Raw genomic sequence first — 54,292 nt, forward strand, 5'->3', positions numbered from 1 at the left:
TGGCCGACCTCGAGCAGCTGTCGCGCTCGCTGGAGCAGGTGGTGGCCCGCTTCAAGCTGTAAGAGCCTGTTTACGATCTTTTTCCGAGCAGCGCAGGCCAGCCAGCAGGCCAGATGCAAGGCGGAGGGCGTAGGCCTTGGTGATTCCAAGGCCTAGCCCGACAACGCGGCAGATGGCCTGCTGGCTGGCCTGCCCTTCGGGACGGTTTTCTGCCGGCGCATGGCTTTGTCAAACGTCCCTTGCAGTGAGCGACACTGCCGCGGGCCGTTTTTCGTGCCCTGCATCCGGCAGAATACCGTCGATGCCGCAAAAAGATTGTAAACAGGCTCTAAGCCTCAAGGGGGGGGATGCCTCCCCCCGCGCCGCCAGGTAGTCGGCGAAAAAGTCTATGAAGGCCCGGACCTTTTCCGGCAGGTGGCGGGTGTCCGGGTAGACCGCGTACACCCCTTGCCGCGGAAATGCCCAATCCGGCAGCAGGCGTTCCAACGCGCCGGCCGCCACATCGTCATTGACCTGCCAGTCCGGCAGCAGCGCCACGCCGCAGCCCTGGCGCGCGAAGTCCAGCAAGGCGCCCGAGGTGTCGGCGACGATGCGCGGCGCGTCGCTGGCGTCCAGCATCGCCTCGCCATTTTTTCCCGCCAGCTTCCAGCGCAGCGGCGCCGCCAGCCGGCTGTGCGCCAGCCAGTCGGCGCGGGAGAGGTCGTCCACGCTTTCCACCTGCTTTCCGGGCGGCGCCAGATAGCTGGGCGACGCCACCGGCCAGATGTCGAATTCCTCCAGCAGCCGCGCGCGGTAGCTGGAGTCGCTCAGCGAGCCTAGCCGGATCGCCACGTCCACTTGTTGAGAAATCAGGTCGGCATGCCGTGACGACGACTCCAGCCGGACCGCCAGCCGCGGATGCAGCCGGGAGAAGGCCGCCAACGCCGGAATCACCCGGCGGCGGCCGTATTCCGGCGTGGTGCTCACGCTCAGCGTGCCCTGCAGGCCGCCGTGGCCGCGGCGCGCGTCGTCCATCGCCGATTGCGCCATGCGCAGCACGTGGAGGCAGTCCTGGTAGAAGCGTCGGCCGGTTTCGGTCAGCTGCAGCCGGCGGGTGCTGCGGGTCAGCAGCGCCACGCCCAGCTCGGCCTCCAGCTGTTTCAGGTTGAAGCTGACCACCGCCTTGCTGTGGCCCAGCGCGGCGGCAGCGGCGGTCAGCGAGCCGCATTCCACCACGGCGGCGAAGATGCGGAAGCGTTGCAGACTCATCTTCTTCTCGACTTATTGTCAAAATAATTTTGACAGTTTAATCGATTGCTGGTGGTTTTTCCGGTGATCGGGCGAGACTAAGCTGGCCTCCGTCAAGCAAGGAGGTTGGATGCATGGAGTATCGCAAACGCGTGGCCGCGGTGTACCTGTTGGGGTTTTTCATCGATCTGGCCAATCTTTTCGTCGGCAATGTCGCCTTTCCCGACATCGCCCGCGCCTTTCATCGCGATGTGGCGGAGCTGGCCTGGGTGGGCACCGCCTACATTCTGGGGCTGACCGCGGTGATCCCGCTGGGCAACTGGCTGGCGGCGCGCTGGGGCGGCAAGCGGGTGTTCGTCGCCTCGCTGCTGCTGTTCATGGCGGGCTCGGCCGGCGCGGCGCAGGCCGGCTCGCTCGGCGCGCTGATCGCCTGGCGCGCGCTGCAAGGCCTGGGCGGCGGCTTGTTGATTCCGTTGGGCCAGACCATGACCTATCGCTTGTACCGGCCGGCGGAGCGGCCCGGCCTGACGGCGATGATTTTGCTGGTGGGCCAGCTGGCGCCGGCCCTGTCGCCGACGCTAGGCGGGCTGGCGCTGGACGCGTTGGGCTGGCGCTGGATTTTCTGGCTTAACTTGCCGCTGGCCGCCGTGCCGCTGGTTCTGGCGCTGCGCTGGCTGCGGGACGAGCGCGAGCCGGAGCCGGCCGCCGGCCTGGATTGGCTTGGCCTGCTGTTGGGCAGCCTGACATTGTTGCTGGTTTTGCAAGGGCTGGGCGATCTGGCGCAGCCGTCGACCTGGGGGCGCGGCGGCGCGTTGCTGGCGGCGGGCCTGGCGCTGGGCGCGGCTTATGCGCGGCACAGCCGCCGGCATCCGCGGCCCATTCTGCGGCTGGCGTTGCTGCGCGATCCGCTGCTGCGGATGTCGATGCTGATGTATCTGCTGGTGCCGGGCGCTTTCATGGGCGTCAGCCTGGTGGCGATGCTGTATCTGCAGCAGGTGCTGGGCGTGCCGGCTTCCATCGCCGGCTTGTTGATGCTGCCGTGGTCGCTGGGCTCGTTCGCCGCGATCGCGCTGACCGGGCGCGGCTACCGCCGGCTGGGGCCCAGGCCGCTGCTGATGGCCGGCGCGCTGGCGCAGGGGATTGGCTTTCTGAGCTTGCTGGCGATAGACCGGTCCGGGCAGCTGCCCTGGCTGGCCGGCAGCTACGTGTTGATGGGCCTGGGCGGCACCTTGTGCAGCAGCGCCAGCCAGAGCACGGCTTTCCTGAGAGTGGAGCCGGCGCGGATGGGCGAGGCCAGCGCCTTGTGGAACATCAACCGCCAGGTCAGCTTCTGCGTCGGCATGGCGTTGGCCTGCGTGCTGCTGAACCTGCTGCTTGCCGGGCAAGGCATCGCCGATCCGGCGGCGCCCGCGGCGCGGGAATTGTCGGTACGGGCCTTCCATCTGTGTTTTCTGGCCGCCGCCTTGGCCATGTTGCCGCCCTTGTGGCTGGGCAGCCGGATAGGCAATGCGGAGGTATTGCGTTTATTGAATCGTCCTCGAATGGGAGAAGCATGATGAAGAATGATGAATTGGCGGTATCGGCGCAGGTTCGCGACACTTTGGCGCAGATCGCGCGCTGGCTGGGCGACGGGCCGCATGGAGAGGAGGCGCTGGCAGCGCTGATGGCGGGTTTCGACGCCGACTTCGCCATGGTGGCGCCAAGCGGCGCGAGGCTGGGTTGGCAGGGACTGCGGGCATTTTTCCAGGACGCGGCAGGCAGCCGGCCGGGGCTGGAAATCGCGCTGGAGCGGATGACGCTGCTGATGGGAGATGGGGACGCCGCGACGGTGGCCTACTACGAAACGCAGACCTTGGGCGACGGCAGCGGCAACGGCCGCCACGCGACGGCCGTGCTGCGCCGGGACGGCGCCAACTGGCGTTGGCGCCATCTGCAGGAAACCGGCGACGGCTGGTGACGCCGCCGGGATGGCCTATCAGTAGCCGACGGTGAAGCGGCTGCGTTGATGCTCGCCCTTGACCAGCTCGTCCAGCATCGCCACCGCGTAGTCCTGGACCGAGATGTGGCTGTTGCCTTCGGCGTCGACCAGCAGTTGGTCCTTGCCCAGGCGGAACTGGCCGGTGCGCTGGCCCGGCTGCAGCATCGCCGACGGGCTCAGCAGCGTCCAGTTCAGCTCGGTCTCGGCGCGCAGCAGGTTCAGCGCTTCGCGGGCGCCCAGCGCCGAGGCCTTCCATTGCTCCGGAAACTCCGGCGTGTCCACCAGCTGCACGCCGGGGGCCACTTCCAGGCTGCCGGCGCCGCCGACGACCAAGAGGCGCGGCGCTTGCGCGGCCTTGGCCGCGGCGATGATGGCGCGCACGCCGGCGACGAAGTAGTCGAACTGCTCGGCCTGGGCGTGGCCGCTGAAGGCGCTGATCACGGCGTCGAAGCCTTTCAGCTGCTCGGCCAGCTGGGCGCTGTCCTGCACGTCGACCTTGGCGGCGGACAGATTGTCGCGGGCCTCGATGCGTTCCGGGCGGGACACCAGGGCGGTGACGTGGTGGCCGCGGGACAGCGCTTCGTTCAACAGCGCGGAACCGACATAGCCGCTGGCGCCTATCAGTGCGATTTTCATGGTGGGACTCCTTGGTTTGATATTCGGTTGAAGCACTGTGTCGCAGCGCTGATGGACGTCATCATGCGCTTTTCGATTGATCCGATAAACGGCTGAAACCATAATTGATTGTTATTGAAAAATTGACAGTTGATATGGCGAGAGGCGTAGAGGGCAATCTGGAGGGGCTGCAGATCTTCGTGGCGGTGGCCGAGGCCGGCGGCTTCACCGCCGCCGCCGAGCGGCTGGGCATGACCAAGGCCAATGTCAGCCTGCAGGTGGGCAGGCTGGAGACGCAGCTGGGCGCGACGCTGTTCACCCGGACGACGCGGCGGGTGAAGCTGACCGAGGCGGGGCAGGCCCTGTACCTGGATGCGCAGCCGGCGCTGGCGGCCCTGCGCGACGCGCTGTTGCAGGCCGGTCACGGCGCGGCGGCGCTGTCCGGCACGCTGCGGCTGACCGCGCCGGTCAGCCACATGGCGGAATCGGTCGCGCCGGCGGCCACGCAGTTCATCCGCCAGCATCCGGGCCTGCAACTGGAGCTGCATGCCAGCGACCGCATGGTGGACCTGGTGGCCGACGGCATGGATCTGGCGATCCGCCTGGGCATGCTGCGCGACTCCTCGCTGCGCGCGCTGAAGCTGGGCGAGTTCGCCCAGCAGCTGGTGGCGTCTCCGGCCTATCTGCGCGAGCGCGGCATGCCCGGGCATCCCGCCGAGCTGTCCGGGCACGACTGGGTGGCGCTGACGCTGCTGAAGACGCCGCTGACCTGGCGCTTTTCCGGCCGGGACGGCGCGGAGGAGACGGTGAGGACGCGCGCGCGGATCAAGGTGGACTCCGCCGCCTCGCTGCGTTCGCTGCTGCTGGCCGGCGCCGGCGTGTCGGTGCTGGACTCGTTCAGCGTGCAGGAGGACCTGCGCCAGGGCCGGCTGGTTCACCTGCTGCCGCAATGGACGCTGGCCAAGGGCGGCGTCTACGCGGTGTTTCCGCCCGGCCGCCACGCGCCGGCGGCGGCGCGCGCCTTCGTCGAGTTCTACCGGGTGATGCTGGCGCGGCCGGCCTGATCGGCCCGGTTTTCCGGCAGCGCGGCGGCGACGCGCGGCAGCACGAAGTCGATGAAGGTCTGGTATTTGCAGCTCAGCGGGGTGCGGAACGGATGCACCAGATAGATGGGCCAGTAGTCGCAGTGCCAGTCGGGCAGCACCCGCGCCAGTTCGCCGCGCTCCAGATGCCTTTGCACCGTGTAGTCGGCCAGCAGCGTGATGCCGTGGCCGGACAGCGCCAGCTCGGCGCGCAGCGGGTAGTGGTCGAGGTAGAGCTGGGCCTGGATGGGCTGGCGCAGCAGCAGCTCCCCTCGCATCAGCCTCAGGCCCTGGTCCTGATCGGCCTCCATCACCAGCAGGCGGTGGGTCTCGAGATCGGCCGGCTGCCGTATCGGCGGGTGGCGCGCCAGGTAGGCCGGCGACGCGTACAGGTTCTCGCTGGCGTAGCCGGCCAGCCGGGCCGCCAGGCTTTCGTCGCCGACCTTGTGCGAGCGCGCCGAGCGCAGGCAGAAATCCAGCACGTCGGCCACCGGGTCCTGCACGCGGTTGTTCACCTGCAGCGACAGCCTCAATGCCGGATGGACGCTGGCCATCTCGCTCAATATCGGCCCCAGCACGTATTGGGCCAGCGACGACGTGGTGCTGACCGTCAGCGGGCCGGCCAGGTCGCTCTGCGTCTGGTCCACCGCCATCCTGGCCTGCGCCATCGTCTCGCGCAGCCGCGCCGCATGCGGCCGAAGCCGCTCGCCGGCCTCGGTCAGCGCCACCCTGCGCGTGCTGCGCAGCACCAGCGTCGCGCCCAGCTCGCGTTCCAGTTGCTTGACCCGCGCGCTGACCAGACTCTTGTGGCAGTCCAGCAGGTCGGCGGCGGCGGTGAAGCTGCCGGCGCGGGCCAGCGCGTCGAAGGCCAGCAGATTGTCTGGCGACGGCATTGTTTTCATATCAGGACAATCTTTCCGAAATAGCGCGTTTATCCGATACAGTCTACCGATTATCCTGACTCGCATCATTACCATGTCATCGAAAGCGAGGCGCGAGATGGGCTATCTATACCGTTTGTATCCCTGGTTGTTCCAGCGGGAGCTGGCGCGCTGCCGCGGCCTGAAGCAATGGCGCGAGGGCCGGGCCGAGGCTCGCCGGCTGCTGTACTGAGCGATGAAAAAAGCCCCGGCCGGAACGGCGCGGGGCAAGCCCTGGGGGGATGATAGGGATCAGCGGTTCTGGAAGCTTTGCAGCACGGTCAGCAGGCTGGTCAGGTTGTCGGCGATGCCGCCCTGGGCCACTTTCTCGGTGGCGGCCGCGCCGGCCATGGTGTTCAGGCTGTAGATCTGCATCACGCCCTGGTTGGCGGCGGCCTGGGCCAGCGTGTTCTGCTGCTGCTGGGCCGAAACCGCGTTCTGGAACAGGATGCCGGTGGAGTGGGCCAGCGATTGGTAGATCGAGCCCATCGCCATCGCCGGCGCTTCGCCGAGCACCTTGACGTTGACCTGGGTGACGGCGTCGGTGATCTGGTTGTTGACTTGAGTCGGGAACATCGGATGTCTCCTGGTTTAGCCGGTATGCCGCTTAGCGGTTCTGGAAGCTCTGCAGCACGGTCAGCATGCTGGTCAGATTGTCCGCGACGCCCCCTTGCGAGGTTTTCTCGGTGGCGGCGGCGTCGGCCATGGTGTCGACGCTGTAGATCTGCATCACGCCCATGTTCGAACCCGCCTGGGCCAGCGTGTTCTGCTGCTGTTGGGCCGAGACGGCGTTCTCGAACAGGATGCCGGTGGAGTGGGACAGGCTTTGGAACAGCGCGCCCATCGCCATCGCCGGCGATTCGCCGAGCACCTTGACGTTTACCTGGGTGACGGCGTCGGTGATCTGGCTGTTGACACTGGTATCTCTGGCCATCGTTTGTTTCCTTTATCTGGGCGGGTTGGCTTAGCGGCGGAACGATTGCAGCACGGTCAGCAGGCTGGTCAGATTGTCGGCGATGCCGGCCTGGCTGATCTTCTCGGTGCCGGCGGCGCCGGCCATCGTGTCCATGCTGTAGATTTGCATCACGCCCATATTGGAGGCGGCCTGGGTCAGCGTGTTTTGTTGCTGCTGGGCCGAAACGGCGTTCTCGAACAGAATGCCGGTGGAGTGGGCCATGGTCTGGTAGATCGAACCCATGGCCATCGCCGGGGATTCGGCCAGCACCTTGACGTTGGACTGGGTGACGGCATCGGTGATCTGGTCGTTTACTGCGGTGTGCTCAGCCATTTCTGCTTCCTTCCTGCTAAGGGTTGGGATCGCGCACGCGGCGGCAGGGCGAAGGGCGCTGCTGCTCGTGCTATGGCATGGACGCGGTGCCGGCCGGCGTGTGAACGGCGTCGGCGGCCGGCGCCGGAGACGCGGACCCGGCCGCGCCGTCGGGCGCCTGCTGGGCGTTCAGGCGCTCGGCCAGAGCCTGCAGTTGCTGGGTCAGCGGGCCGAAGGACTGCTGGAAGCATTTTTCCACTTCCTGCCGCGCCAGATTGGACAGGTGCTCGGCGATCTGGGTCAGCGCCAGCTGGCTGCCGGGCTGCAGGCCGCCCATGCCGGATTGCAGCGTCGACGGCCGCAACTCGGCCAGGTTCTGGCTGCCTTCCAGCAGTTTCAGGATCGCCTGCTCCTCGGCGTCCTGCACCTGCAGCGCCTTGCTGGAATTGGACTGGATCGCCTCCAGCAGGTCGCGGACGCTGGAGGCGGCCCGGTTCTGTCCCTGAGCGATGGCGCGCTGGGCCTGCTGCCTGGCCTGCTGCACGGCATTGGCCGGCGGGACCGCCTGGCTCCGTATCGCCTGCTGCAGTTGCAGCAGCTGGTCTTGCTCCAGCGCCTCCAGCGGGCGCCCCAGATATTGCTCGGCGATCTGGCGCAGGTCGGGACTCAAGCTCGCCTCAGTCATGGCCTGCGTCCCCGTCGTCGTCCAGCAGCGGCGCCAGCGCGCCGCGGATGCTCAGCAGCGCCTGCAGCACGGCCAGCGCCTGTTCGTCGTCGCGATGGCCGTCGTGCAGCGATTCGGCCCAGAGCGCCAGATGCTCGCCCAGCAGTCGGGACGCGGTCTGATATATGCCGTTCAATTCGTCTTGCATAGCATGTCCTCCTGAATGATCAATGCGGCAACAGCCCTGCCGGACGAGCCGGGCAGGGCTGTTGCATGGACGAGGCGGCGGGCGGGGCGTGAAGCTCAGACGGCGGCGGGGGTGAGGAACAGCTTCTGTTCGGCCTGGCGGCGACGCGTCAGCCCGTCGATCACATGGCCGCCGGCCTTGTTCCAGAGCGGGAACTGTCCGGCGGCGCCGGCATAGTCCCGCTTGTTCAATAGCCGCAGCAGCGTCGACTGCTGCAGATTGCCCAGGCCCAGGTTGTAGCTGAAGCTGACCAGGGCGGAGAACTGATTGGCGTTCAGCGGCACCTTGACCGCCTGGCCGACGCCGGTTTCGAAGCGGGCCAGGTCGCCAAGCAGCAGCTGCTCGGCCTGGGTATTGCTGATGCGCTGGCCGGCGTGCACGTCGGGGCCGGTGTGGCCGTAGCCTATCGTCCAGACCTTGACCAGATCCTGGTAGGCGAGGAGACGCAATCCTTCGAAGTCCTTGATCAGATCGAGGCCGGCTTGGTTGATTTTCATGGCATGTCCTTTGCGTGCGGAGGCGGGGTCGTCCGGAGACCGGCGGATATGGTGGAAACGGACGGGGGGCCGGCGTGTGAACGCGTGGCATGCGCAGTTTGGCGGCAGCGGCAAAGGAGGGGGAGTTGAAGCCGGTCACCAGGGAGGCGACCGGCGCGGGAGGCTCAGACGGCGGGCGGTTCGGATTCCAGCTTCAGGAATTGCTGCAGGCAGTCCAGCAGCGCCGGGGAGAAGCCGGTCAGCAAGTTCTGCAGGTCTTCCTGGTGCACGCCCATGCTCTGCCTGGCGCTCTGCTGCAGCGCGTTGAAGGCCAGCAGATCGTCGGCGCCGCCGCGCGAATCCAGCAGATTGCGCAGCAGCTCATAACTCTGCTGCCGCCACAGCGACGCCAGCTTCAGCTGCCAGTTCAGCAACTGCTGGCCGAATTCCTGGCTGATGTCCTGGCATTGCTGGCAATAGTCGAGCCAGCCGTCGGCGTCGACATGCTGTCGCCAGGCCTGGCGCCAGTGCCGGCTTTCCCTCTGCCGCCATTCGTCCAGGCTCTGATGCTGGTCCAGGCCGGACTGCACGCCGGCCTTCCAGTGGCCGTGGGCCGGCAGGCCGGCGAAGAAGAATTGGCGGAACATCGGCGGCCAGGCTTCCCAGCCGGTTTGGCCGTCCTGCAGCCAGGCGTTCAGCGGGTGCGCGTTCATTGCGGGCTTCCTTTCGGTTGGCGGGGGCTGTCCAGGCGTTCCACCATCGCGTGGATGGCGGCCATCTGCGGCGCGGTCCTGGCGTAGTAGTCCGGCTTGACCGGATCCTTGCTGCTGTAGCCCCAGAAGTCCCAGCAGCCTTGCGGATTGCGTTTCGGGTCGGTGCGTATCTGCGGATACAGCACGACGATGCGGTTGCGGTCGGCCATTTCGTTGAAGCCGGTGCTGGTGTAGTAGCGGTTGCCGATGCGGCTGTCCTCCTGGGTGCAGCCGTGGAACACCACGTGCACGCGGCAGCTCTGCTTGCGGCAGTCGGCCGGAATGTAGACGTGGCCGATGTCGGACAGGCCGGTGTAGCCGCCTTTGGAAAACTCGGCCTGGTCGAAGTCCAGCAGCTCGCCGGACAGTTTGGCAGCCGGCTTCAGGTCGTCGCCGTACAACTGGCGCAGGATGTCCTGCGACTGCATGAAGCCGCAGTTGTTCAGATTGGTCTTGGTGCTGCCGGCCGCCGGGGACACATTGGCCGGGCAGGCTTCGTCGCCTGAGTTGGAGGTCAGCAGCGCGTGGCCGGCGTTGACGTTGTCGACGTAGCGCATCTGCGATGCCGGCACGCCGGCGCTTTGGTAGAAGGTCCGCACCTGCGCCACCACCTTCGGATAGACCACGCTGTCGGATGCGCCGGTGAAGATGTACAGCCGCTGGCGCTTGATGTTGTCGACCGGGTCTATCTGGCCGTCGCGGGCGAATTGCTGCGCCTGCCGCCAGGCGTCCTTGCCCGACGGCGCCGGACCCATGGGCCGCATGCACTGGGTGCTGGCATTCTTCAGGAAACGGTCGGCGCCGCCCAGCTTGTTCAGGCCGGCGCAGTAGAACGGCCCGCCGGCGACGATGCCGGCGCCGGCGACGTCGGCGGAATAGGCGACGCTGAACTGGGCCGCCATGAAGGCGCCCGACGACAGGCCCGACACGGTGTTCTGTCGGGCGTCGGCGTCGAGGGCCGGCAGCGGCGGGGCGCCGGCCGCCGCCTGTCCGGCCGCCAGCGCCGCCAATAGCGGCGTCGCGCGCGACAGGCGGACAAGCGCGTGGTGTGTGCTATGCATGGTTTGACTCTCCTGGAATGGGGTGAGGTTCATTTGTCGAACTTCTGCAATTCGTTGATGCCTGACCAGCCGATGAAGATCAGCCCTAGCGCGGTGGAGCCAAATGAGTATGGCAGACCGGCGAGTATGCCCATGGCCAGTCCTTTGGCCAGGGCGGTGCCCAGGTCGTCCCGATCGACCCAGCGCTGGGTCAGGGTGGCGCTGGAGGTGGTGAGGCCCAGCAGCAGCAGGCCGGCGATGAGGAAAAAACGCCCCTTTTCCGGCGCCGGCAGCGATTTGGCCATGTCCAGCAGGATCACGTCCCACAGTTTGTCGGCGGCCAGCGCGACGATGGCGGACAGCAGGTGGACCGGGCTCTTGCTCAGCTCCGGTATGGTGCCGCGCAGGACGCCGCTGCTTCGGGACGGGGTGTCGGGGGCGGAATCGGGCATGGCGTTTCGCTGGCGGGTCGGGGTTCTTCATCGCGGGACGGGGCCGGCGCGCTTTTGCGAGGCGGCCGGCCCGCAGGCGCCGTCAGGCGCCGCGCTTGTCCAGCAGGTCCTGATACTTGCTCAGGCTCTGGTCTATCTTGTCCAGCGCGAAATGGGCCGCCTCGCCCTCGATGGCGCCGGCCGCCGCGGCCACCGCGGCGGCGGTGCCGACCAGGAGGTCGGTGATCAAGATGCCCAGCGCGTCCTCGGCCGCGCCCTTCAGGTCCTCTTTGGCGAATTTTTCCGTCATGTCCTTCAGCAAGACGCTCTTGCTCGCCATCGCCAGCTTGCTGGCGCCGTCGAAGTAGTTGGCGGCGGCCTGCGCCACCAGGCCGCTGGCCTGGGTGATCATCATGTTCGGCGGCACCGCCACCTGACTGGCGGCGTAGGCGGCGGTTTCCTGATTGCTGAACTGCACCGCCTGCACGATCTGGCTGTTCAGCGCGTCGGTGGCCGATGGCGCGGCGCCGGCCTGCTGCGCGCGCATCTGATCGGTCATGCCGGACAACGGCGTTTTCGGCGGCGGGCTGGCAGGCTGAGCCGGCGCTTCGGGCCGCGGGTCCGGTTTGGCGTCCGGTTTGGCATCCGTCTTGGCGCCGGCCGGAGCCGGCGGCGTCGACGGGTCTGTGTCGGCCGGCGCGGCCTTGCGGAAAGGATTGAGGTTCATCGCATGTCTCTCCGATGGCGGCTAGGTTCAGGCGCCGCTTTTCTCGCCTATCGACAGGATCATGCTGACCGCCTTGGACACGACCGCGTTGGATATCTGGTTCAGCGCCTGCTGGCTGTGCACCGCGTTTTGCAGCGACAGGCCGGCCGAGTGGCTGGCCAGCTGGTACAGCGAGGCGATGGCCTGGGCGGGGGCCTCCGCCACCACTTTGACATTGGTCTGGGTGACGGCGTCGGTGATCTGGCCGTTGACGGGCGTGTTGTCTGCCATGCTTGCTCCTGGACGTTGGGTCTATTGATGGGGAAATCGGCGCGGCGGCTGCGCTTGCCGTTACGGACGTGACAGGCGCAGCCTTGTGAACGCTCAGGCCAGCTGTTGGCGCAGGCGCTTGCGCAGCAGTTCTACCCGTTTGCGCGCCAGCGCCTCGTTGATGCCGAGCACGGCGGCGATTTGCGGATACGGCAAGTCCTGCTCGAACTTCAGCTGGAACAGCTGCTGCTGCTGGGGCGTCAGTCCGGCCAGCGTGCTGGCCATCAGGTACAGCTGCTGTTTCAGCGTCAACTCCTGTTCCGGCGTCGGCGTGGCGCCGGCCAGGCCTTCCAGATGCTCGTCGTCGCTGTCGCAGTCGCGGTCGAACACCCGGTTTTCCCGGCTCTGGCGCCTGGCCTGGTCGAGAAAGGCGTGGTTCAGCGCCAGGAACATGAAGCCGGCCAGGTTCTGCACCCGTTCCGCCGAGTGTTGCAGATAGAGATGGACCTTGAGCGCGGTGTCCGACAGCAGCTCGTCGGCGCGGTGGATGTCGCCGCGGCACAAATGGCGCGCGCGGCGTTGCAGCTTGCCGTGAATTTCGCGCCAGACCAGGTCGAAACGCGCGTCGAGGGAATCGGATGCAGCAAGGGCGTGGTGTTGCATACGGCCATCCTTTATGACAAATGGGATGTGCAGGATGGCCGTGGGCAGGAAGCGAGGCTGTCGCTAAGGTGACAAATGAATATATTTGTTGTTAAAAATATTCATTTGATCTATTTGGTGGCGGACTGCTGCGCGATCTGCCGCAGACGTCCGGGATCGGTGATCCGCAGCGCATGGCGCGACAGCTGGATCAGCCCGGCGCGCTGCCATTGCTTCAGCTGGGCGTTCAGCCGCGGACGGCTGGCATTGAGCATGGCGGCCAGAATGCTCTGGTTGGCGGTCAGCGGCAGTTCCACCCCGTCGGGGCCGGAGCAGCCGCTGCGCGCCATTTCGGACAGCAGGTGGCGCGCCAGCCGGGCTTCCAGCCGGTACAGGCAGACGGTTTCGACGAAGCTGCTGATTCGTTGCAGGCGGTTGCACAGCTGGCGCTGCACCCGCGCCATCAGGACGCTGTTGCCTTGCAGCGGCGGAAAGTGCAGCTGATGCAGCAGCAGCAGCTGGCAATTGCGGCTGAGCTGGGCGTTGCAGCTGCGCCTCTCCGGCTGCAGCAACGTGCTTTCGCCGACCAGTTCGCCGGGACCGGAGCGGTCGATGATCACCTCGTGTCCGTCCGGCTCCTGCAGCGTGTGGTAGACATTGCCCTGCAGCACCAGGCCGATGAAGGTTTCCGGGTCGTCGCGCAGGAACAGGAGCTGGCGCTGCCTGCCCTGGACGACGGTGGCGTGCTGTTCGATATGCCGCAGCAGCTCGGTTGGCAGGTCCTGCAGCAGCGGCAGGCTTCGCAGGGCGGCGTTCAGGTGGCGGGGGGCCGGGGTGCTGTCTGTCTGGCTGTATGTTTGAGAATGCATCGGGGTTTCCGCGGCTGGACATTCTGGATACAAGGCATCGGGTACGGCGACTCCGGTTTCGCGCCGGCTGCGACAATCGCGCGGCCGGTGGCGGCATCGGCGGCTTCAAGCGAAAAACGGTTGTTACCGCGGCCTGTGAAGCGGCGCGGCGAATGGGCGGGGCAGGGGGAAAAAGGTATGATGGCAGACTGTCTATTTTGATGGCATTTCGGCGTGGCGACGCGCGCCAGGCGTTGACAGTATCGGCGCAAGCCTATACTATGCGCCGCTCTGGAGGGGTTACCCCAGCGGTCAACGGGTCCGGACTGTAAATCCGGCGGCTAAGCCTTCGAAGGTTCGAATCCTTCTCCCTCCACCAGATTCAACGAAAAAGCCAGGCTCTCGAGCCTGGCTTTTTTGTTGTTGCCGTTCTGCTCGCTTTCTTGAAGGCGAGGCACCCTTGCAAGGCAAGGGCGGGGGGATCGGGTGGATAGGGAAAGGCTGCGGGATCCGCCGCCTGTGTCGACAGGCCCGGCTGCGCCGGGTCCTGCGCAATCTTGCCGGCTCGCCTTGTCGGCAGCCTGAAGCCAGGCTCTCGAGCCTGGCTTTTTTGTGTTCCGGATTTAACCTCAGGCCAACAGGTGGCGGGCGTGGAAACGCAGGTGTTCGTCGATGAAGCTGGCGACGAAGTAGTAGCCGTGGTCGTAGCCGGCGTGGCGGTGCAGCTCCAGCCGGGCGTCGCTGGCGCGCGCCGCCTGTTGCAGCGCTTCCGGCTGCAACTGTTCGGCGAGGAAGGTGTCGGCCAGGCCGACGTCGACCCTGAGCGGCAGCGGGCAGCCGCGTTCGGCCAGCAGCCGGCTGGCGTCCCACTGGGCCCAGGCGGCCTCGTCGTCGCCGAGGTAGGCGGCGAAGGCCTTGCGGCCCCACGGCGCTTGCACCGGATGGCAGATCGGACTGAAGGCCGACGCCGACACGTAGTCCTGCGGGCGCCGGATCGCGCAGACCAGCGCGCCGTGGCCGCCCATCGAATGGCCGGCGATCGCGCAGCGGCCGTTCAGCGGGAATTCGGCGCGCAGCAGCGCCGGCAGCTCGCGCGACACGTAGTCGTACATCCGGTAGTGGCGGCTCCACGGCTCGCGGACGGCGTCGACATAGAAGCCGGCGCCCTGGCCCAGATCGTAGGCCGCGTCGTCGGGCACCGTCTCGCCGCGCGGGCTGGTGTCCGGCATCGCCAGCGCGATGCCCAGCTCGGCCGCCAGCCGCTGCGCGCCGGCCTTGTGGCTGAAGTTCTCGTCGCTGCAGGTCAGGCCGGACAGCCACAGCAGCCACGGCACCTTGCCGTGCGCGGCCGCCGGCGGCAGGAAGACGCTGAAGCGCATCCGGCAGGCGAGCGTTTCCGAATCGTGCAGCCATTGCTGCTGTCGGCCGCCGAAGGCCAGGCTGTCGGCGGTCTTCTGCAAGGCCGTCATGCCGACACCGGCGCGTAGTGGACCACCGAACGTATGCTCTTGCCCTCGTGCATCAGCTCGAAGGCGTGGTTGACGTCGTCAAGCGGCATCGTGTGGGTGATGAAGTCGTCGAGGCGGAATTCGCCTTTCAGATAGCGCTCCACGTATTCCGGCAGCTCGGAGCGTCCGCGCACGCCGCCGAAGGCGGAGCCGCGCCATACCCGGCCGGTGACCAGCTGGAACGGGCGGGTGGCGATCTCCTGGCCGGCCCCGGCCACGCCGATGATCACCGATTCGCCCCAGCCCTTGTGGCAGCACTCCAGCGCCGCGCGCATCACTTTGACGTTGCCTATGCACTCGAAGGAGAAGTCGACGCCGCCGTCGGTCATTTCGACGATCACGTCCTGTATCGGCTTGTCGAAATGGCTGGGGTTGACGCAGTCGGTGGCGCCCAGCTTCTTCGCCAGCTCGAACTTGCCCTCGTTGATGTCGATGCCGATGATGCGGCCGGCGCCGGCCATCCGCGCGCCGATGATGGCCGACAGGCCGATGCCGCCGAGGCCGAAGATGGCCACGCTGTCGCCGGGCTTGACCTTGGCGGTGTTGACCACGGCGCCCATGCCGGTGGTGACGCCGCAACCCAGCAGGCACACTTCTTCCAGCGGCGCGGCCGGATTGACCTTGGCCAGCGAGATTTCCGGCAGCACCGTGTATTCGCTGAAGGTGGACGTGCCCATGTAGTGGTAGATCGGCTTGCCGTCCTTGGAGAAGCGGGTCGTGCCGTCCGGCATCAGGCCCTTGCCTTGCGTCGCGCGTATCTTCTGGCAAAGATTGGTCTTGCCGGACAGACAGAATTTGCACTCGCGGCATTCCGGCGTGTACAGCGGAATCACGTGGTCGCCGACGGCGACGCTGCTGACGCCGGGGCCTATCGATTCGACGATGCCGCCGCCCTCGTGGCCGAGTATGCAGGGGAAGATGCCTTCCGGGTCCTCGCCGGACAGCGTGAAGGCGTCGGTGTGGCAGACGCCGCTGGCGACCATCTTCACGCGCACCTCGCCGGCTTTCGGCGGATGTACTTCTATTTCTTCAATGCTCAGCGGCTGGCCCGCGGCCCAGGCCACGGCGGCGCGGCAACGGATGATGTCCTGGCTCATCGGCACTCCCTCGTCAACGGTGGATGAATGGCAATCGACCATTGTATTTTTTTGTCCGGCGTCGATAATCGGCTTGTTTGGTAAATGATTTTTTCCATGGAGCAATAATGGCGGCTTGGGAAGGCATGCAGGAATTCGTCGCGGTGGCCGACGGCGGCAGTTTCACCGGCGCCGCGCGCCGGCTGGGCATCTCGGTGGCCCAGGTCAGCCGCCAGGTGGGGCAGCTGGAGGCGCGGCTGGGCGCCAAGTTGCTGTACCGCACCACGCGCCAGCTCAGCCTGACCGAGGCCGGCGACGTGTATCTGGCGCACTGCCGCCAGTTGCTGGAGTCGCTGGACGACGCCGAGCAGGCGGTATCGCTGCTGCAGGCGGCGCCGCGCGGCCTGTTGAAGCTGACCGCGCCGCTGGCCTACGGCAACAGCCATATCGCGCCGCTGCTGCTGGACTTCATGCAGCGCTATCCGCAACTGGAGGCCAGCCTGGACCTGTCCAACCAGGTCAAGGACCTGGTGCACGGCGGCTACGACCTGGCGATACGCATCGGCAATTTGACCGACTCGTCGCTGATGGCGCGCAAGCTGGCGCAGCGGCGGCACCATGTCTGCGCGTCGCCGGCTTATCTGGCGCGCCACGGCGAGCCCAAGCGGCCGCAGGATTTGCCGCAGCATCAGTGCCTGCAGATAGGCAAGGACGGCTGGCATCTGCAGGTGGGCGGCCGCCGGCAGACCTTTCGGGTGCAGGGGCCGCTGCGCTGCAGCGCGGCGGCGCCGCTGGCCGAGGCGGCGGTGCGCGGCATGGGGCTGGCACAATTGCCCGACTACTATGTGACGGGGCATCTGGCCAGCGGCGCGCTGGTGGAGGTGCTGGCCGACTACGCAGAGCCGGACGAGGGCATCTGGGCGCTGTACCCGCACAATCGCCAGCTTAGCCCCAAGGTCAGGCTGCTGGTGGACTTCCTGGCCGACAGTCTGGCCGCCGGCGCTTGCCAAGGCGGCGGGGCGCGACAATAATCGCGCATTCTTTTGCGGGAGCGCGGCGATGGTGATAGCGGAATCTAAAGTGGAGTGCATGGTGGTGCACCGGGTGGGCAACCCGACGCGCGGCGAGCCGCTGCAGCTGTCCGAGCGCACCACGATGGTGGACGAGGCGGTGTCCGGCCTGCTGCTGGACGGCTATCTGAAGGGCATCGTGTCCGATCGGAAGAAGCACCAGTTCGTCCATGAGACCGACCTGAACCTGAACGAGGTCTACCATTACACCCGGCAGTTTTTCCGCGGCGAGGTCGATTTCCTCGAAGTGTCGCAGCGCATCGCCAAACATCTGTACGGCCGCTCGCAGCACCCCAATATCAGCGCCGGCGACCTGCTGGTGATCCAGTTCTCGGGCCTGGCCGACGGCGATCGCGAAGTGCGCGCGCTCGGCGTGTTCAAGTCCGAGATCCGCGACGACTTCCTGACCATCATCGACGGCGGCGGCGTGTTCGACATCAGCCACGCCTCCGGCATCAATCCGCGGCTGATAGACAAGGGCGCGCTGATTCTGGAACACGGCCCGACGGTGTACGCGGTGGACAGGTTGAGCCGCGAGGCCAAGTTCTGGCTGGACGATTTCCTGAAGGCGCTGCGGGTGCCGGACAAGGCGTCCAGCAGCAAGATGCTGGCCAGCGTGGTCGAGCAGCTGTCGGGCGAGATCGAAGATCCCATTGAGCAGGCGCGCTTCAAGGACGAGCTGCTGACGCTGGTGGAAAGCCAGCCGGAAGAGGTGCAGGCCAAGGCGCTGACCGCCGCCGCCGAGCGCTTCGTGCCGCGCGAGCAGGTGGAAGTGGCGCTGGGCAGCGCCGCCGAATCGTACGGCTTCGAGCTGGACGACGAGGCCAGGCTGCCGGCCAAGGGCGTGGCCAGGCAACTGGAGAAGACGCTGTCGCGTTACGGCGTCGGCCACGGCATCAGCGTGCTGCTGCCGTCCGGCGTCACGCTGAAGAATATCCAGTCGCAGAACAATGGCGAGGGCGGGCTGACGCTGACCTTGTTCCTGAACAAGCGCGACGGCTAGCGCGGCGGATCCTGCCGGCCGGGCGTGACGAGATCGTAGCGCCTGGCCAGTTTCAGCAGCGAGCCGTCGCGGCGCATCTCGTCGATGGCGCGGCGCCACGGTTCCAGATCGGCTTCGGGGATGTTGCGGGTGGCGGCCAGATAGGTCGTGCAACGCAGCATCACCTGGCCGCGGCGCAGTCCGTCCGGCGGTAGGCCGGCCTGTTGCTGGGCGTAGCGGGCGCTGTTCCACGCCGCCAGCCAGGCGTCGATATGGTGCGCGGCCAGCTTGCGCGCGTTGAGGGTTTCGTCGCCGGCCAGCTCTATCGTCGCGCCGGGCAGCTGTTTCGCCAGTTCCAGACCGACGGAGTCCCGCACGACGCCGATATGCAGGCCGCCCGGCGGGGAGGACCCGACCGGCGGCTGAGCCGCCGGGCCTATCAGCAGGAATTCCTCGTCGACCAGCGGCGCCACCCAGCGCAGCAGCGCTTCCCGCCGCGGCGTGCGGCAAGGGGGCACGATCAGCGCGCGGGCCTGGGCCGAGCCTATGGTCAGCACCCGATTCAATGGCTGCACCGAGATCTGCAGCGGTTCGCCCAGTCGCCTGGCCGCCTCCTGCATCACCGCGACGGCGAAACCCTGGGCAGGCGGTTCCGAGAGGACATAGGGCGGCGCGATGCCGCCCAGCAAGGTGGCCGCATGGGCTGCGAGGCCGGGCAGCCAGACGGCGAGAACATACAGCGGGCGCATCGGTGACACTCAAGCGGGGATATGGCTGAAGTGTAGATCACCGATGGCGGCGCGCGGCCCCTCAGGCCTGCAGCGCCAGCGTGCCGCTGCGGCCGGGAATTTCCCCCATCACCACCCGGCCGGTCGGCAGCGCGGCCAGGTCCTGGCTGTCGAACAGATCGGCGCAGCTGACCAGCTGGTAGCCCTGCCGCGTCCAGCCGGCGAGCAGGCGTTCGAACGCCTCCATCAGCCGCATGCCCTCCAGTTCGGCGTGCAGCGTGTAAACGTGGCCGGTGGCGGTTTCGGACTCGGTCAGTTTCAGCAGATGCTCGTGGACGTTGTCGTTGTCGAGGCCGTCCAGGCCGATCAATTCGTCCAGCGTCGGCAGCGTGGTCGGCAGCTGAGGCACGCCCAGCGGCCGGCCGGCGGCGTCCAGCGGCTGGAACGGATGGCTGCCGCGGCCGTCGGACGCGTAGCGCATGCCCAGCTCCTGCTGGTAGGCCAGCGCGGCGTCGTTGATCTGCCAGCCGGCGGCGCCGTGGGTGCGGGCGTCCTCGCCGAAGATCTCGCGGAAGCGCCTGGCTGCCTTGTGCATCTCGGCGCGGGTCCAGGCGGCGTCCTTGCCGGCGACGTAGTCCTGCCACTTGATGTGGTCCCAGCAATGGATGCCGACCTCGAAGCCTGCGTCGCGGACGCCGCGGAGCAGCTTCGCCTCGCGGCGGCCGATGTCCGGGCCCGGCAGCACGGTGCCGTACAGCAGCGTGCGCATGCCGTAGTGTTCGACGACCGAGGTCCGCGACACCTTGGACAGGAAGCCGGGGCGGAACACGCGCTTGATCGCGCGGCCGGTGTGGTCCGGGCCCAGGCTGAACAAGAAGGTGGCGCCGGCCTTGTGCCGCCGCAGCGCCTCCATCAGCCGCGGCACGCCTTCGCGGGTGCCGCGCCAGGTGTCGACGTCTATCTTCAGTGCGAGTTTTTTCATTGTTGTGGGAGGTTCAAGTGTTCGGAGTCGCCGGCGAGTTTACCGCGCCGGGCGCTTGCCGTGCGGTTTTCCGGCCGTCGTCGCCCACACGGAGGCGATAAATCCGTGTCTGCCGCCGCGTCCGCGCATCCGCCATCGGCATGAAAAATGCCGTCCTCCCCTTGCGGGAACGGACGGCATGCAGGCGGGCCGGCGTCCGGCCCGCGAAGCGATTACTCCGACAGGTCGCGGCTGGCCGCCACCTGGTCGCGATAGTAGTCGTAGATGCCCTTGAGCGCGTCGGCCATCGTCACTGTCGGCTTCCAGTCCAGGTCGGCCATGGTGTTGGCGATCTTGGGCACGCGGTTCTTCACGTCCTGGTAGCCGTTGCCGTAGTAGGCGCCGGACGTGGTTTCCACCACCTGCACCTTGTCGGCGTTCAGCTGGTATTCCGGGTAGACGCGGGCCAGGTCGATCATCATCTGCGACAGCTCGCGGATCGAGTAGTTGTTGGCCGGGTTGCCGATATTGTAGATCTGGCCGGAGGCCTTGCCGTCCTTGTTCTCTATGATCTTCATCAGCGCGGCGATGCCGTCGTCGACATAGGTGAAGGCGCGCTTCTGGTGGCCGCCGTCGACCAGCTTGATGGTCTCGCCGCGGACGATGTGGCCCAGGAACTGGGTGATCACGCGGCTGGAGCCTTCCTTCGGCGTGTTGATGTTGTCCAGGCCGCCGCCTATCCAGTTGAACGGACGGAACAGCGTGTAGTTCAGGCCTTCCTGCATGCCGTAGGCGTGGATCACGCGGTCCATCAGCTGCTTGGAGCAGGAGTAGATCCAGCGCGGCTTGTTGATCGGGCCGCAGATCAGCTCGGAGTTCTCCGGGTCGAATTCGTCGTCGTGGCACATGCCGTAGACTTCCGAGGTGGACGGGAACACCAGGTGCTTCTTGTACTGTACGCACTGGCGGACGATGGGCAGATTGGCCTCGAAGTCCAGTTCGAACACGCGCAGCGGGTTGTTGACGTAGGTGGACGGGGTGGCGATGGCCACCAGCGGCAGCACCACGTCGCACTTCTTGACGTGGTATTCGATCCACTCCTTGTTGATGGTGATGTCGCCTTCGAAGAAGTGGAAGCGCGGATGGTCCTTCCACTCGGCCACGCGGTCATCGTGCATGTCCATGCCGTAGATGTGCCAGTCGGTGGTCTCGATGATGCGCTTGGTCAGGTGGTGGCCGATGAAGCCGTTCACGCCCAGTATCAGTACTTTTTTCATTGGATGTCCTCAACCGCCGTCGGGCGGAAAATCGAATTCGGTAATCGCTTCACAGCGCCAGCGCGCCGGAGGCGACGCGGGCGGCGAAGTTGTCGGAGTTCAGCGGCTGGCCGTCCAGCTCTGCCTCCAGCACCGCCAGGCGGCCGCCGTCGGCGCAATGGAGCCACAGTTTGCCGTCGGCGCTGCGCAATTCGGCGCGCGCGGCCGGCGCGGCGCGGCCGGCCCGCAGCGTTTTCCACAATAGCAGGCGGCCGGCCCCGGTGTCGGCGAAGGCGCCGGGGAAGGGCCGGGTCAGCGCGCGGACGAAGTTGTGCAGCCGTTCGGCCGGGGCATGCGCGTCGATGCGGCCGTCCTCCGGCTTGCGGCCGCCGAAATAGCCGCCCAGGCTCAGGTCCTGCTGCGTGTGCGGCGCGCTGCCGGCCATCAGGCCGGGCAGGCTGCGCCACAGCACCATCTCGGCGGCGACGGTCACCTTGGCGAACACTTCGTCGGCGGAGTCGTCCGGCAGTATCGGCACCGCCATCTGGTCGACGATGGGGCCGTTGTCCGGCTTGACGTTCATCTGGTGCAGCGTGGCGCCGGTCTCGGTCTCGCCGTGGATGATTGCCCAGTTGATCGGCACCCGGCCGCGGTACTGCGGCAGCAGAGAGCCGTGCATATTGTAGGCGCCGCGCGCGACCGCCTCCAACAGCGGGGCCTTCAGCATGTGGCGGTAATAGAAGGAGAACAGGAAGTCGGCCCGGGCCGCCCGCACCCGCTCGACGACTTCCGGCGCGTTCGGATCGTCCGGCGAGATGAACGGAATGCCGTGCTCCAGCGCCACCTGGGCCACGCTCTCGAACCAGATGTGCTCTTCCGGGTTGTCCTGGTGGGTGACCACCAGTGCGACGTCGACGCCGCGGCCGAGCAAGGCCTTCAGGCAGCGCACGCCGACATTGTGGTAGGCGAAGACGATGGCGCGGCTCATGGCGTTTCCTTCCGCTCCAGCACCGCCTGTATCACGTAGCGCGGCCGCGAGCGGACTTCCTGGTAGATGCGGCCGATGTATTCGCCCAGCAGGCCGATGCCGAACAGCGCGATGCCGATCAGGAAGAAGGCGACGGCGAACAGCGTGAACACGCCGCCGACTTCCGGCCCCAGGATCAGCCGGCGCAGCAGCAGGTAGACCACCAACAGGCCGGAGCCGGCCGACACGCCCATGCCCAGCAGCGAGAACCATTGCAGCGGCACCAGCGAGAAGCCGGTCATCAGGTCGAAGTTCAGCCGGATCAGGCTGTACAGCGAGTACTTCGATTCGCCGGCGAAGCGCTCCTCGTGGCCGACGACGACCTCGGTCGGGTTCTGCGAGAACTGGTAGGCCAGCGCCGGGATGAAGGTGTGCAGCTCGTTGCACTGGTTGATGGTGTCGATGATGCGGCGGCTGTAGGCGCGCATCATGCAGCCCTGGTCGGTCATCTTGATCCGGGTCAGCTTCTCGCGCAGCCGGTTCATCGCCCGGCTGGCGACGTGGCGCCACAGGCTGTCGCTGCGCTGGCGGCGGATCGAGCCGACGTAGTCGTGGCCCTTGTCCATCTCGGCCAGCAGCACCGCGATGTCCTCGGGCGGATTCTGCAGATCGGCGTCCAGCGTCACCACGCGCTCGCCGCGGCTGTGCTCGAAGCCGGCCAGGATGGCGCGGTGCTGGCCGAAGTTGCCGTTGAACAGCACCACGCGGGTGACGTCGGGCCGCAGGCTGAACTGGTCGGCCAGTATCGCCGCGCTCTTGTCGCGGCTGCCGTCGTTGACGAAGACGATCTCGTAGCGGAGGTTCAACGCGTCCAGCGCCGGGTAGAGCCGGTCGAACAAGGCCTGCAACACGTCCTGCTCGTTGTAGACCGGGATGACCACGGAAAGCTTGATGTCGGTATTCATATTTCTCAGTGTAAAACGGCGCGCAGCACGGCGCTGACGGTTTGGCAGACGCGGATCACGTCCGCTTCGCGCATCGCCGGGAACAGCGGCAGCGTGACGGTGCGCGCGCCGATGTCCTCGGCCACCGGGTACTGGCCCTCGGCGCAGCCCTTGTCGCGGAACAGCGCGAACAGATGCATCGCCGGGTAGTGGACGCCGACGCCGATGTGTTCTGCCTTCATCCGGGCGATGAATTCGCCGCGGTCTATGCTCATCCGCTGCAGCGGCAGCAGCGGCTGGAACATGTGCCAGTTGCCGTGTTCGAAATCGGCCGGCGGCAGCTCGCAGCCCAGCGAGCGGTCGAAATGGCGGAAATACAGGTGGGCCAGTTCGCGGCGGCGGGCGTTGAAGCCGTCCAGCTTCTTCAGCTGGCCCAGGCCGATGGCGGCGGCGATGTCGGTCATATTGGCCTTGCCGCCCAGCACGTCGACATCCATCGTGCCGTCAGGCAAACGAGTGACGCCCTGCAGTCGCAGCTTCTCGAACAGCCGAGCCTCGTCGGCGTTGTTCAGCACCAGGCAGCCGCCTTCGCCGCTGGTCATGTTCTTGTTGGCGTGGAAGCTGAACGACACCAGGTCGCCGAAGCTGCCGATGGACTGGCCGTTCCAGCTGGCGCCCATGGCCTGGGCGGCGTCCTCGACCACGCGCAGCTTGTGGCGGCGGGCGATGTCGTACAACCGGTCCCGGTCCACCGGCAGGCCGGCTAGATCCACCGGGATGATGGCGCGGGTGCGCGGCGTGATCGCCGCCTCGATCTTGTCCAGGTCGATATTGCGGGTGGCCGGATCGGCGTCGACGAAGACCGGGGTCGCGCCGACTTTCAGCACCACATTGGCGGTGGCGATCCAGCTCAAGGGGCAGGTGATCACCTCGTCACCGGGACCGACGCCGGCGATCTGCAAGGCCATTTCCAGCGCGGCGGTGGCCGACGCCGCCAGCCGCACCGGCCGGCCGCCGCAGAAGGCGGACAGCTCGGCCTCCAGTTGCTGGCAGCGCGGACCGGTGGTGATCCAGCCGGAGCGCAGCACCTCGGCCACGGCGGCGATGGTGTCCTCGTCTATCGCGGGACGGGTGAAGGGCAGGAATTCCATGTCGGACCTTTGCGAGAATCAGCTGCGGGCGACCAGCACCACGCCGACGATGATGACGGCGATGCCGATCAGCTTCTGCGCGGTGATGGCTTCGCCGAACATCCAGTAGGCCAGTGCCGCGTTGACCACATAACCTATCGACAGCATAGGGTAGGCGACGCTGACCTCGACCCGCGACAGCGCCATGATCCACACCACGACGCTGACCGCGTAGCAGGACAGGCCGCCGATGATGGGCAGGTTGGTGGCCAGCGACCAGCCTATCGGCAGCGCGTTGGCGGCGGAAAAGTCGAAGTGGCCGATCTGGCGCACGCCGGCCTTCAGGCACAGCTGGGCGGCGGCGTTCAGCAGCACGCCGAACAGTATCAATCCAAATTCAATCAGTTTCATTCATTCACATCCAGTTTGCCCGTCTTGCCGGGCGACATGGGGGCGGCGATTTGTTTCCCCTCTTCACCTCGTGCGGGGGAGAGGGGGCTAGGGCTTCGCCACCACCATGCGCCGCGGGTCCCGGTAGATCACCTTCATCGGCAGGCCTTGCCGCTGCAACAGCGAGTAAGTGTCGTCGGTCAGCATCGCCACCGCCTTCGGCGCGGCGCGCCAGGCGGAGGAGAATTGTTCGATACGCGGCATCCAGCGCTGCGGCTCCTGCCCCTCGCCGAACTCGAACTCGTCGACGAAATCCACCAGCGTCACCGGCCGGCCGACGTAGTAAGGGAAGGTCTGGTCGTAGTAGCGCACCGAATAGACCGGCGTGTCCGCCGCCAGATAGGGGCGAATCTGCGCGACGATCTCCCGGCTGCCCTTCAGGCGGCCGTAGCTGTCGTGGCCGCAGGCGGCCAGCGTCACCGCGGCCAGGCTGGCGAAGGACAGCGCGGCCACCGCCGCCAGCATCCGGCCGCGCCCCAGCGCGCGCCAGGCTGAGACGGCGCCGATCAGGAACACCGCCGCGCCGGCGGCGATGAAGCGGGCGAACGGAATGATCACGTCCGGCGGCGAATCGGCGCTGGCGAAGCGGCCGGCGAACGGCCAGGCGGCCAGCAGCGCCAGCCACAGCAGCGCCGGCGCGACGATGTGTTTCTTGAGTTCATTCGGCGCCATCCGCGACAGGCTGTGCGCCAGCAGCAGCGCCAGCGCCGGGAACATCGGCAGGATGTAGGACGGCAGCTTGGAGCTGGACTTGCTGAAGAAGGCGAAGATGAACACGCACCAGATCAGCAGCATCCGGCCGACGCGCAGGCCGGCGGCGCGGTCGCTCCAGGCGCCGTTGACGATGCGCGGCAGCAGCGTGGTCCATGGCAGCAGGCCCAGGATCAGATAGGGCACGAAATACCACGGCGCGCCGGTGCGCTTGTGCTCGGTGGTCAGGAAGCGCTCGAAGTGCTCGCGGATGAAGAAGAAGTGGGCGAAGTCCTGATTGCGTTCGGAAACCAGCACGAACCAAGGCGCGGTGAGCGCGAAGAACAGCGCGAGGCCGCTGAGCCAGTGCATTCGCTTCCAGAACGCCCACTGCCAGTTGACCAGGCTGTACAGCACCAGCGTGGCGCCGGGAATCAACAGGCCGATCAAGCCCTTGCTCAGCGTGGCGCCGGCCATCGCGGCCCAGGTCAGCCACATCGCCCGGCGCGTTTCCTCGCGGCCGGCCTCCTCGCGCTGCGCCAGCAGGAAGCCGCACAGCGCGACGGTCAGGAAGAAGCTGACGCCCATGTCCAGCGACAGGAAATGGCTGTTGGAGACGATCCACACCATGCCGCCGGCGGCCAGCGCCGCGTGGCGGCCCGCGTCGACGCCCCACAGCCGGCGGGCGGTCAGCGACACCGCGACCACGCTGAGGAAACCGGTCAGGCCCGGCCAGAAGCGGGCGGCGAATTCGTTGACGCCGAAGACGGCGAAGCTCGCCGCGCCGGCCCAGTATTGCAGTATCGGCTTCTCGAAATACAGCAGGCCGTTCAAGCGGGGCGTGATCCAGTCGCCGCTGTGCAGCATGAACAGCGAGATCGTCGCGTAACGGCCCTCGTCGGCATGGATCAGGCCGCGGTAGCCCAGGCTGCCGAACCAGATCAGCGCGAACAGCAGCCACAGCGCGATCCCCAGCGCGCGCGGCACGACGGTGGCCTTGGTGTTTTGCATCGGTATTCCGGAATTCCTTGAGCGAATTATGCGAGCGAACTCGCTAGGATACCCGATCCGGCCGCCGCTGTGCGTTGCCCGTTTGTAACGGACGCGGGGCGCAAGGGCCGCCCGCCGCCGGCCGACACGCGGTCACACCCAGTCGCGCGGCGGCAGGAAGTCGGTGTACAGCCGGGCTTCCGGGCTGTCCGGTTCCGGCTGGTAGCCGTACTCCCAGCGCACCAGCGGCGGCATCGACATCAGTATCGATTCGGTGCGGCCGCCGGACTGCAGGCCGAACAGCGTGCCGCGGTCCCAGACCAGGTTGAACTCGACATAGCGGCCGCGGCGGTACAACTGGAACTGGCGCTCGCGATCGCCCCAGGCGGCGGCCCGGCGTTTGGCGACGATGGGCAGATAGGCGTCGAGATAGCCGTCGCCGACGGCCCGCATGAAGGCGAAGCTGTCGTCGAAGCCCCATTCGTTCAGATCGTCGAAGAACAGGCCGCCGACGCCGCGCGCCTCGCCCCTGTGTTTCAGGTGGAAGTATTCGTCGCACCACTTCTTGTAGCGGGGGTAGACCTCGGCGCCGAACGGCGCGCACAGATCGCGCGCCACCGTGTGCCAGTGCACGACGTCTTCGGCCACCGGGTAGAACGGCGTCAGGTCAAAACCGCCGCCGAACCACCAGACCGGCGCCTCGCCGTCCTTTTCCGCGATGAAGAAGCGCACATTGGCGTGGCTGGTCGGCACGTGCGGATTGGACGGGTGTATCACCAGCGACACGCCCATCGCCTCGAAGCGGCGGCCGGCCAGTTCCGGCCGGTGCGCGGTGGCCGAGGCTGGCAGCGCGTCGCCGTGGACGTGGGAGAAATTGACGCCGGCCTGCTCGAATACCGCGCCGCCGGTCATCACCCGGCTGCGGCCGCCGCCGCCGGCTTCGCGGCTCCAGGCGTCCTCGACGAAGCGGCCGTGGCCGTCGCTATGCGCCAGGGCGGCGCAGATGCGGTCTTGCAGGTCCAGCAGAAAGGCTTTTACGGCATCGCTGTGCGGGTGGCTCATCGCGTGTCCTGATGAAGAAGCAGGCTGGGATTGTAGCAGAGCGGATGGCTGGCGGCGCCGACGCGGCGGAAAGCAAAACAGCCCGCGATGCGGGCTGTTTGGGAGGCGGGGCTTAGAAGCTGTAGTTCAGACCAGCCTTGACCACGTGCATGCCGCTCTGCATCAGGTTGGAGCCGTCCGGCAGCTTCCAGTTCGGCAGCGACACATATTCGTATTCGCCGCGCACCGACAGCTGCTTGTTGATCTTGTAGGCGGCGCCCAGGCCGATGCCGGGACGCAGGCGGCTCTGCTTCTCGCTGCTGGAGCCGGCGGCGTCGATGCCCAGCGTCGGCACATTGACGCCGGCGTTGATCGTGCCTTTGAAATACATCTGATTCAGCGTGAATTTGCCGAACAGGTCCAGTTCGTTGGTGACGGGCAGGATGCCGACAGCGGCGAAGCGCAGCGCGGAGGCGCTCAGCGAGGTGTCGAGCTGGCCGCTGACGCCGTCGGCGCGCGCCGCTACCGAGCTCTTGGCCTTGCCGAAGTCGGCATACGACGCTTCCAGCGCAAAGTGGTCGTTGAAGCGGTAGCCGCCGCCTAGTTCCCAGCTGGCGCCGGCGGCCGAGTTGCTGGAACTCAGGCCTTCAACGCCCTGAGTGTCCATTTTTTTCAGCTTGCTGAAGTTGTAGCCCAGATTGCCGAACAGATAGGCGCCCTGTTCTGCGGCGTGGGCGGAAAGGGCCGTCAGGCTCAACACGGATGCGATGATGATTTTTTTCATGAGTTTAGATACGGATATTAATGAAGCGACGTCATTCTGCTGGGCGCGGCATCGACTCGTATGTAGGCGTTGTTTGGAGGGCAAGAGCGGATTGTGTAACGATGTGTAAAATAGTCATTACACTAACTATTTGAAATAAAGGAAGTTTGGCGCGGCGCCGTAAAAACGAAACCGCCCGCGGGGCGCGGGCGGCTGGAGGAGAGTCGCGGATCGATCAGGCGGCGGCGAAGGCGGTCCAGCCGCAAGCCTGCTCGACGCGCTGCGGGCGCGGCGCGCTGTTGAAGAATTTCAGGCTGCGTTGCAGCACCTCGCCGCGTTCGTTGTCCACCATCACCATGTGGTAGCTGTTGGACAGCGGCATGAAGTCCACCGGACCGCCCAGATGCTGCACCAGATGGTGGGCGGAGCGCGGGCTGGTGATGTCGTCCTCGTCGGCGTGGACGATCAGCGTCGGACAGGTGATTTCGGCCAGCCGCGACATCAGCTGGCGGCGCAGCCGGTCCACCTCGCGTATGCACATCAGCGGGATGTAGGCGTAATGGAAGCGGTCGCCGCGCTCGAAGCGCTGCTGGATGGCCTTGCGGATGCGGGCGTTCTTGATGCCGAACGGCGAGACTTCCGGCACGCGCATTTTCTTGGCCAGGCCGGGGACGTGATAGACGGCGTGGCGCAGCCAGGTCAGCTTGGGCAGGCTCCAGCCATCAAGGAACATCGGCGGCGCGTACAGCGCCAACCTGTCCTGATGGTTCTCGCGGCGGGCGACTTCCAAGGCCACTAGTCCGCCCAGGCAGACGCCGGCCAGATGGACGACCTTGTGCCTGGCCTTCAGCGCGCGGTATTCGCTGCGAATGCTTTCCACCCAGTCCTCCCAGCCTACGCCGAGCAGGTCTTCCGGCGAGCCGCCGTGACCGGGCAGCACAGGGGAGTGGGTAACGATGTCGGCGTCTTCCAGCGTGCGGCCCAGCGCGCCCAGATCATAGGCGGTGCCGCCAAGGCCGTGTACCAGCAGCGCCGCCGGTCGTGAGGAAACCATTCTGCATATTCCTGATTATTCGATAATCGGCATTATCGGCAAGCGGACGCAAGTAGTCTGTAGGTTTCCTGTCGGCGCTTTGTGACGATGAGTGACTTATGGCGTTTCCGGGGCCGGCTGAGCAATGATCATGCGGAAGCGCGTGCCGCCCAGGTCGCTGGGGCCGGCGCTGGCCTGGCCGTTGTGGTGTTCGGCGATCAAGCGCACGAAGGACAGGCCCAGGCCGTGGCCGCCGGTGGCGCGGTCGCGGCTGCGGTCCAGCCTGAGGAAGGGCTCGAAGACCTTGTCGCGGTCTTCGGCCGGGATGCCGCAGCCGTCGTCGTCGACCTCGATGATCAGCTGCGCGCCCTGATGGTAGACCGTCATCCTGACCTGGCCGTGCGCGTACTTGAACGCGTTCAGCAGCAGATTGCGGGTGGCGATGTACATCAGCTTGCGGTCGAAGGCGCCGTCCTCGCGTGGACAGTCCAGCGACAGCGTCAGATCGGCCGGCTTCAGCGGCGTCACCAGATCGATCAAATCGTCGAACCAGTCGAACAGGTCCACCGTCTCCAGGTGCAGCGGCACTTCGCTGCGTTTCAGCTTGGCGAACTCCATGCTGGTGCTGATCAATTCCTCCAGCTCCTGCATGTCGCGTTCCATGCCGTCGCGGTAACGCTGCCACTCGGCCGGATCCTCTTCCTCTTCCAGCATGGTCAGGCCGAAGCGCAGTCGGGCGATAGGCGTGCGGATCTCGTGGGCGATCGCGTGGGACAGCGCTTGTCGCGTTTCCAGCTGGCGTTCCAATCGAGACGCCATGCTGTTGAAGGCCAGTGGCAGCGGCGCGAACAGCCGGCTCTTGGCCGAGCGGGCGCGGGCGCCGAAATCGCCTTCGGCGAACACTTCGGCGGTGCGCCGCACCTCCAGCAAGTCTTTCCACAACGGCTGCAGGCTGAAATAGAGCAGGGTGCCGAAGGTGGCGCCGGACAACAGCATCCAGATCAGCAGCACCTCGATGTCCTCGCTGATCCAGTTGCTGTCGCTGGACTGCATGTCCAGCGGCCCCAGCACCAGCAGGCGCTTGTCCGCCGGCATCGAGACGTAGAGCAGCTGGTTGTCGATGTCCAGATACGGCTTGCCCTGGCGCAGCAGCGGGAGGGCGACGGCCTGCTGTTCGTCGGGCAGCCGCTCGGCCAGCCTGATCGGGTAGCTGAAGCGGCTGGCGATCGCGGCCAGCTCGGCGTTCCAGCGTTGCGGCGGCTGTCTTTCCAGCTGCTCGCGTATCAGCGTGACGGTGCCGTTCATGAACTGCACCTTGCCGGCCTTGTCGCTGTTCTCGTACAGCTTTGTGACCAGGAAGCCGAAGCCGATGATGATCAGCAATTCCACCAGCATGGTGGCGAGGAAGTAGCGGGCGAACAGCGTGCCCAGCGACGGTTTGAACCAGCCGCGCAGCTTTTTCGACGGCATCGCTTATTCCCAGTCGCTGCGCGAGAACAGATAGCCCTTGCCGCGCACCGTCTTGATCCGAGCCGGCGCGTCCGGATTGTCGCCCAGCTTGCGGCGCAGCCGCGAGATGCGGGCGTCTATCGAGCGGTCCAGGCCGTCGAAGCCTATGCCGCGCAGCTCGCCCATGATGTCGTCGCGGGACAGCACCTGGCCGGCATGGGTGGCCAGCAGCCACAGCAGGTCGAACTCGGCGGTGGTCAGCTCGATCTGCTCGTCGCCGAGCAGGGCCTCGCGCGTGCCCTGGCTGATGCTGAACTGGCCGAAAGTGATGCTATCGCTGTCGGCGGCGGGGTTCTGGCTGTCGGCGCGCGCGCCGCCGCTGCGTCTGAGCAGCGCGCGGATGCGGGCCAGCAGCCGGCGGGGCTCCACCGGCTTGGCCAGGTAGTCGTCGGCGCCCAGCTCCAGGCCGAGGATCTCGTCGACGTCCTCGTCGCGGGCCGTCATCATCAGGATGCGGCCGCCGTAGTGCGGCCGCACGTCGCGGCAGACGTCGAAGCCCTCCTTGCCCGGCAGCATCACGTCCAGCACCACCAGGTCGGGGCGCGCCTCCAGGATGGCGGCCGGCGCGGTGTCGCCGCGGCCGTGCAGGCTGACCTGGTAGCCGTGCTTGGTCAGGTAGGCGGCGACCAGCTCGGCCAGCCTGGCGTCGTCTTCGACGATGAGGATATGTTGTGCCATTGCGTCGGGGCTTTGAACAGGCTCTCGTTGATGCGTCGGGGAAAATAGTAACACGCGTTTGGGCGCTTGGCAGGCTTGTGTTTCCGCCGACATGCCGACAGAATCAATATGTAGAACCACACCCGGACGCAGAGCCGGCAGATGGGCTGCCGCCGCGCAAGCTGGGGGAGATAGAGAACAGGGACTTCCTTATGCAACAGATCAAGCAGTGTGTCGTCTGGCTGCTGGTGGCGCTGGCGGGGGCGACCGCTTTCGCGATGGTGGCCTTGAACCGCGGCGAGACCATCAACGCGGTGTGGCTGGTGGTGGCGGCCTTGTCGGTGTACGCGATCGCCTACCGTTTCTACAGCCGCTTCATCGCCGACAAGGTGCTGGAGCTGGACGCGCGCCGGCTGACGCCGGCGGAGAAATTCAACGATGGGCTCGACTACGTGCCCACCAATAAATGGGTGGTGTTCGGCCATCACTTCGCCGCCATCGCCGGCGCCGGCCCGCTGGTCGGACCGGTGCTGGCCGCGCAGATGGGTTATCTGCCCGGCACGCTGTGGATCCTGGTCGGCGTGATGCTGGCCGGCGCGGTGCAGGATTTCCTGACGCTGTTCCTGTCGATGCGTCGCGACGGCAAGTCGCTCGGCGAGATGATACGGCAGGAGCTCGGGCCGGTGGCCGGCGTGATCGCCTCCGTCGGCGTGTTGATGATCATGGTGATCCTGCTGGCGGTGCTGGCGCTGGTGGTGGTCAAGGCGCTGGCCGACAGCCCGTGGGGCACCTTCACCATCGCCTGCACGATACCGATCGCCCTGTTCATGGGCGTGTACAGCCGCTTCATCCGGCCGGGCAAGATAGGCGAGGTGTCGGTGCTGGGCTTCATCCTCCTGATGCTGGCCATCGTCTATGGCGGCGACGTCGCCAAGAGCGCCACGCTGGCGCCGCTGTTCACGCTCAAGGGCACGACGCTGGCCTGGACGCTGATAGGCTACGGCTTCGTCGCCTCGGTGCTGCCGGTGTGGCTGCTGCTGGCGCCGCGCGACTATTTGTCCACTTTTCTGAAGATAGGCACCATCGTCGGCCTGGCCATCGGCATTCTGGTGGTGGCGCCGCAGCTGCACATGCCGGCGCTGACCCGCTTCGTCGACGGCAGCGGTCCGGTGTTCGCCGGCAATCTGTTCCCCTTCCTGTTCATCACCATCGCCTGCGGCTCGGTGTCGGGCTTCCACGCGCTGGTGGCCTCCGGCACCACGCCTAAGCTGATCGAGAACGAGAGCCACGCGCGGATGGTGGGCTACGGCGCGATGCTGGTGGAAAGCTTCGTCGCCATCATGGCGCTGATCGCCGCCTGCGTGCTCGATCCGGGCGTCTACTTCGCGATGAACAGCCCGGCGGCGCTGATAGGCAAGACCGCCGCCGACGCGGCCCAGGCGATTTCCAGCTGGGGCTTCATCGTGACGCCTGAGACGCTGACCCAACTGGCCGCCGATGTCGGCGAGCACAGCGTGTTGTCGCGCGCCGGCGGCGCGCCGACGCTGGCGGTCGGCATGGCGCACATCCTGTCCGGCGTCATCGGCGGCAAGACGATGATGGCGTTCTGGTACCACTTCGCCATTCTGTTCGAGGCCTTGTTCATCCTGACCACCGTCGACGCCGGCACCCGCGTGCTGCGCTTCATGATCCAGGACCTGCTGGGCATCTTCATCAAGCCGATGGCCGACACCGAGTCGTGGGCGGCCAACTTCGTCGCCACCGGCCTGGCCGTCGCCGCCTGGGGCTATTTCCTGTACCAGGGCGTGGTCGATCCGCTGGGCGGCATCAACACGCTGTGGCCGCTGTTCGGCATCGCCAACCAGATGCTGGCCGGCATCGCGCTGACGTTGGCCACCGTGGTGCTGGTGAAGATGCAGAAGACGCGCTATGTGTGGGTGACCGCGCTGCCGACCGTCTGGCTGCTGCTGGCGACGCTGACCGCCGGCTGGCAGAAGTTGTTCGATGCCAGCCCGAAGATCAGCTTCCTGACCCACGCCGAGAAGTTCTCGGCCGCCGCCGCCAACGGCCAGCTGCTGGCGCCGGCGAAGAATATGGCGCAAATGCAGCAGATCATCTTCAATGATTATGTGGACGCCACGCTGGCCGCGCTGTTCATGGCGGTGGTGGTGGCGATGCTGGTGTCCGGCATCCACGTGATCCGCAAGTCGCTGGCGGTGAAGTGGGTGACGGCGAAGGAAGTGCCGGCGGTATACCGGCAGGGAGGCGCCAATGGCTGAGCTGTGGAGGGCGGTGGTGCTGACCGCCCGCTTGATGGTGGGGCAGCGCGACTACGATCTGTATGTCGGCCGCCGCCGCCGTTTCGATCCGGAGGCGCAGGTGATGAGCCGCGAGGAATTCTTCCGCTATTGCCAGGAGCAGCGTTACGGCGGCAAGAGCGTCAAGAAGTGCCCGTGCTGAGTCCGGAAAGCGTCCAGCCGGGCTGAGGCCCGACGCAAGCGTCCCGCACAAGCCCGCCTGGTCTATGCCTGGCGGGCTTTTTGTCGCCATGGCCGGACGCGATGATGAAAATCGCCCGGTCGACGCCGGGCGGTTCGATCAGTCCGCCTTGTTGCTGAGCGGCAGGTCCTTGGCGCCGGCGTAGAACACCAGCAATTCCACTGCCTCGTCGCCGCTGACGCCGCGGTGCTCGGTGCCCACCATCTCCGCCAGGGTATCGCCGGCGTGCAGCTGGCGCTGCTGTTTGCCGTCGCGGGTCTGAACCGTCAGCGTTCCCTTGACGACGTAAGCGGCGTTCGGCGACGGATGGCTGTGCCAGGGCAGGCTGGTATGCGGGGGAATGACGATGCGAAGCAGGGTCAGCTCGGGTTGGCCGGCGGGGTAGTTCTTGTAGCGCTGGCCATCCCAGGAGCGTTCCGTCTTGAGCAGGGTCTGGCTTTGCACCCCGGCGCCGTCGGCGGCGTGGCTCAATGGCGAGGCCAGCAGCGCGGCGAGCAAGGCGAGAGGTAGCTTGATCGGACTGATTTTCATATGTTTTCCCTGTAGTCTGCGACAGCGCGTATCCGCGAAGCCGTGGTGTCAGAGCCGGTTCGCGATCTTTAAAAAGATCGTGAACCGGCTCACAGTGACTTCGACCGTCTCAATGCGTGATTGAAAGCCCGCGTCAGGCCGTTTGAGAAAAAGAAAGCCGCCGAGTTCCAGCGATGGAAGACGGCGGATTGCTTGTCGGTCGGCTGGCGTCCCTCGCGTCGGCAGGGGACCGGCCGGCGTTCAGTGCAGCAGGGCCAGCACTCCGGCGTTGATCAGGCCGCCGCCGACGATCAGCCAGCCGAACAGCGCGCTGGCCAGCAATAGCGGCTTGGCGCCGGCCTGGCGTATCGCCGAGACGTGGGTGGTGACGCCCAGCGCGGCCATCGCGGCGGCCAACAGCAGATTGTCCAGCGCGATGATCTGCTGCAGCAGCGCTTGCGGCAGCAGGCCGAAGGAGTTGAAGCCGGCCACGGCGAGGAAGGCGACGGCGAACCAGGGGATGGAGATCGCCTGCTTTTGCTGATGGCCGCCGCTGTGCTTGTTCGCCAGCCAGGCGGACAGGCCGATCAGGAACGGGGCCAGCATCATCACCCGTATCATCTTGGTGATCACCGCGGTGTTCATCGCCGCGTCGCTGATCGATTTGCCGGCCGCGACCGCCTGCGCCACCTCGTGGATGGTGGAGCCGGCGAACAGGCCGTAGCTGAACTCGGAAACGCCCAGGTGGCGCACCGCGTCGTACATTAGCGGCCACAGGAACATCGCGGCGGTGCCGAATACCACCACGGTGGCCACCGCGACGGCCACTTTCTCCGCGTGGGCCTTGATGACCGGTTCGGTGGCCAGCACCGCGGCCGCGCCGCAGATTGAGCTGCCGGCGCCGATCAGGATCACGCTCTGCTCGTCGAGGCCCAGCTTCTTGCGGCCCAGCCAGAACGCCAGCATGAAGGTGGAACTCAGCACCAGCGCGTCGATCAGCACGCCGGAGAGGCCCACCGCGGCGATGTCCTGGAAGGTCAGCTTGAAGCCGAACAGGATGATGCCGGCGCGCAGCAGCTTCTGCTTGGCGAAGGTCACGCCATGGTGGCTGGGCTCGGCGACGAAGCGGTAGACGGTGTTGCCGACCAGCATGCCGCCGATGATGGCGATGGTCAGCGCGGAGAAGCCCAGGCTTTTCATCGCCGGCAGTTCGGCGGCCCAGATGCCGGCGCCGGCGAGGCCCAGCGACAGCGCCAGGCCGGGAATCAGATTGCGATATTTAGTCATATACAAATGCCTCTTTGATCTATGCCTAACGATACGCGACTGTTCATAAGTAAAAAAACGGATAAAATTAATTAATATAAGTAGTAAAACCGATTAGTGAGGCGACGATGAGCTTGCGCATCAGTCTGCGCGAACTGGAAGTGTTCGCGGCGGTGGCGGAGCTGGGCACGGTGACGCGCGCGGCCGAGCGGGTGGCGCTGACGCAGTCGGCGGCCAGCCAGGCGCTGGACAAGCTGGAGCAGGGCCTGGGCGTCAGGCTGTTCGACCGCGTCGGACGACGGCTGCTGATCAACGAGCACGGCCGGCTGCTGCTGCCGCGCGCCCGCGCGCTGCTCGACGCCGCGCACGATCTGCAGGGCTTGTTCGACGGCGGCGGGCTGGCCTTGCGCGTCGGCGCCAGCACCACCATCGCCAACTATCTGCTGCCGCCGCTATTGGCCGCCTTCCGCCGCGACTGGCCGCAGGCGCGGCTGGAGCTGGAGGTGGCCAACACCCGCGACATCGTCGAGGCGGTGGCGGCCTTTCGCGTCGATTTCGGCCTGATCGAGGGGCCCTGCCACCATCCGGAGCTGCTGGCCAGTCCATGGCGGCAGGACGAATTGCTGGTGTTCGCTGCTGCGTCCCACCCCTTGGCCGGGCGCAAGGTGTCGGCGGCGGAGCTGGCCGAGGCGGAGTGGATATTGCGCGAGGCCGGCTCCGGCACCCGCGAGGAGGTGGAGCGGGTGCTGCTGCCGCATCTGATGCGCTTGTCCATCAGCATGGAGCTGGGTCACTCGGAGGCGATCAAGCACGCGGTGGCGGCCGGGCTGGGCGTCAGCTGCCTGTCGCGGCACGTGGTGGCCGACCTGCTGGCGGCCGGCGGCGTCGTCGAGGTGGACGCCGACCTGCCGCGGCTGACCCGGACGCTGTACCGCGTCCAGCACAGGGACAAGGCGATAGGTCGCGGCATGGAGGCCTTCGGCCGGCACCTGCAATGAAAAACGGGCAAGACCGTCAGGTCCTGCCCGTTTTTCATCGGCGCCAGGGGCCGGATAGCTCAAGAAAGCCCCAAGGCGCGCCGCCGCAGGCAGTACCTGTCGTACGACCAGGCGGCGCAACGCGGCATCGGGGCTTCTCTTGGCGGGCCCTTCAGAACCCAGACAGGTCAAGAAAGCCCCGGGGCAAGGCGCGCCGCCGCAGGCAGTACCTGTCGTACGACCAGGCGGCGCAACGCGGCATCAGGGCTTCTCTTGGGGGGCCCTTCAGAACCCAGACAGGTCAAGAAAGCCCCGGGGCAAGGCGCGCCGCCGCAGGCAGTACTTATCGTACGACCAGGCGGCGCAACGCGGCATCAGGGCTTCTCTTGGGGGGCCCTTCAGAACCCAGACAGGTCAAGAAAGCCCCGGGGCAAGGCGCGCCGCCGCAGGCAGTACTTATCGTACGACCAGGCGGCGCAACGCGGCATCGGGGCTTCTCTTGGCCTGTCTAGTGCGCGCCGCTGTCGCCGCCGGCGGCAGTGAACGGCGGCTTGGCGAACCAGACCAGCGCGATCAGCAGCACGAACAGGATGCCGGAGACCCAGAAGATCTCGTTGGCGGCCATGATATAGCCCTGTTTGGTGATCTGCAGCTGGGTCAGCGCGTGCTGCTGGCTGCCGCCCAGGCCCAGCCGGCCCATCGCGTCGAACCACGAGACCGAGGCCGGATCGTACTGCGTCACATGCTCGGTCAGCTTGGCGTGGTGCTGCGCCTCGCGGCGGTCCCACATCGTCGTCGTGATCGAGGTGCCTATGCTGCCGGCCAGGATGCGCAGGAAGTTGGACAGGCTGGACGCGCTGGCGATCCGCGACGGATGCAGGCCGGACAGCGTGATCGTCGTCAGCGGCATGAAGAAGCAGGCCACGCCTATGCCCTGCACCACCTGGGGCCACACCACGTAGGAAAAGTCCATGTCGGTGTTGAAGTTGCTGCGCCAGAAGAAGCAGATCGCGTAGACGCTGAAGCTGATCGTCACCAGCCAGCGCATGTCCCAGCGGTGCGCGTTCTTGCCTATGATGGGCGACAGCACGACCGGGATCAGGCCTATAGGCGCGGCGGCGAGGCCGGCCCAGGTGGCGGTGTAGCCCAGTTGGGTCTGCAGCATCAAGGGCAGCAGCACCACGGCGCCGAAGTACAGCATGAAGCCCAGGCTGATCGCGATGGTGCCGACGGTGAAGTTGCGCTGGCTGAACAGCGACAGGTCGACGATAGGATGTTCCTCGCCCAGCTCCCAGATCACCAGATAGACCAGCGACAGGAAGGCGACCACCGCCAGCGTGACGACTTCGGCGGAGTTGAACCAGTCCAGCTCCTTGCCGCGGTCCAGCATCATCTGCAGCGAGCCGACGCCGACCACCAGCAGCGCCAGACCCAGCTTGTCGATAGGCAGGTCCACGGTGTCGGTTTCGCGCGGCTTCAGAATGCGCCAGGAAATGAAGGCGGCCGCGAGGCCCACCGGCACGTTGATGAAGAAGATCCAGCCCCAGTGCCAGTTGTCGCTGATCACGCCACCGAGGATGGGGCCGAACACCGGCGCGACGATCACCGTCATCGCCCATAGCGCCAGCGCCATGCCTTTCTTGGCCGGCGGGTAGCATGACAGCAGCAGGCTTTGCGACAGCGGAATCATCGGACCGGCCACCGCGCCTTGCAGCACGCGGAAGAAGATCAGCATTTCCAGGCTGCCGGACATGCCGCACAGCCAGGAGGTCAGCACGAACAGCAGCGTGGACGCGGTGAACAGCTTGACCTCGCCGAAGCGTTTGGCCAGCCAGCCGGTCAGCGGCACCGCGATGGCGTTGGCGACGCCGAACGATGTGATCACCCAGGTGCCCTGGCTGGTGGCGGCGCCGAGGTTGCCCGAAATGGTGGGCAGCGCCACGTTGGCGATGGTGGTGTCCAGCACCTGCATGAACACCGACATCGACAGCGCCAGCGTGATCCAGACCAGTTTCGAGCCGGTCAGTGGCGGATGGTTCATTGCGGCGTCCTTAGTTGGCGTTGGCTGCCAGGATTTCCGCCACCAGCTTGTCGGCCTGTTTCAGGTCGGGCAGCGTGCCGTTGTGTTCGCTGACGACGGTCGGCGGCGCGGCTTCGGCCAGCGATTTCCCGTCCTGGTTGCTGGTGTCCACCACCGCGTCTATCGACAGGCCGACGCGCAGCGGATGTTCCTGCAGGTCCTTGGCGTCGAGCGCGATGCGCACCGGCACGCGTTGCACCACCTTTATCCAGTTGCCGGTGGCGTTCTGCGCCGGCAGCAGGGAGAAGGCGCTGCCGGTGCCGGCGGACAGGCCCTGCACCTTGCCGTGGTAGACCACCTTGCCGCCGTACAGGTCGGATTTCAGCTCCACCGGCTGGCCGATGCGGATCTTGGCCAGCTGGCCTTCCTTGAAGTTGGCGTCCACCCACAGGTTTTCCAGCGGCACCACGGCCATCAGCGGCGTGCCGGCGGCGACGCGTTGGCCGACCTGTACGTTGCGGCGGGCGACGGTGCCGGTCACCGGAGACTTGATCTCGGTGCGCTGCAGCGCCAGCCAGGCTTCCTTCAGACGGCTGGCGGCGGCCTTCACCGCCGGCTGCTGGGACAGCGCGTCCTTGCCGACCAGCGCCAGGCCGGCCTTGGCCTGCTCCTGCGCGGCGGTCAGCGCGGCCTGCGCGGCGGCGGCGGCGTCGGCGGCGTGGCCCAGTTCCTCGGCCGACATCGCCTCGCTGCCGGCGATCTGCTTGCGGCGCTTCAGGTCGGCCTCGGCGCGGGCCAGCTCGGTCTGGCGCAGCGTCACCTGGGCGCCCAGCTGCTGGCTGTTGGCCATCAATTGGCGAGTCTGGCGCACCGTCTGGGCGAATTCGTTGCGGGCGCGCTCGAAGGCCAGCTGGGCATCGCTGTTGTCGTAGCTGAGCAGCACCTGGCCGGCCTTGACCGTGATGGTGTCGTCCACCATCACCTTGGCGACGGTGCCGCCGACTTCCGGTGTCACCTGCACCAGATGGCCGCCGACATAGGCGTCATCGGTGTTTTCCTGATGGCTCAGCACCAGCGCCCAGTAGGCGCCGTAGCCGATGGCGATGGCGGCGAACAAGGTGGTGGCCACCAGCAGGTTGCGTTTGCGGCTTTGCGCGGTTTCTACTTTCTGATCCATTTCAATGCGTCCTTAGCGGGTGGCGGGCTGTGTGGCGAAGCCGCCGCCCAGTGCGGTGTTCAGGGTGGCCCAGGCCATTCGGCTGGCAGCCTTGGCGTCGGTGTAGGCCGATTGCTGGTTCAGCAGCGCGTCCTGCGCGTCGAGCAGCGATAGCTTGTTGACCAGGCCGGCGCGCAGGCGGGCGGCCATCGAGTCGTTGGCCTTGCGGCTGCTGTCCAGCGCGGCCTGCGCCTGCTTCAGCTGGCGCTGGCTGTTCTGCCAGCCGGACACCGCGTCGGCGGCGTCGCGCAGCGCGTCGAGCACGGTCTGGTTGTACTGCTGCACCGCCATGTCGTAGCCGGCCTGTTGCTTGGCCAGATTGGACTGCAGCTGGCCGGAGTGGAACAGCGGCAGGCTGATGGCCGGCATCAGGCCCCACAGCGTCGATTCGCTCTTCCACAGCTGATTCATTTCCAGCGAGCTCTGGCCGGCGAACACCGTCAGCTTGACGTTGGGGTAGAACTCGGCGCGGGCTTCCTTGATCGAGCTGTCCATCGCCTCGACGCGGGCGCGCTGGGCGGCGATGTCGGGACGGCGGCCCAGCAGATTGGCGTCCAGGCTGTCCAGTTGCGGCGCCGGCGCCGTTTCCAGCTTGCCGGCCTTCAGTCCGGCCTGGGCCTGCGGAGCCTGGCCGGTCAGCGCCGACAGCGCCGACAGCGCGTGGCGGCCGCGTTCGATGTCGTTGTCCAGCGCGCTTTGCTGCTGCAACAGCTTCTCGATCGAGACTTCGTTGCCGCGCTGGTTGTCGCCGGGCAGCAGGCCGGCGTTGATGCGGGCCTGGGTCAGTTTCTGACGGCTCTGGGCGACGGCGAGGCGCTGCGCCAGCAGTTCGGCCTGCGCCTGGCTGCGTTGCAGCTGGGTGTATTGGGCGACGACGGCCTGGGTCAGCATCAAGCGGGTCTGCTCGCCTTCATAGGCGGTGGCCTGCTGCTGGCCGAGGGCGGCGCTGACGGCGGCGTGGTTCTTGCCCCAGAAGTCGAATTCCCAGCTGCCGACCAGCGCCGCGGTGTAGGCGGTCAGATAGTCTTTGTGCAGCAACGGCTTCAGCGGGTCGTAATGCAGGTCGACGGCGTTGGCGGTGGCGTCCAGTTGCGGGCCGTCCTTGCTTTCGACGATGCCGACGGCGGCGCGGGCCTGGCGCAGCCGGGCGGCGGCCAGCTTCAGCGACGGCGCGTCCTTCAACGTGGCTTCCACCAGCTGATTCAGTGTCGGATCGTTCAGTTGGCGCCACCAGTCGGCAGAGATATTCTGCTGCTTGGAGGCGGCCAGTTGCAGCTGTTCGGCGCTCAGGGTCCGGTCGGGGACGGTATCCGGGCCGAAGCTGGCGCAGCCGCCGAGCACGGCGCCGATCAGCAGCACCCCGGCGGTCTGTGGCCAAGATTTCTTGTTCACCTTGTCGGTCTCCATCAATGATGCATGCATTGCTGTGATATATCTGGTGATAATCACATAGGTTACTATTTGGCCGAAAAAAGCGCGGTCAACCGCCCAGCTTGCTGAGCAGCTTGCGCATCAGTCTTTCCATCTGCTGTTTTTCCTCGTCGTCGAAGTCGACCCACAGCTGGCGGTGGATTTCGCGGGAGTACGGCAGCAGGCGTTCCACCAGCGCGATGCCGGTCGGCGTCAGCTCCAGCACGATCTTGCGGCGGTCCTCGGCGCTGGAGGAGCGCGCGGCCCAGTCGTTCTTCACCAGTTCGTCGGCGATGCGGGTGGCGTTGGTGCGCGACGAATCCAGCGTTTCGCTGATCTCGGATGGATTCAGCGTCTGGTTCGGACAGGCGTACAGCGCCAGCAAGGCCATCCAGAGGGTTTCGTTCAGGCCGTGCTGCTTCAGCGTCTCGCACATGTGGCAGGACAGACGCGGCACGATGTGGAAGATCAGCCGGGTCAGGATCACTTCCTGGCGCGGCACGCCGGGAAAGCGCGCCTGCACGCGATCGACCGCCTGTTCCAGTTGGGCAAAGGACTTGTTTGGGCTCATACCGCGATTTTAGTAACGTGCGGTACTATTTAGCAAGAAATAATAACCTCGCTAATCAATAGGGCGCGCCGCTTGTGGCGTAATGTCAACGGGATGGACGTGGCGGCCGGCGGCAGCGCGGCCGGAGCGCGCCGGGGGCGGCGTCTATTCGCCCAGCAGCGTCAGCACTTGCTCCGGAGGGCGGCCGATGACGGCCTTGTCGCCGATGATGGCGATCGGGCGTTCGATCAGATTGGGGTTGTCCACCATGGCGTCGATCAGATGCTTGCGTTCCAGCGTGATGTCGTCGAGGTAGAGATCGACGTACTCTTCCTCTTTCTTGCGCATCAGCTCGCGCGGCTCCAGCTTGAGCAACGTCAGCAGGCGGTCCAGCTCCTCGTGGCTGGGCGGGTGTTTCAGGTATTCGACCACCTCCACCTTGGCTCCGGCCTCTTCCAGCAGGGCCAGCGCGGCGCGCGATTTCGAGCATTTGGGATTGTGGTAAAGGCGGATCATGTCGCTTCTCCCTGGTCGGTGGTGCCTGGACGGCCGCGGCGCGGCGGCCTTTGTCGTTGCGGTGTGGGAAGATGGCGGCATCGTGGCATGAAAGCGCGACGCTGCCAAGCGCTGGCGTTTGGCAAGCGCCGCGCTTATCGTTAACATGCCGACATTACTTATCATTCTCACGTCATGTCCGCTTCCTCGCGCAGTCATTTCGGTCTGGCCTTCCTGTTGGCGGCCCTGTCCACCCTTGGCCCTTTTTCCATCGACACCTTTTTGCCGGCGATGCGCGCCATCGGCGACAGTCTGGCGGTGTCGCCGCTGGAGATGCAGCAGGCCCTCACCGTCTACTTGTTCTGTTACGCGCTGATGATGCTGTGGCATGGCTCGATTTCCGACGCCATCGGCCGCCGGCCGGTGGTGCTGGCGACCTCGCTGCTGTTCGGCCTGGCCTCGGTCGGCTGCGCGCTGTCGCAGAGCCTGGGCATGCTGCTGCTGTTCCGCGCCTTGCAGGGCTTGTGCGGCGGGGCCGGCCTGGTGGTGGGGCGGGCCATCATCCGCGACAAGCTGGACGGCGCGGCGGCGCAGCGGCTGATGTCGCAGGTGACGATGCTGTTCTCCTTGTCGCCGGCGATCGCGCCGGTGGTCGGCGGCTGGCTGTTCGGCGCCTTCGGCTGGCATTCGATCTTCATCTTCATGGGTCTGATCGGCTTCGCGCTGTTCGCGCTGTGCTGGTTCGGCCTGGAGGAGACCCACCCGGCCCATGCGCGCCAGCCGCTGCGCGCCCGCCAGTTGCTGGCCAATTACTGGCAGGTGGCCAGGGCGCGCGATTTCCAGCTGCTGACCGCGGCGGTGTCGTTCAATTTCGCCGGCTTCTTCCTGTATGTGCCGTCGGCGCCGGTCTTCCTGATGCAGCATCTGCACCTGGGGCCCAGCCAGTTTCTGTGGCTGTTCGGCCCGGCGGTGTGCGGCATCATGTTCGGCGCCTATCTGTCGGGCCGGATGGCCGGCCATTTCAGCCAGCGCGAGATCGTGACGCGCGGTTACTGGCTGATGTTCGTCGCGGCGGGATTGAATCTGGCCTACAACCTGTCGGTCCGCCAGTTGGCGCTGCCGTGGGCGGTGCTGCCGCTGGCGCTGTACACCACCGGCATGTCGCTGGCCGCGCCGTCGATCACGCTGAACCTGATGGACCAGTTCCCGTCGCTGCGCGGCACGGTGTCGTCGCTGCAGGGATTCTTCCAGACCATGTTGTCCAGCCTGGTGGCCGGCGCGCTGGCGCCGCTGGCATGGGCCAGCCCCTTGAGGCTGGCCGGGTCGATGTGCGCGCTGCTGGCGTTGGGCTTCGTCTGCCGCATGGGCTACCGTCTGCGGATGCGCGCGCGCGGCAGCTGACCGCGCCGCTCAGCTTTCGCCGCGCAGCGCCAGCGCGGGCTGGCGTTCGCGGCGCAGGCGGCCCTGTTCGGCCAGTTGCGTCCGCAAGAGCGCCGTCGCGGCGCCGACCACCGCGCCGGCGAACAGCGCCATTAGCATGATGATCGCCCGCTTCGGGCGGCTCTTCTTTTCCGGCGTCACCGCCGAGTCCAGCACCTGGATCAGCGAGGAATCCTTCGATTCGTCTATCCGGGCCAGCTCGTATTGCTTGGCCAGCAATTCGAAGATGGTTTCCTGGTATTTTACGTCGCGCAGCCGGCGCAGGTATTCCAGCCCGCTTTGCGCCACCTTGCCGGTCGGCACCATCAGGTCGCCGCCGTTGCTGCTGCCGGTCTCCAGTTTGGCCAGCTGCTCTCGCAAACCGCCCAGTTCCTGCTCGGTGCGGATGTACAGCGGGTTCTGCGTGGTGGCGTAGCTTCGCATCGCTTCCAGCTGGACCTCCTTGGCGGCGATATTGGCGCGCAGCTGGGTGACCGAGCCGACGATGGCGGGCAGCTGGCCTTCCAGCTGTATCATGCCGGTCTTCTCCTGGGTCTTGCGCAGCGCCGCCTCGGCGTCGGCCAGCAGATCCTTGGTCTGTCTCATCTGCTGTTCGAAGAACAGCCGGCGCTTGGCGGCGTCGGTGACCGCCAGCGACTGGTTCACCGTCTTCAATTCGTCGATGTAGCCGTTGGCCAGCGCGGCGGCGAATTTCGGATCGGTATCGTCGACGTTGATGGTGATCAGGCCGTCCTTGCCGCTGCTGAACTGCGAGCGGGCCCGTAGCTCCGCGCGCGCGCGGTCCTGCGAGCTGATGTCGTAATGCCGCTTCAGCTGGAAGCGCCGGATCAGCCCGTCGGCGACGGTGCGGCTTTGCAGAATGCCGATATAGAGGTCGTTGGGGGTTTTCAGGCCGGCCAAGCCGCCGGAGCCGCCGGTGAGGCCGCCCAGCTGGCCCAGCAGCATGCCCATGCTGTTGTTCTGCTGTTGAGGCGGCATGATGGTGGCGGTGGCGGTAAAGACCGGCCTGGCCACCAGGCAGTAGATCAGCGCCAGCGCGCCGAACAGCAGCGTGCTGACGGCGATCCACCGCCGGCGCTGCCACAATCGCTCCCAGATCGTCACCAGATCGATTTCATCATTGCCTTGCGCCGGATTTGCGGTTTGCATCTGCGTCTCCCTGGCTTTTACTTCAGCACTTTCAGACCGGCCGCGCCGAGGCCGAACTGGTAGAGGATGGAGGTCCACTCCTTCAGCGACTGCGTCCAGCTGCCGGCGTTCAGGTCCTCCGGCACCACGATGGTGTCGCCGGGATTGACGCGCTGGCCGTTGATGCCGGTGAACCAGCCGCCGTTATTGCTGCTGGCGACGGTGCCGTCGGCGCGCAGCACGTAGGTGGACGACTTGTCGCCGCTGTCGACCACGCCGCCGGCCAGCCCCAGATAGTCGCTGACCGAGCGCTGCGGCCGGTAGATGAAGGCATTGCTCTGATAGACGGCGCCCAACACGTTGATGGTGCCGGGACGGCGCGGAATGTCCACCTTGTCGCCGTCCTGCAATTCCAGGTCAGGCAGGTCCTTGACGGCGGCGCCGCCGTCCTTCAATTCCAGCACCACCCGGCCTTCGGCCTTGACGGTGCGCAGCTTGGCGGCGATCTGCCGCTGGCGCTCCACTTCGGCGCTGACCGAGGCGATGGCGTCCTTGTCGGTCAGCTTGGACAGCCGGCCGGCGGCGCTCTGTTCCAGCTCCTTCTCGAAGCGGGTGGCCACCTCGTCCAGCCGTTGCTGCTGCATCTGGCGTATGCTTTCGCGTTTCAACTCGGTGGCGAACACATAGCCGTCGTCGGTGACGCCGCCCAGCCGCATGATCAGCTGGCGCAAGGTTTCGCCCTTGCTGATCTGGAAGGTGCCGGTATGTCCGACTTCGCCGCCGACGCTGACGTATTCGTCGGTCTTCAGCACGCTGACCGGCTGGGCGCCCGGCGAGTGCAGCCGGAAGATGTCGCTGGCCTGCAGCGGCACGGCGGCCAGCTGGTCGCCGGCATCGCGGGTCCGTACCAGGCTGACGAAGCGGTTGTCGACGCTTTTCTCCACCGCCAGCTCCTTGCCTTCCGCCGCCGATTCCAGCCCGCCGGCCCAGTGCAGCAGGTCGGCTGCGGTTTCGCCGCGACGGAACTCGTAGATTGCCGGCGTCTTGACGTCGCCGAGCAGCGCCACCCTGGGGCCGGCCGCTGGCACCTGGATCACGTCGCCGTCGCGCAGCGTCTGGTCGGTCGATTTGTCGCCGTTGACCAGGATGGCGTACAGGTCCACCCGGGCCACCGTCTTGCCGTCGCGCATCAGCGCGACATTGCGCAGGCTGCCGCTGTCGTCCGGGCCGCCGGCCTTCAAGAGCGCGTTCAACAGCGTGCTCATCGCGTTCAGCGTGTAGCTGCCGGGCTGGCGCGCGTGGCCGACCACGTAGACCTGCACCGAACGGCTTTGCAGCAGGCTGACGCTGAGGTCGAAATTGTTGAATACCCGGCTGACGCTCTTCTTCAGCACGCCCTGCAGATCCCGATAGCGCGTGCCGGCCACCGCGATGCTGCCGACGCGCGGCAGGTAGACGGCGCCGTTGCGGTCCACCGTCAGCGTCAGGTCGATGTCGACCATGCCCCAGCCCTTGACCTGCAGCTGGTCGCCGCTGCCTATCACGTAGTCCGGGTTGACCTGCACGCCGTCCGGGGCGTCGAAGTTGTTGCCCGGATTGAGGAAGAGACGGCTGCCGAACAGCGGCAGCGTCTGCTCGGTGGCCTTCTTGACGTAGTCGGTGAACGGCGGCAGCTTGGGCTTGCCGTCCAGCGGGTTGATTTCATAGCCGTTGTCGTCCAGATAGCGCCTGGGGTAGCTGTTGCCTTGCTGCTGCATGCCTTGTTGCGGCATGCCGGGCTGGCGAAAGCCTTGCGGCAGCGACTGCGGGTTGCGCTCGCCGCCGAAGGCGCCCGCGCCGGCCGGCAGATTGCCTATCGACGGCAGGCCGTTGGCGTTGTCGGTTTCGTAGCCGGGCATCGTGGTGTTCGGATAACTGACATTGGCGTTGCCGGCCGCGTGCAGGCTGGCGCTGCCGGCCAGCAGACACAAGGCCAGCAGTGATTTGGCCCCCGATTTCAGAATGCTCGCAGTCATGATTGGTATCCCCGCAGTGGTGGCTTTATCGGAGTGGGACATCGATGCGGACCCCCACCTGTTTTGGACCGGCGGTCAGGCCGCCGCGGTAGCGGCTATCGTCCCGCTGGGCCTGCCATAGCCAGTTGCCTGTCAAATAACCGAGCAGACCGCCGACGACGACGTCGGACAGCCAGTGATCGCGGCTGGCCAGCCGCCCGCCGGCGCCCAGCGCCGCCGCGCCGTACAGCCAGGGCTGGTCGTATTCCTTGGCGAACGGCGTGACCGCGGCGAACAGCACGGCCGAGTGGTTGGAGGTGAAGCTGCTTTGCAGCCGGGACTGGCCGGACGGCTGGCCGCGCCACGGGCTGTCGCTGTCGCCGGGGCGCTGGCGGTTGACGGCGAATTTCAGCGCCTCGCTGCCGACCAGCGCGAAGGCGCTGGACTCCAGCGCGATCAGGCCGGTGTTGCTGAGCCTGTCGTCCCCCAGCGCGAAGGCGGCGCCGGACAGCGCGGCGGCGGCGTAGGGCAGGCCTTTGCCGAAGCGGCCCCAGTCCTTCATCAGCCGGTTGTCCTGATGGTTCTGGAAGGCGCGGTTGACCGGGCGGTCGAGTCCGGCGGCGGCCAGCGACAGCACCGCGGCGGTGCCGAGCGAGGTGGCCTTGTCGTCGAACTGCAGCCATTGCCGGCCGCTGTCCTCCAGCCTGAGCCTGACCATCGGCCACGGGTGGTAGCTGGGCTGCGGCGGCGTCACCTTCGGCAGATTCTGCTCGTCCGGGCGCTCGGCGAAATTGCCCAGGCCGTCGTAGGCGTCGATGTCGCGCCTGGGATCGCTGACGATGTCGTACAGGTCGCCCGGCGTCATCACCATCTGGCCGACGTCGCGCGTCCATGGCGACAGCGAGAAATCGCCGGTGGTGCGGGCGTCGAAGGTCAGCAGGCTGTTCAGCGGGATCGAGAAGAACAGGCCCTTGTCGTAATACGGCTTCGATGGCGTGCCGGGGCTGGTGATGTCGTGGCCGTTGGTCTTGGTGTACCAGAAGCCGGCCTCGATGCCGGAGCGGAAGCGGCGTTTGAATTCCACGCGCGCGCCGTCGTCCTTGGCCAGGAAGCGGCCGGCGCGCATGGTGGCGGTGATGCCCAAGGGCAGCCGGTAGTGCATCGAGGCGATGGCGGTGATGGTCTGGTAGTCCCGCGTGCCGAACCAGCCCTGATAATCGCGCTGCTGCAACGCGTCCACCGCCAGGTCGACGGCCCAGTTCCTGCCGGCGCCGGGGTAGTACAGCACCTGGCCGCCGGCGCCGCGGAACATTTCCTCGTAGATGCCGGCGGAGGCGCGGGCGTAGACCTCGGGGCCGAAATTCATGTACTGGTTGATCAGGAAGCGGTTGAGCTTGGGCGTCTTGACGCGCTTGTAGTCGGCGATGTCGGAGCGCACGTGCGGCAACAGGCTGTTGGATGGCTGCGTCACCGCGGTGATGGTGTTGTAGAGGTCGGCGCTGAGCCCGCTGTCCAGATACAGCCCCTGGCCCAGTCTGCGCTTGTAGTTGGCCTCGGCCATGATGTCGTAGTGGAAGGCGCCGCTGGGGTCGTTGAAATACACGCCCATCTTCGGCGCCAGATGGAAGCGGTTGTCCTCCGGATCGTTGCTGGTCACCTGAACCAGGTCGCCTTCCTGATTGGTCAGCGCGTTCACCGCGACGTCCTCGCGCAGTGCCGCGGCCAGGTTTTTGGCTTCCAGCGGCTGCAACTCCTCGTCGCGGCCGGGTTTGATGCTGACGGTTTCCAGCAGGCGCGCCCGCGGCGTCTTGCCCAGCAGATAGTCGTTGAGCGCGGCCATGTCGTAGAAGCTGTAGGTGGCGATCGGCTGTTCCAGCTCGGTGTAGACGACACGGATTTCGCGGGTCTCCAGCGGCGCGAAGTACAGCGCGGTGCGCACCGCGCGGCCGATCGCGCGGCCGACATTGGAGATGCGGCTGCTGCTCAACTCCAGCACCAGCGTGTCGCGCTGCATCGCGATGCGGATGTTCTTGTAGTCCTGCCTGGCCAGCGATTCGGCCAGCAGCCGGGCGCGGTCCGGCTGGTCGCGCCATTGCGCCAGCGTCGGCCGTGACGGCAGATCCGGCCCGCCGCTGAAGTAGGCCGGTTCCTGGATCTTGGGCACGAACTCCTTGACGTTCAGCGGGATGTCGATATGGGCGTTGATGCTGGCGTGGCTCCGCTGGTGCGCCAGCTGCAGCCCCAGCCAGCCCCATTGGTATTCGAGGCCGACCGCCGGGCCTTTGTTGCGCTGGGCGGCGAAGGTGCTGACTTCGTACGGATCCTTGCGGTAGTCGTTGGCGTCGTATTCGGCCACCAGCGACCAGTTGGGCAGGAAGCTGGGCGTGAAGCGCACGCCGCCGAAGACGCCCTGTATGCGGCCGCTGCCGTAGCCTATCGAGGTTTCCAGACCGGGCAGCCAGTTCTTGCTGGCGACCAGGTATTTGCCTTTCCACAGCCGGTTGCCGACGATGTCGGTGACGCCGACGGCGATCTCCGGCATCAGCGCCGATTCGTCCCACAGCTTGAATTTGAGATCGATCGCCTTGTCCTTGTAGCGGCCGTAGCCGCCGCCGTAGGCGGGATCGTCGAAGCCGGGTATGCCGGCGATGGAGGTATAGCGGCCGGAAACCTCCAGCCAGGGCAGCACCGTGGTGGACGTCCATAGCGTGCCGTATGGCTTGTCGTAGCCGTAGCCGAGGCTGAAAGTGCCGTCGTCGCCGACCCGGGCCGAAGGCATGTTGATATAGCCTATCTGTCCGGTCAGCGATGGCTGCGCCAAAGCGCCGCAGGCGAACAGCAGCGGCAATCCCCCTTGCAACATCCCTGTGGCCAGATAGCGTCTGGTTCTGTTGTGCATTACTGCAGTCCGGGTTTATTGGATGCAGCTGTCGCTGCTTATTGCAAGCCTGCCGGAATAGGCGGCCCCCCTGGTCGGTGCGGCGCCGGGATCGCAAGAGAGCGGGAGGAGAATGTCGACGACCAGGCGCGGCGAACGCGTTGGCGATGCCGGATGGCCTGGGTTCCTGCGCAGCCCCTTGGATGCGTCGGCGAGCCGGCAGCCTGCGCTGCCTGACGCACGTCGATTCAGCCTTATGAACAACCGTTTGCCGAGAAAGCCGGCTTATTTGTAATTGTCGCCAGGCCGCCCGGCGGAATGTCCGCCGGACAGCCTGACGCGTACAACGATGTCGCTTGTCGTCGCCCGCACCTAGTGGTGGGTGGCGGCGGAGTGGCTGGAGGAGGAGTTGCTGTTGCTGGAGACGGCCACGGCGGCGGCCATGGCGGCGCCGATGGCGGCGATGGTGCCTACGCTGAGACCGGCGATGCCGGCGGTGGTGCCGGCGACGCCGGCGGTACCGGCAGTGGCGGTGCCCGCGGTGCCGGCCGTTCCGCCGGTGCCGGCTGCGCCGGTGGTGTCGGCGCCAGCGGCGCCGGCTTCTTCAGCGGCGAAGGCCGGGGCGGCCAGCGCGGCGGACAGGGCGATGACGAGGAGGGGCTTTAGCAGCATGACGAATCCTTTGCTCGAAATGGAACGACGGAAATCATGGAACCTTAACTACTCATCACTGATGGTATGTGAAAAATCACATTTTTCAAGCCTAATCCTATGACGGATGTGTGACGGCGCCGTCGCCGCGGTGCTCAGTCCAGCCAGAAATCGACGCGCCGGCGATGCGCCAGCAACAGCTTCTGAAACACGGCGGGATCCTTGGTATACGTCAGTTCCCCGCAGGTCGGCTGGTACAGGTCCTGCAAGCGGGAAACCCAGAATCGCAGCGCGGCGGCGCGCAGCATAACCGGCCAGACGTCGCGCTCCTCCTGGCCTAATGGCCGTTCCGACTGGTAGCCGGCGAGCAAGGCGCGCGCCAGTTCGTCGTCCAGTTCGCCGTCATCGCGCCGGGCCCAGTCGTTGACGGCGATGGCCAGGTCGTACAGCAAGATGTCGTTGCAGGCGTAGTAGAAGTCGATGAAGCCGGCGATCGTGTCGCCGTGCATCAGCACATTGTCGCGGAACAGGTCGGCGTGGATCACGCCGGCCGGCAGGTGGTCGAAGCGGTGGCCGTCCTGGAACTGGATTTCCTCGCGCAGCGCATCGGCCAGTTCGGCCGGCAACTGCGGATACAGCTGCTGAGCCGTGCGGCACCACCAGCGCGGTCCGCGCGGATTCTCCATCCGCAGCGGAAAGGTGGCGCCGGCCTTGTGCATCTGCGCCAGCATTTCGCCGACCGCGCGGCACTGGACGTCGCTGGGACTCTCGATATCGCCGCCGTCCAGGCAGCTGACCAGACAGGCCGGCTTGCCGGCCAGCATGGACGCGAAGTTGTCGCTATGGTCGGCGATCGGCGCCGGGCAGGCGACGCCGTGCTTCGCCAGATGGCTCATCAGCGACAGGTAGTACGGCAGTTCGTCCAGCCGTAGCGTTTCGAACAGCGTCAGCACATAGCGGCCGTGGGTGGTGGTGACGAAGTAATTGGTATTGGTGATGCCCGCCGCGATGCCCTGCAGCTCCTGCAACTGGCCGAGCGCGTAGCCTTGCAGCCATTGCCGCAGGCTGTCGCGGCCGACCGTGGTGTAAACCGACATGCCGCCTCCGTCAGAAACGCACCAGGACCCAGCGCGGGATCACGATGCGGGTGGACGGGTCTATCTGTTTCATCACGCCGGAACCGTTGTCGTCTATCAGGTAATAGGGCACGCCGTGTCCCGGGGTCACCTTGACCATGTACAGCTGGCCGTTCAGGCGGTATTCCTCGATCTTCTCGTCGCCTTTCTGGATCAGACGCACCTCCGGTTCCGGTTCGGCGGCGGAGGCCGGGCTGATCGCCGGCGGCGGCGGCACCACGGCCTTGGCCGGCGCGGAGGCGTCGGCGGCGAAGGCGGGGGCCAAGGGCAGCAGCAGGAGGAGGGCGGTGAGACGGCGCATGGTTTGTCCTTTTTGTATGGGGGCTTGGCGCTGGTTGACGATCTTTTCCGGGCGTTTCGGGGCGGTTTGCCGCCGGCGCGCGGCTTCGCCGGCCATGCCTGACGGTGAATGATACTGCGGCGGGGCGTTTTTCGCGCCCCGCGTCCGGCAGAAAACGGCGGCGGAGAAGACCTTGAATCGCTTCTTACAGATTGAGCAGCTGTTCGCGCTCTTCGGGCAGCGCGTCGAAGCCGCGGGTTTCATAGTGTTTGAAAATGGTGTCGACGATCTGCTGCGGATCGTCTATCAACTGGATCAGGTTCAAGTCGTCGGGATTGATCATGCCCTCGCTGACCAGCCTGTCCTTGACCCAGTCGAGCAGGCCGGCCCAGAACTCGCTGCAGCACAGGATGATCGGAATCTTGCGGCTCTTGCCGGTCTGAATCAGCGTCAGCGCCTCGAACATCTCGTCCAGCGTGCCGAAGCCGCCCGGCATCACCACATAGGCGATCGCGTGCTTGACGAACATCACCTTGCGGCTGAAGAAGTGATTGAACTTGACCGCCAGGTCCTGGTAATCGTTGGGCTTCTGTTCGTGCGGCAGCACGATGTTCAACGCAACGGACGGACTTCTGCCGTAGAATGCCCCCTTGTTGGCGGCCTCCATGATGCCGGGGCCGCCGCCGGATATCACCGAGAAGCCGGAGTCGGACAGGCGCCGCGCGACATCCTCGGTCAGTTTGTAGTATTTGTGATCGCGCGGCGTGCGCGCGCTGCCGAATATGCTGACGGCCGGCGTGATGCCTTGCAGCTCCTCCGCCGACTCGACAAACTCCGACAGGATCTTCATCACGTGCCAGGCTTCGCGCGAGCGGAAGCGCTGCATCATGGCGTGACGGTCGCTGGTCTGCGGTAATTTATCGGACAAGCTCATACTCTGCCTCTTATGAAAACATTGTTATTGATCGACGGCTCTTCTTACTTGTACCGCGCCTTTCACGCGATGCCCGATTTGCGATCCCCGGATGGCCGCCCGGTGGGGGCTGTCTATGGCATGGTCAACATGCTCAGGCGGCTGGAGAAGGAGCTTGAGTTCGATTATAGCGCCTGCGTCTTTGACGCGAAGGGCAAGACCTTCCGCGACGACCTGTACCCCGAATACAAGGCCAATCGCCCGTCGATGCCCGAGGAGCTCGCTTCCCAGATTACGGCGGTCCACGACGTGGTGCAAGCATCCGGCTGGCCGATGCTGGTGGTGCCGGGGGTGGAGGCCGACGACGTGATCGGCACGCTGGCGCGCAGCGCCGCCGCGGCCGGCATCAAGGTGGTCGTTTCCACCGGCGACAAGGACATGGCGCAGCTGGTGACCCCGGACGTCACCCTGGTCAACACGATGACCAACGAGCTGCTGGACGAGGCCGGCGTCAAGGAGAAGTTCGGCGTGCCGCCGACCTTGATCATCGACTACCTGACCTTGATCGGCGACAAGGTGGACAATGTGCCCGGCGTCGACAAGTGCGGCCCGAAGACCGCGGTCAAGTGGCTGGAGGAGTACGGCAATCTGGACGCCATCGTCGCCCAGGCCGGCGGCATCGGCGGCAAGGTCGGCGAGAACCTGCGCGCGGCGCTGGACTGGCTGCCTATGGGCAAGCGGCTGATCACCATCGACTGCGAGGTCGATCTGGCGACCGATCTGCCGCAGGGCCTGCCGGGCCTGCAGCATGGGCAGAAGGACAAGCCGCGGCTGGCCGAATTGTTCAAGGACCTGGGCTTCCGCACTTTCTACCGCGAGATGACCGAGGGCGAGGACATGCCGGCGGTCGCGCAGCGCAGCGCCGACGCGCCGCGCGGCGGCGAGGCCCAGGGCGACATGTTCGCCGCGCCGGCCGCCGAGCCGGCTTTGCAGGCGGCCCCGTCCGACGGCGCGCTGGCGCGCCACTACGAAACCATCCTGACCGAGGCGCAGCTGGACGGCTGGTTGGCCAAGCTGGCGGCCGCCGAGGTGGTGTCGTTCGACACCGAAACCACCAGCCTCGATCCGATGCAGGCGCGCATCGTCGGCGTCAGCTTCTCGGTGGAGGCCGGCCACGCCGCCTACCTGCCGCTGGCGCACCATTACGCCGGCGCGCCGGAGCAGCTGCCGCTGGACGCAAGCTTGGCCAGGCTCAAGCCGTGGCTGGAGGACGCCGGCAAGAAGAAGTGCGGCCAGAACCTGAAGTACGACTGCCACGTGCTGGCCAACCACGGCATCGCCTTGCGCGGCGTCGTCGACGATTCGATGCTGGCCTCCTACGTGCTGGAAAGCCACCAGCGCCACAATATGGACGATCTGGCGCGACGCCATCTGGGCGAGAACACCGTCAGCTACGAGGACATCTGCGGCAAGGGCGCCAAGCAGATCGGCTTCGGCGAGGTCGACGTCGACATCGCCGGCAATTACTCGGCCGAGGACGCCGACATCACGCTCAGGCTCAACCAGTATTTCGCCCGGGAGCTGTCCGGCGATCTGGAAAAAGTCTACCGCGACATCGAGCTGCCGGTGGCCGAAGTGCTGTTCAAGATGGAACGGCACGGCGTGCTGATAGACCGCGACAAGCTGGCCGCGCAGAGCCATCAACTGGGTAGCCAGATGCTGCAATTGGAGCAGCGAGCCTATGAGTTGGCCGGTCAGCCGTTCAATCTGAATTCGCCGAAGCAGTTGCAGGAAATCCTGTTCGGCAAACTGGCGATTCCGACCAAGGGCGTCAAGAAGACGCCCAGCGGTGGCTATTCCACCGACGAATCGGTGTTGGAGCAGTTGGCGCTGGACCACCCGCTGCCGAAGTGCATCCTGGAATACCGCGGCCTGGCCAAGCTGAAGTCCACCTATACCGACAAGCTGCCGGCGCTGATTTATCCACAGACCGGCCGCGTCCACACGAC

The 54,292-nt window shown here is 66.3% G+C and carries 57 protein-coding genes and 1 tRNA gene (2 of these 58 running past the window's edge); 13 read left to right on the forward strand and 45 right to left on the reverse strand.

The window, feature by feature from the left end; all coding sequences use genetic code 11:
- Positions 1-62, forward strand: the end of a protein-coding gene (locus tag CXB49_RS00490; protein ID WP_101706589.1) for a methyl-accepting chemotaxis protein. Its footprint begins 1,873 nt before the window's first position; only the last 62 of its 1,935 coding nucleotides appear in the window; its start codon lies off the left edge, out of view; it ends in the stop codon at positions 60-62.
- 166 nt (positions 63-228) lie between these two features.
- Here the strand turns inward: CXB49_RS00490 and CXB49_RS00495 are convergent, their stop codons facing one another.
- A complete protein-coding gene (locus CXB49_RS00495; protein ID WP_101706590.1) occupies positions 229-1,248 on the reverse strand; it encodes a LysR family transcriptional regulator in 1,020 nt (339 codons plus the stop codon).
- A 113-nt stretch (positions 1,249-1,361) separates the two neighbouring features.
- On the opposite strand from CXB49_RS00495, the gene CXB49_RS00500 reads away from it, so the two are divergent.
- Positions 1,362-2,783, forward strand: coding sequence for an MFS transporter (locus tag CXB49_RS00500; RefSeq protein ID WP_101706591.1), 1,422 nt, complete (start codon positions 1,362-1,364; stop codon positions 2,781-2,783).
- A complete protein-coding gene (locus CXB49_RS00505; protein WP_199406748.1) occupies positions 2,780-3,184 on the forward strand; it encodes a nuclear transport factor 2 family protein in 405 nt (134 codons plus the stop codon). The genes CXB49_RS00500 and CXB49_RS00505 overlap by 4 nt, the downstream gene beginning before the upstream one ends.
- An 18-nt stretch (positions 3,185-3,202) precedes the next feature.
- On the opposite strand, the gene CXB49_RS00510 is transcribed toward CXB49_RS00505, so the two are convergent.
- A complete protein-coding gene (locus CXB49_RS00510; protein ID WP_101706592.1) occupies positions 3,203-3,841 on the reverse strand; it encodes an NAD(P)-dependent oxidoreductase in 639 nt (212 codons plus the stop codon).
- 134 nt (positions 3,842-3,975) lie between these two features.
- On the opposite strand from CXB49_RS00510, the gene CXB49_RS00515 reads away from it, so the two are divergent.
- Positions 3,976-4,884 (forward strand): LysR family transcriptional regulator, encoded by a 909-nt coding sequence (locus CXB49_RS00515; protein WP_101706593.1) that lies wholly within the window; start codon positions 3,976-3,978, stop codon positions 4,882-4,884.
- On the opposite strand, the gene CXB49_RS00520 is transcribed toward CXB49_RS00515, so the two are convergent.
- A complete protein-coding gene (locus CXB49_RS00520; RefSeq protein ID WP_101706594.1) occupies positions 4,854-5,804 on the reverse strand; it encodes a LysR family transcriptional regulator in 951 nt (316 codons plus the stop codon). The genes CXB49_RS00515 and CXB49_RS00520 overlap by 31 nt on opposite strands.
- Positions 5,805-5,877: 73 nt before the next feature.
- Here CXB49_RS00520 and CXB49_RS23165 point away from each other — a divergent pair, with 73 nt between their 5' ends.
- Positions 5,878-6,015: a hypothetical protein gene (locus tag CXB49_RS23165; RefSeq protein WP_158300560.1), complete on the forward strand. Its 138-nt coding sequence runs from the start codon at positions 5,878-5,880 to the stop codon at positions 6,013-6,015.
- 59 nt (positions 6,016-6,074) lie between these two features.
- On the opposite strand, the gene CXB49_RS00525 is transcribed toward CXB49_RS23165, so the two are convergent.
- The 13 genes from CXB49_RS00525 to CXB49_RS00585 form a co-directional block, all read right to left on the reverse strand.
- The gene (locus CXB49_RS00525; RefSeq protein WP_101706595.1) at positions 6,075-6,398 is read right to left on the reverse strand and encodes a RebB family R body protein; all 324 of its coding nucleotides are present in this window, start codon (positions 6,396-6,398) and stop codon (positions 6,075-6,077) included.
- Between the two features lie 31 nt (positions 6,399-6,429).
- Positions 6,430-6,756, reverse strand: a complete 327-nt coding sequence (locus tag CXB49_RS00530) for a RebB family R body protein (protein WP_101706596.1) — start codon at positions 6,754-6,756, stop codon at positions 6,430-6,432.
- A 30-nt stretch (positions 6,757-6,786) separates the two neighbouring features.
- Entirely contained in the window at positions 6,787-7,110 is a 324-nt protein-coding gene (locus CXB49_RS00535) for a RebB family R body protein (protein WP_101706597.1), read from the reverse strand.
- A gap of 70 nt (positions 7,111-7,180) precedes the next feature.
- Entirely contained in the window at positions 7,181-7,774 is a 594-nt protein-coding gene (locus tag CXB49_RS00540) for a hypothetical protein (RefSeq protein ID WP_158300561.1), read from the reverse strand.
- A complete protein-coding gene (locus CXB49_RS00545) occupies positions 7,767-7,961 on the reverse strand; it encodes a hypothetical protein (RefSeq protein WP_101706599.1) in 195 nt (64 codons plus the stop codon). Before CXB49_RS00545 ends, CXB49_RS00540 begins: the two co-directional genes overlap by 8 nt.
- A gap of 95 nt (positions 7,962-8,056) precedes the next feature.
- Complete coding sequence (locus CXB49_RS00550) at positions 8,057-8,497, reverse strand: lysozyme (protein ID WP_101706600.1); 441 nt, start codon at positions 8,495-8,497, stop codon at positions 8,057-8,059.
- Positions 8,498-8,661: 164 nt separating this feature from the next.
- Positions 8,662-9,189 carry a hypothetical protein gene (locus CXB49_RS00555; protein WP_101706601.1) on the reverse strand — a complete coding sequence of 176 codons (528 nt, stop codon included), beginning with the start codon at positions 9,187-9,189 and terminating at the stop codon, positions 8,662-8,664.
- Entirely contained in the window at positions 9,186-10,289 is a 1,104-nt protein-coding gene (locus CXB49_RS00560; RefSeq protein WP_101706602.1) for a PHB depolymerase family esterase, read from the reverse strand. The genes CXB49_RS00555 and CXB49_RS00560 overlap by 4 nt, the downstream gene beginning before the upstream one ends.
- A 29-nt stretch (positions 10,290-10,318) precedes the next feature.
- Positions 10,319-10,720, reverse strand: coding sequence for a hypothetical protein (locus CXB49_RS00565; RefSeq protein WP_101706603.1), 402 nt, complete (start codon positions 10,718-10,720; stop codon positions 10,319-10,321).
- 82 nt (positions 10,721-10,802) lie between these two features.
- Positions 10,803-11,426 carry a hypothetical protein gene (locus CXB49_RS00570; RefSeq protein ID WP_199406750.1) on the reverse strand — a complete coding sequence of 208 codons (624 nt, stop codon included), beginning with the start codon at positions 11,424-11,426 and terminating at the stop codon, positions 10,803-10,805.
- A gap of 27 nt (positions 11,427-11,453) precedes the next feature.
- Complete coding sequence (locus tag CXB49_RS00575; protein ID WP_101706604.1) at positions 11,454-11,696, reverse strand: RebB family R body protein; 243 nt, start codon at positions 11,694-11,696, stop codon at positions 11,454-11,456.
- Between the two features lie 93 nt (positions 11,697-11,789).
- On the reverse strand, positions 11,790-12,338 hold the full coding sequence (locus tag CXB49_RS00580) for an RNA polymerase sigma factor (RefSeq protein WP_101706605.1): 549 nt from the start codon (positions 12,336-12,338) through the stop codon (positions 11,790-11,792).
- 110 nt (positions 12,339-12,448) lie between these two features.
- Positions 12,449-13,186 carry a Crp/Fnr family transcriptional regulator gene (locus CXB49_RS00585; protein ID WP_101706606.1) on the reverse strand — a complete coding sequence of 246 codons (738 nt, stop codon included), beginning with the start codon at positions 13,184-13,186 and terminating at the stop codon, positions 12,449-12,451.
- A 272-nt stretch (positions 13,187-13,458) separates the two neighbouring features.
- Here CXB49_RS00585 and CXB49_RS00590 point away from each other — a divergent pair.
- Positions 13,459-13,544 (forward strand) — tRNA-Tyr (locus CXB49_RS00590).
- Between the two features lie 250 nt (positions 13,545-13,794).
- On the opposite strand, the gene fghA is transcribed toward CXB49_RS00590, so the two are convergent.
- Positions 13,795-14,634 (reverse strand): S-formylglutathione hydrolase, encoded by an 840-nt coding sequence (gene fghA / locus CXB49_RS00595; protein ID WP_101706607.1) that lies wholly within the window; start codon positions 14,632-14,634, stop codon positions 13,795-13,797.
- Positions 14,631-15,758, reverse strand: coding sequence for an S-(hydroxymethyl)glutathione dehydrogenase/class III alcohol dehydrogenase (locus CXB49_RS00600; RefSeq protein WP_369826589.1), 1,128 nt, complete (start codon positions 15,756-15,758; stop codon positions 14,631-14,633). The genes fghA and CXB49_RS00600 overlap by 4 nt, the downstream gene beginning before the upstream one ends.
- Before the next feature lie 119 nt (positions 15,759-15,877).
- Between CXB49_RS00600 and CXB49_RS00605 the strand changes: the two genes are divergently transcribed.
- On the forward strand, positions 15,878-16,780 hold the full coding sequence (locus tag CXB49_RS00605) for a LysR substrate-binding domain-containing protein (protein ID WP_101706609.1): 903 nt from the start codon (positions 15,878-15,880) through the stop codon (positions 16,778-16,780).
- A 28-nt stretch (positions 16,781-16,808) separates the two neighbouring features.
- Complete coding sequence (locus CXB49_RS00610) at positions 16,809-17,822, forward strand: nucleoid-associated protein (RefSeq protein WP_101706610.1); 1,014 nt, start codon at positions 16,809-16,811, stop codon at positions 17,820-17,822.
- On the opposite strand, the gene CXB49_RS00615 is transcribed toward CXB49_RS00610, so the two are convergent.
- The 13 genes from CXB49_RS00615 to CXB49_RS00675 form a co-directional block, all read right to left on the reverse strand.
- Positions 17,819-18,550, reverse strand: a complete 732-nt coding sequence (locus CXB49_RS00615) for an ABC transporter substrate-binding protein (RefSeq protein WP_101706611.1) — start codon at positions 18,548-18,550, stop codon at positions 17,819-17,821. The genes CXB49_RS00610 and CXB49_RS00615 overlap by 4 nt on opposite strands.
- A gap of 61 nt (positions 18,551-18,611) precedes the next feature.
- The gene (locus tag CXB49_RS00620; RefSeq protein WP_101706612.1) at positions 18,612-19,511 is read right to left on the reverse strand and encodes a 4-deoxy-4-formamido-L-arabinose-phosphoundecaprenol deformylase; all 900 of its coding nucleotides are present in this window, start codon (positions 19,509-19,511) and stop codon (positions 18,612-18,614) included.
- A 212-nt stretch (positions 19,512-19,723) separates the two neighbouring features.
- Entirely contained in the window at positions 19,724-20,767 is a 1,044-nt protein-coding gene (locus tag CXB49_RS00625; protein WP_101706613.1) for a bifunctional UDP-4-keto-pentose/UDP-xylose synthase, read from the reverse strand.
- Positions 20,768-20,816: 49 nt separating this feature from the next.
- Positions 20,817-21,734: a formyltransferase gene (locus CXB49_RS00630; RefSeq protein ID WP_101706614.1), complete on the reverse strand. Its 918-nt coding sequence runs from the start codon at positions 21,732-21,734 to the stop codon at positions 20,817-20,819.
- Positions 21,731-22,678, reverse strand: a complete 948-nt coding sequence (locus tag CXB49_RS00635; RefSeq protein WP_101706615.1) for a glycosyltransferase — start codon at positions 22,676-22,678, stop codon at positions 21,731-21,733. The genes CXB49_RS00630 and CXB49_RS00635 overlap by 4 nt, the downstream gene beginning before the upstream one ends.
- 5 nt (positions 22,679-22,683) lie before the next feature.
- Positions 22,684-23,808: a DegT/DnrJ/EryC1/StrS aminotransferase family protein gene (locus CXB49_RS00640; RefSeq protein WP_101706616.1), complete on the reverse strand. Its 1,125-nt coding sequence runs from the start codon at positions 23,806-23,808 to the stop codon at positions 22,684-22,686.
- 18 nt (positions 23,809-23,826) lie between these two features.
- Entirely contained in the window at positions 23,827-24,198 is a 372-nt protein-coding gene (locus CXB49_RS00645; protein ID WP_101706617.1) for an SMR family transporter, read from the reverse strand.
- Positions 24,199-24,285: 87 nt separating this feature from the next.
- Positions 24,286-25,938, reverse strand: a complete 1,653-nt coding sequence (locus CXB49_RS00650) for a glycosyltransferase family 39 protein (RefSeq protein ID WP_101706618.1) — start codon at positions 25,936-25,938, stop codon at positions 24,286-24,288.
- Between the two features lie 132 nt (positions 25,939-26,070).
- Positions 26,071-26,979 (reverse strand): oxygen-dependent coproporphyrinogen oxidase, encoded by a 909-nt coding sequence (gene hemF, locus CXB49_RS00655; RefSeq protein ID WP_101706619.1) that lies wholly within the window; start codon positions 26,977-26,979, stop codon positions 26,071-26,073.
- A gap of 112 nt (positions 26,980-27,091) precedes the next feature.
- Positions 27,092-27,742 carry an outer membrane protein gene (locus CXB49_RS00660; protein WP_101706620.1) on the reverse strand — a complete coding sequence of 217 codons (651 nt, stop codon included), beginning with the start codon at positions 27,740-27,742 and terminating at the stop codon, positions 27,092-27,094.
- A 214-nt stretch (positions 27,743-27,956) separates the two neighbouring features.
- Positions 27,957-28,775, reverse strand: a complete 819-nt coding sequence (locus tag CXB49_RS00665) for a carboxylesterase (RefSeq protein ID WP_101706621.1) — start codon at positions 28,773-28,775, stop codon at positions 27,957-27,959.
- Positions 28,776-28,871: 96 nt separating this feature from the next.
- Complete coding sequence (locus tag CXB49_RS00670; protein ID WP_101706622.1) at positions 28,872-30,224, reverse strand: ATP-binding protein; 1,353 nt, start codon at positions 30,222-30,224, stop codon at positions 28,872-28,874.
- A 3-nt stretch (positions 30,225-30,227) separates the two neighbouring features.
- Complete coding sequence (locus CXB49_RS00675) at positions 30,228-30,941, reverse strand: winged helix-turn-helix domain-containing protein (RefSeq protein ID WP_101706623.1); 714 nt, start codon at positions 30,939-30,941, stop codon at positions 30,228-30,230.
- Between the two features lie 191 nt (positions 30,942-31,132).
- Between CXB49_RS00675 and CXB49_RS00680 the strand changes: the two genes are divergently transcribed.
- On the forward strand, positions 31,133-33,199 hold the full coding sequence (locus tag CXB49_RS00680; RefSeq protein WP_101706624.1) for a carbon starvation CstA family protein: 2,067 nt from the start codon (positions 31,133-31,135) through the stop codon (positions 33,197-33,199).
- A complete protein-coding gene (locus tag CXB49_RS00685; RefSeq protein WP_101706625.1) occupies positions 33,192-33,380 on the forward strand; it encodes a YbdD/YjiX family protein in 189 nt (62 codons plus the stop codon). The genes CXB49_RS00680 and CXB49_RS00685 overlap by 8 nt, the downstream gene beginning before the upstream one ends.
- Before the next feature lie 138 nt (positions 33,381-33,518).
- Here CXB49_RS00685 and CXB49_RS00690 read toward each other — a convergent pair whose 3' ends face one another.
- A complete protein-coding gene (locus CXB49_RS00690; RefSeq protein WP_101706626.1) occupies positions 33,519-33,950 on the reverse strand; it encodes a cupin domain-containing protein in 432 nt (143 codons plus the stop codon).
- A gap of 240 nt (positions 33,951-34,190) precedes the next feature.
- Complete coding sequence (locus CXB49_RS00695) at positions 34,191-35,216, reverse strand: YeiH family protein (RefSeq protein WP_101706627.1); 1,026 nt, start codon at positions 35,214-35,216, stop codon at positions 34,191-34,193.
- A gap of 107 nt (positions 35,217-35,323) precedes the next feature.
- Here CXB49_RS00695 and CXB49_RS00700 point away from each other — a divergent pair, with 107 nt between their 5' ends.
- Complete coding sequence (locus CXB49_RS00700) at positions 35,324-36,193, forward strand: LysR family transcriptional regulator (protein WP_101706628.1); 870 nt, start codon at positions 35,324-35,326, stop codon at positions 36,191-36,193.
- Positions 36,194-36,680: 487 nt separating this feature from the next.
- On the opposite strand, the gene CXB49_RS00705 is transcribed toward CXB49_RS00700, so the two are convergent.
- The 5 genes from CXB49_RS00705 to arsC all read right to left on the reverse strand — a co-directional run bounded on the left by CXB49_RS00705 (position 36,681) and on the right by arsC (position 41,884).
- Entirely contained in the window at positions 36,681-38,213 is a 1,533-nt protein-coding gene (locus CXB49_RS00705) for a DHA2 family efflux MFS transporter permease subunit (protein WP_101706629.1), read from the reverse strand.
- 10 nt (positions 38,214-38,223) lie between these two features.
- A complete protein-coding gene (locus CXB49_RS00710; protein ID WP_101706630.1) occupies positions 38,224-39,369 on the reverse strand; it encodes an efflux RND transporter periplasmic adaptor subunit in 1,146 nt (381 codons plus the stop codon).
- Between the two features lie 12 nt (positions 39,370-39,381).
- Positions 39,382-40,800, reverse strand: coding sequence for an efflux transporter outer membrane subunit (locus CXB49_RS00715; RefSeq protein WP_233492901.1), 1,419 nt, complete (start codon positions 40,798-40,800; stop codon positions 39,382-39,384).
- A gap of 88 nt (positions 40,801-40,888) precedes the next feature.
- Complete coding sequence (locus CXB49_RS00720; protein WP_101706631.1) at positions 40,889-41,389, reverse strand: MarR family transcriptional regulator; 501 nt, start codon at positions 41,387-41,389, stop codon at positions 40,889-40,891.
- A gap of 144 nt (positions 41,390-41,533) precedes the next feature.
- A complete protein-coding gene (arsC, locus tag CXB49_RS00725) occupies positions 41,534-41,884 on the reverse strand; it encodes an arsenate reductase (glutaredoxin) (protein ID WP_101706632.1) in 351 nt (116 codons plus the stop codon).
- A gap of 174 nt (positions 41,885-42,058) precedes the next feature.
- On the opposite strand from arsC, the gene CXB49_RS00730 reads away from it, so the two are divergent.
- On the forward strand, positions 42,059-43,264 hold the full coding sequence (locus CXB49_RS00730; RefSeq protein ID WP_101706633.1) for a multidrug effflux MFS transporter: 1,206 nt from the start codon (positions 42,059-42,061) through the stop codon (positions 43,262-43,264).
- A 9-nt stretch (positions 43,265-43,273) separates the two neighbouring features.
- Here the strand turns inward: CXB49_RS00730 and CXB49_RS00735 are convergent, their stop codons facing one another.
- From CXB49_RS00735 to CXB49_RS00765, 7 genes are all read right to left on the reverse strand, one after another.
- Positions 43,274-44,452: a Wzz/FepE/Etk N-terminal domain-containing protein gene (locus tag CXB49_RS00735; protein ID WP_101706634.1), complete on the reverse strand. Its 1,179-nt coding sequence runs from the start codon at positions 44,450-44,452 to the stop codon at positions 43,274-43,276.
- 17 nt (positions 44,453-44,469) lie between these two features.
- Positions 44,470-46,446: an SLBB domain-containing protein gene (locus CXB49_RS00740; protein WP_101706635.1), complete on the reverse strand. Its 1,977-nt coding sequence runs from the start codon at positions 46,444-46,446 to the stop codon at positions 44,470-44,472.
- A 25-nt stretch (positions 46,447-46,471) separates the two neighbouring features.
- A complete protein-coding gene (locus CXB49_RS00745) occupies positions 46,472-49,324 on the reverse strand; it encodes a YjbH domain-containing protein (protein ID WP_101706636.1) in 2,853 nt (950 codons plus the stop codon).
- Positions 49,325-49,675: 351 nt separating this feature from the next.
- Entirely contained in the window at positions 49,676-49,975 is a 300-nt protein-coding gene (locus CXB49_RS00750; protein ID WP_101706637.1) for a hypothetical protein, read from the reverse strand.
- A gap of 134 nt (positions 49,976-50,109) precedes the next feature.
- Positions 50,110-51,051, reverse strand: coding sequence for a homoserine kinase (gene thrB, locus CXB49_RS00755; protein ID WP_101706638.1), 942 nt, complete (start codon positions 51,049-51,051; stop codon positions 50,110-50,112).
- A 10-nt stretch (positions 51,052-51,061) separates the two neighbouring features.
- Complete coding sequence (locus CXB49_RS00760) at positions 51,062-51,391, reverse strand: DUF2782 domain-containing protein (RefSeq protein WP_101710550.1); 330 nt, start codon at positions 51,389-51,391, stop codon at positions 51,062-51,064.
- Between the two features lie 184 nt (positions 51,392-51,575).
- Positions 51,576-52,304 (reverse strand): TIGR00730 family Rossman fold protein, encoded by a 729-nt coding sequence (locus CXB49_RS00765; protein WP_101706639.1) that lies wholly within the window; start codon positions 52,302-52,304, stop codon positions 51,576-51,578.
- Between the two features lie 12 nt (positions 52,305-52,316).
- Here CXB49_RS00765 and polA point away from each other — a divergent pair, with 12 nt between their 5' ends.
- Positions 52,317-54,292, forward strand: partial view of a DNA polymerase I gene (gene polA, locus CXB49_RS00770; RefSeq protein WP_101706640.1) — the 5' portion only. The gene runs 814 nt beyond the window's last position; 1,976 of the gene's 2,790 nt are visible here — the first part of the coding sequence; the start codon lies at positions 52,317-52,319; the stop codon falls past the right edge of the window.

The organism is Chromobacterium sp. ATCC 53434 (genome assembly GCF_002848345.1).
GTDB lineage: Bacteria > Pseudomonadota > Gammaproteobacteria > Burkholderiales > Chromobacteriaceae > Chromobacterium.

Coding starts and splice junctions, on each gene's coding strand:
- CXB49_RS00495 (WP_101706590.1), bottom strand. CDS start 1,248: ATGAGTCTGCAACGCTTCCGCATCTTCGCCGCCGTGGTGGAATGCGGC.
- CXB49_RS00500 (WP_101706591.1), top strand. CDS start 1,362: ATGGAGTATCGCAAACGCGTGGCCGCGGTGTACCTGTTGGGGTTTTTC.
- CXB49_RS00505 (WP_199406748.1), top strand. CDS start 2,780: ATGATGAAGAATGATGAATTGGCGGTATCGGCGCAGGTTCGCGACACT.
- CXB49_RS00510 (WP_101706592.1), bottom strand. CDS start 3,841: ATGAAAATCGCACTGATAGGCGCCAGCGGCTATGTCGGTTCCGCGCTG.
- CXB49_RS00515 (WP_101706593.1), top strand. CDS start 3,976: ATGGCGAGAGGCGTAGAGGGCAATCTGGAGGGGCTGCAGATCTTCGTG.
- CXB49_RS00520 (WP_101706594.1), bottom strand. CDS start 5,804: ATGAAAACAATGCCGTCGCCAGACAATCTGCTGGCCTTCGACGCGCTG.
- CXB49_RS23165 (WP_158300560.1), top strand. CDS start 5,878: ATGTCATCGAAAGCGAGGCGCGAGATGGGCTATCTATACCGTTTGTAT.
- CXB49_RS00525 (WP_101706595.1), bottom strand. CDS start 6,398: ATGTTCCCGACTCAAGTCAACAACCAGATCACCGACGCCGTCACCCAG.
- CXB49_RS00530 (WP_101706596.1), bottom strand. CDS start 6,756: ATGGCCAGAGATACCAGTGTCAACAGCCAGATCACCGACGCCGTCACC.
- CXB49_RS00535 (WP_101706597.1), bottom strand. CDS start 7,110: ATGGCTGAGCACACCGCAGTAAACGACCAGATCACCGATGCCGTCACC.
- CXB49_RS00540 (WP_158300561.1), bottom strand. CDS start 7,774: ATGACTGAGGCGAGCTTGAGTCCCGACCTGCGCCAGATCGCCGAGCAA.
- CXB49_RS00545 (WP_101706599.1), bottom strand. CDS start 7,961: ATGCAAGACGAATTGAACGGCATATATCAGACCGCGTCCCGACTGCTG.
- CXB49_RS00550 (WP_101706600.1), bottom strand. CDS start 8,497: ATGAAAATCAACCAAGCCGGCCTCGATCTGATCAAGGACTTCGAAGGA.
- CXB49_RS00555 (WP_101706601.1), bottom strand. CDS start 9,189: ATGAACGCGCACCCGCTGAACGCCTGGCTGCAGGACGGCCAAACCGGC.
- CXB49_RS00560 (WP_101706602.1), bottom strand. CDS start 10,289: ATGCATAGCACACACCACGCGCTTGTCCGCCTGTCGCGCGCGACGCCG.
- CXB49_RS00565 (WP_101706603.1), bottom strand. CDS start 10,720: ATGCCCGATTCCGCCCCCGACACCCCGTCCCGAAGCAGCGGCGTCCTG.
- CXB49_RS00570 (WP_199406750.1), bottom strand. CDS start 11,426: ATGAACCTCAATCCTTTCCGCAAGGCCGCGCCGGCCGACACAGACCCG.
- CXB49_RS00575 (WP_101706604.1), bottom strand. CDS start 11,696: ATGGCAGACAACACGCCCGTCAACGGCCAGATCACCGACGCCGTCACC.
- CXB49_RS00580 (WP_101706605.1), bottom strand. CDS start 12,338: ATGCAACACCACGCCCTTGCTGCATCCGATTCCCTCGACGCGCGTTTC.
- CXB49_RS00585 (WP_101706606.1), bottom strand. CDS start 13,186: ATGCATTCTCAAACATACAGCCAGACAGACAGCACCCCGGCCCCCCGC.
- fghA (WP_101706607.1), bottom strand. CDS start 14,634: ATGACGGCCTTGCAGAAGACCGCCGACAGCCTGGCCTTCGGCGGCCGA.
- CXB49_RS00605 (WP_101706609.1), top strand. CDS start 15,878: ATGGCGGCTTGGGAAGGCATGCAGGAATTCGTCGCGGTGGCCGACGGC.
- CXB49_RS00610 (WP_101706610.1), top strand. CDS start 16,809: ATGGTGATAGCGGAATCTAAAGTGGAGTGCATGGTGGTGCACCGGGTG.
- CXB49_RS00615 (WP_101706611.1), bottom strand. CDS start 18,550: ATGCGCCCGCTGTATGTTCTCGCCGTCTGGCTGCCCGGCCTCGCAGCC.
- CXB49_RS00620 (WP_101706612.1), bottom strand. CDS start 19,511: ATGAAAAAACTCGCACTGAAGATAGACGTCGACACCTGGCGCGGCACC.
- CXB49_RS00625 (WP_101706613.1), bottom strand. CDS start 20,767: ATGAAAAAAGTACTGATACTGGGCGTGAACGGCTTCATCGGCCACCAC.
- CXB49_RS00630 (WP_101706614.1), bottom strand. CDS start 21,734: ATGAGCCGCGCCATCGTCTTCGCCTACCACAATGTCGGCGTGCGCTGC.
- CXB49_RS00635 (WP_101706615.1), bottom strand. CDS start 22,678: ATGAATACCGACATCAAGCTTTCCGTGGTCATCCCGGTCTACAACGAG.
- CXB49_RS00640 (WP_101706616.1), bottom strand. CDS start 23,808: ATGGAATTCCTGCCCTTCACCCGTCCCGCGATAGACGAGGACACCATC.
- CXB49_RS00645 (WP_101706617.1), bottom strand. CDS start 24,198: ATGAAACTGATTGAATTTGGATTGATACTGTTCGGCGTGCTGCTGAAC.
- CXB49_RS00650 (WP_101706618.1), bottom strand. CDS start 25,938: ATGCAAAACACCAAGGCCACCGTCGTGCCGCGCGCGCTGGGGATCGCG.
- hemF (WP_101706619.1), bottom strand. CDS start 26,979: ATGAGCCACCCGCACAGCGATGCCGTAAAAGCCTTTCTGCTGGACCTG.
- CXB49_RS00660 (WP_101706620.1), bottom strand. CDS start 27,742: ATGAAAAAAATCATCATCGCATCCGTGTTGAGCCTGACGGCCCTTTCC.
- CXB49_RS00665 (WP_101706621.1), bottom strand. CDS start 28,775: ATGGTTTCCTCACGACCGGCGGCGCTGCTGGTACACGGCCTTGGCGGC.
- CXB49_RS00670 (WP_101706622.1), bottom strand. CDS start 30,224: ATGCCGTCGAAAAAGCTGCGCGGCTGGTTCAAACCGTCGCTGGGCACG.
- CXB49_RS00675 (WP_101706623.1), bottom strand. CDS start 30,941: ATGGCACAACATATCCTCATCGTCGAAGACGACGCCAGGCTGGCCGAG.
- CXB49_RS00680 (WP_101706624.1), top strand. CDS start 31,133: ATGCAACAGATCAAGCAGTGTGTCGTCTGGCTGCTGGTGGCGCTGGCG.
- CXB49_RS00685 (WP_101706625.1), top strand. CDS start 33,192: ATGGCTGAGCTGTGGAGGGCGGTGGTGCTGACCGCCCGCTTGATGGTG.
- CXB49_RS00690 (WP_101706626.1), bottom strand. CDS start 33,950: ATGAAAATCAGTCCGATCAAGCTACCTCTCGCCTTGCTCGCCGCGCTG.
- CXB49_RS00695 (WP_101706627.1), bottom strand. CDS start 35,216: ATGACTAAATATCGCAATCTGATTCCCGGCCTGGCGCTGTCGCTGGGC.
- CXB49_RS00700 (WP_101706628.1), top strand. CDS start 35,324: ATGAGCTTGCGCATCAGTCTGCGCGAACTGGAAGTGTTCGCGGCGGTG.
- CXB49_RS00705 (WP_101706629.1), bottom strand. CDS start 38,213: ATGAACCATCCGCCACTGACCGGCTCGAAACTGGTCTGGATCACGCTG.
- CXB49_RS00710 (WP_101706630.1), bottom strand. CDS start 39,369: ATGGATCAGAAAGTAGAAACCGCGCAAAGCCGCAAACGCAACCTGCTG.
- CXB49_RS00720 (WP_101706631.1), bottom strand. CDS start 41,389: ATGAGCCCAAACAAGTCCTTTGCCCAACTGGAACAGGCGGTCGATCGC.
- arsC (WP_101706632.1), bottom strand. CDS start 41,884: ATGATCCGCCTTTACCACAATCCCAAATGCTCGAAATCGCGCGCCGCG.
- CXB49_RS00730 (WP_101706633.1), top strand. CDS start 42,059: ATGTCCGCTTCCTCGCGCAGTCATTTCGGTCTGGCCTTCCTGTTGGCG.
- CXB49_RS00735 (WP_101706634.1), bottom strand. CDS start 44,452: ATGCAAACCGCAAATCCGGCGCAAGGCAATGATGAAATCGATCTGGTG.
- CXB49_RS00740 (WP_101706635.1), bottom strand. CDS start 46,446: ATGACTGCGAGCATTCTGAAATCGGGGGCCAAATCACTGCTGGCCTTG.
- CXB49_RS00745 (WP_101706636.1), bottom strand. CDS start 49,324: ATGCACAACAGAACCAGACGCTATCTGGCCACAGGGATGTTGCAAGGG.
- CXB49_RS00750 (WP_101706637.1), bottom strand. CDS start 49,975: ATGCTGCTAAAGCCCCTCCTCGTCATCGCCCTGTCCGCCGCGCTGGCC.
- thrB (WP_101706638.1), bottom strand. CDS start 51,051: ATGTCGGTTTACACCACGGTCGGCCGCGACAGCCTGCGGCAATGGCTG.
- CXB49_RS00760 (WP_101710550.1), bottom strand. CDS start 51,391: ATGCGCCGTCTCACCGCCCTCCTCCTGCTGCTGCCCTTGGCCCCCGCC.
- CXB49_RS00765 (WP_101706639.1), bottom strand. CDS start 52,304: ATGAGCTTGTCCGATAAATTACCGCAGACCAGCGACCGTCACGCCATG.